This is a genomic window from Tropicibacter sp. S64 (assembly GCF_049803835.1).
GTDB lineage: Bacteria > Pseudomonadota > Alphaproteobacteria > Rhodobacterales > Rhodobacteraceae > Pacificoceanicola.
In genome coordinates, this window is the sequence record NZ_JBNAGK010000012.1 from 108,868 (window position 1) to 163,504 (window position 54,637).

A 54,637-nucleotide genomic window follows, 5' to 3' on the forward strand; every position below is an offset into this window, starting at 1 on the left:
GACAGACGGTCATCTTCTGCAATGCCGAACCGATCCGGCGCTGGCCGTTGCCGTCGAAAGACACGCAAATTGCTTCGAAGCAATTTGCAAAAGCCGTCGACGGCTTTTGCCCCCCAACTAGAACAGACTGAGTTGATCCCCCACCCTCGGCGGCACCCGGAACAGATCGCAGCGCAGCGGCGGTTGCCGAGCGTCCAGCCCCAGCGCTCGTGCCGCCCGCCTGAACCGCTGTCCCACAAGGTCGGCGTAAGGCCCTTCGCCGCGCATCCGGGTGAACCATTTGGCGGAGTAGACCTCGCCGCCATGCATGTCCCGCAAGTGGCCCATGATCCGCTTCGCGCGGTCCGGGTAATGCTCCGCCAGCCAGTCCTGCCAAAGCCCCGCAACCTCGCGCGGCAACCGCAGCATGATCCAGCTGGCCGAGACTGCCCCGGCGTCGCGCCCGGCTTCGAGGATCTTCTCAAGCTCCGGATCGGTCAGCGCCGGAACGAGGGGCGAGGCCATGATGCGCACGGGGATGCCGGCCTCGGTCAGCCTGCGGATGGTCTCCAGCCGTCTTGCCGGACTCGGGCAACGCGGTTCCATCTTCCGCGACAGGCCCGCGTCCAGCGTGGTCACGGAAATCCCGACCTTCGCCAGCCCCTGCGCCGCCATGTCGGACAGGATGTCGATGTCGCGCTCGACCAGCGTGCCCTTGGTGACGATGGCCACCGGATGGCGAAAGTCGCGCAACACCTCGAGACAGCCGCGCATGATGCGGCGCTCGCGCTCGACCGGCTGATACGGGTCCGTGTTGGTGCCGATGGCCAGCGGCTGCACGGCGTAGCGCTTGGCCCGCAGTTCCTTCGCCAGTACCTCCGGTGCGGTGGGCCGGGCGATCAGCCGTGTCTCGAAATCGAGGCCCGGCGACAGGCCAAGGAATGCATGTCCCGGGCGGGCAAAGCAGTAGATGCATCCGTGCTCGCAGCCCCGGTACGGGTTCAAAGAGCGGTCGAACGGCAGATCGGGCGACGTCTGGTAGGTGATCACGCTACGCGGCACCTCCTCCGCCACGATCGTGCGGAGCACGCCGACCTCTTCGGGAATGTCCCAGCCATCGTGCAGATCCTCCCGCGCAAACCGTTCGAATCGCCCGGCATCCCGGCTCGCCGCCCCTCGTCCGGGGCGCATTTCCTTGGCAACGGGGCGAAGCGGCTGGGTCATGCCGTCAAAATAGAACGAAATAAGAACACGCGCAATCCATCCGACGCATCACGCAGCGCCGCGTCGGAGAAACATCGCCCTATGTCGCAATCTGCCAATCGGGCCGAACACAATCGCCGCATTAGGAATTAATCTCGCCCCGGGCCGGTGCCCGCGTGCAAAAGGAACAAAACCATGTCCGACGAAGACGATATCATCCTTTCCGACCTCAGCGACGACGAGCTTGTCGAACAAATGTGGGACGACCTCTACGACGGTCTCAAGGAGGAGATCGAAGAGGGCGTCAACATCCTGCTCGAGCGCGGCTGGACCCCGTATGACGTGCTGACCAAGGCACTCGTCGGCGGCATGACCATCGTCGGCCACGACTTCCGCGACGGCATCCTTTTCGTGCCCGAGGTGCTTCTCGCGGCCAACGCGATGAAGGCCGGCATGGCCATCCTCAAGCCGCTTCTGGCCGAAACCGGCGCACCACGCATGGGCAAGATGGTCATCGGCACCGTCAAGGGCGACATCCACGACATCGGCAAGAACCTCGTGTCCATGATGATGGAAGGGGCCGGTTTCGAAGTGGTCGATCTCGGGATCAACAATCCGGTGGAAAACTATCTTGAAGCTTTGGCCCGCGAAGAGGCCGACATCCTCGGCATGTCCGCCCTGCTGACCACGACCATGCCCTACATGAAGGTGGTGATCGACGCGATGGTCGCCCAGGGCATCCGCGACGACTACGTCGTTCTGGTCGGCGGCGCGCCGCTGAACGAGGAATTCGGCAAGGCCATCGGCGCCGACGCCTATTGCCGCGACGCGGCCGTGGCCGTCGAGACCGCCAAGGAATTCATCGCACGCAAGCACAACCAGATGGCGGCTGGCTGAAACGCGGCCACATCCCCGGGCTGACCGGCCCGCGGGATGGGCCGAAACCCGCCTTATTTCTCCTCAAGGCCTCTTTGTGATCGAAGAGGCCTTTTTCTTTAACCTCTTATGCGCCATATTGGTGTCAGGAGAGAGGAGTTCCCGCGTGCCCGTCACATCTTTCGCCCTGTTGATCCTGTCCGTCCTTGCAGCCGCCGCGCTGACAATCTGGGCAGTGACCGCATGGGGCATGATGACGGTGCTGCCGCTGCTCATCTCCGTGGCGCTGATTGCCCGCTGGGCCATGGCGCATGTTCCCCACGATGACAATCACGCCTGATCTTCCCGTCTCCAGCGATGTCCTGACCGCCGAGGGGCTCGCCCCTTCGGGCAAGGGCCGCATTCTGCTGATCGCCTGTGGCGCGCTGGCGCGGGAGATTCTCGACCTCAAGTCCCGGAATGGCTGGGACCATCTCGACCTCGCCTGTCTTCCCGCCATCCTTCACAACTTTCCCGAAAAGATCACCGGAGCGGTGCGGGACGCCGTCGCAAGGCATCGCGGGGCCTATGACAGGATCTTCGTCGTCTATGCCGATTGCGGCACAGGCGGGCTGCTGCAGGCGGCCTGCGCCGAGATGGGCGTGGAGATGGTCGCCGGGCCCCATTGCTATGCTTTTTTCGACGGCGTGGATCGGTTCGCGGAGCGCGGCGAGGTGACGAGTTTCTTCCTCACCGATTTCCTCGTCCGCCAGTTCGACGCCTTCGTGTGGAAGCCTCTGGGGCTGGACCGGCATCCGGAGCTTCGGGAAATGTATTTCGGCAATTACGAGACGCTGGTGTATCTTGCGCAGGTGGACGATCCGGCGCTGACAGCCAAGGCAGAGGCTCAGGCGGAGCGGCTCGGGCTGCGATTCGAACGCCGCCTGACGGGCTATGGCGACCTCGCCGCCACCATGACGGATTGGGCCGGGCGCTGACCCGCTTTGGTGCGGACCCCCGATGTCACCGCGACGGCCTGTAGGGCGGGGCTGTGCCCCGCACCCGCCGCATCTCAGGCCGCCTCGTCCTCCGCCTGCTGCCGGGCCCAGAGCGCGGCATAGCGGCCCTGCCGCGCAAGCAGCGTCTCGTGGCTGCCCTCCTCGATCACCTCGCCGTCCTGCAAGACCACGATGCGGTCCGCGTCCGCGATCGTCGACAGGCGGTGCGCGATGGTGATGACCGTCCGCCCTTCCCCGGCCCGCCGCAGCGCCTCCTGGATCGAGGCTTCCGTCTCCGTATCCAGCGCCGAGGTTGCCTCGTCCAGCAGCAGCACCGGCGGGTTCTTGAGCAGCGTCCGGGCGATACCCACCCGCTGCTTCTCTCCGCCCGAGAGTTTCAGCCCACGCTCGCCCACCGCCGTGTCATAGCCTTCCGGAAGCGACGCAATGAAGTCATGGATCTGCGCGGCCTTTGCGGCGGCGACGATCTCCTCTTCGGTCGCGCCGTCGCGGCCATAGGCGATGTTGTAGCGGATCGTGTCGTTGAACAGCACCGTGTCCTGCGGCACCACGCCGATCGCCGCGTGCAGGCTCTCCTGCGTGACATCGCGGATATCCTGCCCGTCGATCCGGATCGCGCCGCCGCCGACATCGTAGAAGCGGAACAGCAGCCGCCCGATGGTCGACTTGCCGGAGCCGCTTGGCCCGACCAGCGCCACGTTCTGCCCGGCCCCGACGGTGACCGAGACGCCCTTGAGGATCGGCCTCGCCGGATCGTAGCCAAAGCGCACGCCGTCGAGTTCCACCACCCCGCGCGAGACCGCCAGCGCCGGGGCGCCGGGCTTGTCGGAGACCTCCTGCGGCTGTTCCAGCAGGTCGAACATCTCGCCCATGTCCACGAGGCTCTGACGAATCTCGCGGTAGACCGTGCCGAGGAAGTTCAGCGGCATGGTGATCTGGATCATGTAGGCGTTGACCATGACGAAATCGCCCACAGTCAGCGTCTTCGCCTGCACCCCCAGCGCCGCCATGACCATCACCGCGACCAGGCCGGAGGTGATCAGGAAGCTCTGCCCGAAGTTCAGGAAGGCCAGCGAGGTGGCGGTCTTCACCGCCGCGCCCTCGTAGGCCTGCATCGCGCGGTCATACCGTGCCGCCTCCCGGCCTTCGGCACCGAAGTATTTCACGGTTTCGAAGTTCAGCAGGCTGTCGATGGCCTTCTGGTTGGCGTCGGTGTCCTGCTTGTTCATCTCGCGGCGCAGCTTCACCCGCCATTCGGTGACGGCAAAGGTGAACCAGACGTACAGCGCGATGACCACCGCGACGACCAGCAGATACCAGACATCGAAGAGCCAGAAGAGTACCGCGCCGACGAGCAGCAATTCGAGCACCAGAGGCCCGACGCTGAACAGCATGAAGCGCAGGAGGAAGTCCACGCCCTTCACCCCGCGCTCGATGATCCGGCTGAGGCCGCCGGTCTTGCGGGTGATGTGGTAGCGCAGGGACAGGCGGTGGATGTGCGTGAAGGTCTCCAGCGCCAGTTGCCGCAGCGCCCGTTGCCCGACCTTGGCAAAGATGCCGTCGCGCAACTGCTGGAACCCCACGGTCATCAGCCGCGCCATGCCGTAGGCCACCGTCAGCCCCACCGCGCCGAGCATCAGGTCCGGCACCTCGCCGGACAGGCTGTCCACCGCGCGTTTGTAGAGGATCGGCGTGCCGACCGCGATCAGCTTGGCAATGACCAGCAGAGCCAGCGCGATCACCACCCGTTGTTTCACCCAAGGTTTGTCTTGCGGCCAGAGGTACGGGCCGACCTTCTGGATGGTCCGCCAGCCGGAGCGGCGCTCCTCGGCGGCAATCTCGGCATTGGTGGCTGGGTTTGCGGATGTGTCAGCGGGCATCGGGGCGTCCTTCGGTCAATCCCCCTGACTTAAGTCCGCCGGAGGCAATTGACCAGAGGACAGCCCGATCCGCGTTCGAACGCCGTCCTACTCCGTCGGCAGATCGAAGATCTGCCCGGGGTAGATCAGGTCCGGGTCGCGGATGCGGTCCGCGTTGGCCTTGTAGACTTTCACGTATTCGATCCCCTCACCGTAACGGCCCTTCGCGATGGCCCAGAGCGTGTGCCCGGGCTGCACCGTGATCGCGGTGATCGGGCCGGCCTCGGCGGCGGCGGCCAGCGTCTCGGGACTTTCGCGCAGGAAGGGACTTTCGACCCGTGCCGTCACTGTCCCGCCTGCGTCGACCTGATCGACGCGCAGGGTATAGGTGCCGGTATCGACCTGCGGCAACTGGATGCGCCAACGCCCGTCCGCCTCGATCTGCGAGGTCGTCAGTGGCGCGTTGTCGAGATAGACGCGGATGAAGCTGTCCTCGGAGCCGCGCCCGGAGATCAGCACCGCCCCCCGGTCGTCATAACTGATGGCGTCGAGCGCCACGTCACCCGGTGCAAGCGGCGCGGTCTGCATGACTTCGATCCCGGACGCCGAGGCCCGCAGCACCGAAGGGGCCTCTGTGGTCTCCATATCCGAAGGGGTTTCCGGCCCCGCGGACCCGTCCGCCACGGCCATGGCTGTCGCAGGCGCGTCGTCTGCTTCTCCGGCAGTCGTCTCCGGCTCGGCGCTGCCGGGTGTTCGAGCAGCCGCCGGAGTCTCCGGCGCTGCCGACGCGGTGGCGGCCTCCGCGCCTTCCGTATCGCCTGCGTCGCCCATGGCGGCGGATGGGGCCGCGTCGGTTCCTGCCAGGTCTTCCGCATCCGGTTCCCGCGCCGCCACCGCCGTCTGCGGTGCGCCCGCGCCGGTGTCCTGCGTTGCGACCCGGGCGACAGCGGGGGTGATGATGACTTCCTCTTCCGAGGCCACCTCATCCTCCGCGCCTTCCGCCTTCTGCAGCAGCGTCAGAACCTGCGCCCGCTCGCTGGCGTCGATGTCGAGGAAGAGGACAAAGCGGCCGTCGAGGCCTGCCTGGGTCTCCGCCAGCCGCGCGCCGTTCACCAGGACCGCAACCTGCGCACCCGGCGCGGCGAGGCCCGCCACCAGGGTGCTGCCACCCGGCTCGGCGCGGACGAGATCGAAGCTCGGACCGGCAAGCGCGGCGGCCTCGGTCTCGGCCTGCGGACGCGGCGCTCCGGTGGTCTCGAACCCGGCGACCTCTCCCGATCCGGCCCCGGCGGTCAAGGCCGCCGGCGGCACGCGTCCCGGTGCCGTGTCGTTTGTGCCGGGCTGGACCACGTCATTGGTGCCGATCTGCGGCGCGGAGAGCAGGCCCGGGGTTTCAGGCAGAACAGGCGCCGCGCCCGATCGCGCGGGAACGTCGGACAGGGCAACCGGCTCTGGCACAGCTGCGGTCTCCGGCGCGGCTACCGTTGCGGTTTCAGCCCCGGCCTCCGGCTTCGGGTCCGGCACCGCAAGCGCAGCCTGCTGCGGCGGCGTCTCGGTCCCGGTATCGGTCTTGCGATCGAACGCCCCGTTCAAGGCCGCGATCAGCGCCACGCCCACGATGCCGACACCGCCCACAGCGGCCATGACAGCCGAATTCTTCATGACTTGTCCAAGTTCATACGTCCCCAGGTCCTTCGTACGAGCGTTCGCACGGTCTTCCGCACTGGCAGGCGCGGATGCACGAATATATCAACGGGCATAACAGGGGTCAAAAGACCTTTTTAAGCCTGATCGGAGAAGGACATGACGAAAAAATCCATTTGTGTCTATTGCGGGTCACGTTTCGGCACCGATCCGGCGTTTGCGGTGGAGGCCGAAGCCATGGGCCGCCTCGTTGCCGAGGCGGGCTGGCGTCTGGTCTATGGTGCGGGGGACGTGGGGCTGATGGGCGCGGTGGCCCGGGCGACGCAGGCGGCGGGCGGCGAGACCTTCGGCGTGATCCCGACCCACCTGCTGCGCCAGGAGGTCGGCAAGCGCGACCTGACGACCTTCGTCATCACCGAGACCATGCACGAGCGCAAGAAGGTCATGCTGATGAACGCCGACGCGGTGGTGGTCATGCCGGGCGGCGCGGGCTCGCTCGACGAGTTCTTCGAAGTGCTGACATGGCGGCAACTGGGCCTGCATGACAAGCCGATGGTCCTTCTGGACGTCGCGGGCTACTGGGGGCCGCTCAAGGCGTTGATGGATCACACGGTGGCGCAGGGATTCGCCGAGGCGAGCCTGCTGGACTTCGTTCAGAGCGGCGCCTCGGCGGGAGAGGTCATGGACCTTCTGCGCCGCGCCCTTTCCTGAGTGAGGCTGACACCGGAGTAGAGCGCCAGCGCCAGCCAGATCAGGCCGAAGGCGAGCGTGTGATACAGCGTCAGAGCCTCGCCGAAAATGACCACCGCGCAGAAGAACTGCAGCGTCGGGTTGATGTACTGCATCAGACCGACCGTCGCCATGCTGAGTTTCTGCGCAGCGCCGGAGAAAAGCACCAGCGGCAGGGCGGTCAGCAGGCCGGAGAAGACAAGCAGCGCGGTGGTGACGGCGTCGGACCCGAAGACGCCCGCGCCCTGTCCGTGCAGCCAGCCGAGATACAGCAGGGCCGGTCCCGAGAGCAGCGCCACCTCGCCCGTCACGGACACCACCGCGCCGGTTTTCAGGTTGCGCTTGATCAGACCGTAGAGACCGAAGGTGACCGCAAGGATCAGCGAAATCCACGGAGCGGCCCCAAGGCCCCATGTCAGCTGCGCCACTCCAAGCGCTGCAAGGGCAACGGCGACCCATTGCATCCTCGCCAGCCGCTCCTTCATGACGAGAACGCCGAGCAGGACGGAGACCAGCGGGAACATGTAGTAGCCGAGCGAGGTCTGCGTGACATGCCCGGCCTGCACCGAGAAGATGAACAGGAACCAGTTGGCGCTGATCATCAACGCCGCGAGGCCCAATGTCGCCGCGTTCCGGACTGTGCCAAGCGCGGTGCGCAATGCCCCGAGCCGTCCCTGCACCGCCAAAAGCCCGGCAAAGACCACGAAGGACCAGACAGTCCGATGCGCCAGCAACTCCAGCGGCGGCACATGCACCAGCAGCTTGTAATAGAGCGGTGAGAAGCCCCAGATCGTGCAGGCGCCGATCATCATCAGAACGCCGGTCTTGCTGTTGGTCATCGGAAAGGAGGCCAGTCTTTGGGATTGGATGCCCCGTATGGGTAGAGGCCTCCTCCGCCGAGGACAAGGGCCGAAGCACAAGGCCCCGGCCCCATCCCGTCACGCCGCCAGTTCGCGGGTGAGAAGCGCCTCGATCTTGTCGATCGGGTGATTGGTCAGGGTCTTGTCGACCTCCGCGACGACCTTGTCGCTGACCTCCTTGTGCAGCTTGCTGCGCAACTCGCCGAGCGTGTTCGGCGGGGCCACGAGAACGATGCGCTCGAAGGCACCCTTGTGCGCCTGCTTGTAGAGGATCTCCGCGAGATCGTCGGCAAAGCGCTCCTTGGCCAGTTCGTGCCAGTCGGTGTCGTCCATCGCGGACTTCTGCCCCGGCCCGCCGTCATGCATGCGCCCCGGCCGGTTTGCGGATTGCTCGCGATCCGAAGGGTTTTCCTGCTGCTCGATCCGCACCACGTTCAGGTCCGGGTTCATCTCGTCGATGTCGTTGCGCAGGAAAAGCGCCTTCTCGCCGTCCGCAACCAGCACCCATGTGCCCTTCGTCAGAACGCCCATCACACCTTCTCCTTGTCACCGCTGCGATTCTGGTCCTGTCCGAGCGGGCGGGTGTTGCCCGCCGAGGTCTCGTCGTGACGTTTTTCCTCGTCGCGGGTGCCGACCTTGCGGGCGATCTCGCCGCCGGAGCGGCCCTGCGCATCGGGTGCCGGGGTCATGTCTTCGGGTTTGCGGCCGAGAATCTCTTCGGTCTCGCGGTGGCCATCGGTGGAACGCTTGCGCTCGGTCATGGTGTCCTCCTGTTTCAGGTTCATCAGACCAACGTCCGCCTGCAGCGTCGGTTCCCGACACGGCGAGCCGGTGCCCGTGGCGCACTCCGGTTTTTCAGGGCCAAATCATCCGGGACAATGCAAATTTCGATTGCTGGAATCACCGACGAGGCGCACCCTTTGCCATTGTCAGCGATTTCCGACAGGACCATTCATGAAACTCTTTACGCCTCTGGCACTGAGCGCCACTTTGCTTGCCGTGCCCCTTCCCGCTCTGGCTGCCACGCTCTCCTACGGCCCCTTCACCGGCAGCCATTACCATGAAGGCGGCAATATCGGCCCCGACTACGCAGCCACGACCGCCCTGGACCGCACGTCGGCCTTTGGCCCGTCCGGCAGCGGCAGTTTCTCGGATTCGGTTTCCAAGACCTACACCGGGGACATGGGCGCCGGGCGGATCGGCACCGCGGATGTGACGGGGGCAACAAACGGCACCCTCGGGACCTACGGTTTTTCCGCGAATTCGGTGGTGACCACGTCCTCCACCTGCGTCGTCGATCCGACACCGGTCGAGGCGGACTGCCTGCCGTTCATCGGGATGCAGTCTTACATCCTCTTCGAGTTCGTCGCCTCGGCGGATGCGCAGATGAGCTATTCCATCGACTGGGCGGGGGGCGCGGGCGATCCGGGGATCAGCCTCGCCGACTATTTCTCCTTCCAGTTCCAGGCGTTCAACGGCTTCGCCTTCTCCTCCTACGGCCTGCCCAGCTACTCGACCAACGAGCTGGGTGATCAGCAGACCGCCGGGACTCTCAGCGGCGTCCTCGACCTGGTGGGCGGCAACGCCTACCGCTTCGAGATCGGCGTCAGGGCGCAAAGCCAGTCGAACGGCGAAGTCGGGGTTCCGGCGCTGGACAGCGGTTTCTTCACCGTCGAGGCGAGCATCGCCGCCGTTCCCCTGCCCGCCGGTCTGCCGCTGCTCCTTGGTGGATTGTCCGGGCTGGTGCTCGCTGGACGCAGGCGCAAGTCATTGCACTGAAAGGAAAACAGACCCTCCCTGAGTCCTGCAAGCGGGGGACGAAACGCCTCCGCCACCGTGCCGATTGTCCCGATTGGCCGCGGCGTGTAGACTTCGAGCATATTCTTCGTGCTCATTCAGTCAGGACTTGCCATGTTGTCATTTCGTATCCCGGCCATCGCGCTGGCTATGTTTGCCCTTCCCGGAAGCCTTTCGGCGGCAACCTTCACCTACACGGCGTTCAGCGGAACGCATTACCACGCGGGCGGCAACATCGGACCCGGATATTCCGCAACCACCGCGCCGGACCGCACCTCCACTTTCGCGCCGGACGGCGGCGGATACCTCTCGGACTCGGTCTTCGACAGCTACGCGGGGGAAATCTCCGCCGGGCGGATCGGACGCGGACAGGCCACGGGCGCAACAGGTGGCCAGCTGACCAGCGACGGCTTCTATTTCAGCTCCGACGTGACAACCGAGGCCGAATGCATCGCGAACCCCACCACCGCGACCTGCCCGCCGTTCATCCGCAGCCAGGCCGACCTCTGGGTAGAGTTCATCCCCGATGTGAACACCACCCTCTATTACGATGTGAACTGGGCCGGCGGCGATACCGATCCGGGCCTGAACCTCGTGGATTACGTTGACTACTCCATCGCCCGGTTCAACGGCTTCGGCTACGTCAACCTGTACAGCTATTCCACCAACACCACCGGCGAAGTGGCCCCGTTCGGGAATGACAGCGGGTCGGTGAGCCTGCTGGCCGGGACCACCTACCGTTTCAGCCTGGCCCTCTCCGCCTATTCGATTTCAAACGGCGCAGTGGGCGTGCCCTTCCTTGATGCGGCGGGCGTCGACGTCTCGCTGAGCGCGGTGCAGTCCAACGCCAATGCCGATCTTGTCGACGGTCTGCTTGCCCCGGTGCCCCTGCCCGCCGCGCTCGGGCTGATGGCCGGGGCGCTCGGCGGACTTGCCGGGGTGCGCAGACGCAGACGCGGCTGACCTCACCAGACGAAAAAAGGCCCGCCGGATGGCGGGCCTTTTGGTGTTCCGGACGACCGGGGATCAGAGGCGCGAAGCCACGTTTTCCCAGTTCACCAGGTTGTCGAGGAAGTTGGCGAGATACGCGGGGCGCTTGTTGCGGAAGTCGATGTAGTAGGAGTGCTCCCACACGTCGCAACCCAGAAGCGCGGTCTGGCCGAAGCACAGCGGGTTCACGCCGTTCTCGGTCTTGGTGACCTTGAGACCGCCGTCCGTGTCTTTCACCAGCCAGCACCAGCCGGAGCCGAACTGACCTGCGCCCGCGGCGGAGAAGTCTTCCTTGAACTTCTCGACCGAGCCGAAGCTCTCCTTGATGGCGCTTTCCAGCTCGCCCGGCATGGCCGCGGCGCCCGGCCCCATCATCTCCCAGAACTGCATGTGGTTCCAGTGCTGGGACGCGTTGTTGAAGATGCCGTTCTGGGCAACCGCGCCGGCCTGGTAGGTGCCTTTGACGATCTCTTCGAGAGACTTCCCTTCCCACTCGGTGCCGGCGATCAGCTTGTTGCCGTTGTCGACATAGGCCTTGTGGTGGATGTCGTGGTGATACTCCAGCGTCTCCTGGCTCATGCCCTTGGAGGCCAGTGCGTCGTGGGCGTAGGGAAGATCGGGAAGTTCGAATGCCATGGACATTCCTCCGTTTTGCTTGGGTTATTCTTGCCGTATACCTGTCCCGCCTGCCCGGTCACGTCAAGGGCAATGCGGGAAATCGCACCGTGCATCTGCGCAGGTCATCCTGCGCCCGCCTGCCTGAACGGCGGTGCGCTGCGGCGTTACCGGATCGGCTTCTTCTCGCACTTTCCCTTGCCACGAAACGTATCCGCATACCCGACCGGCAGAGCCGACAGGTTGAGCTCGCCATTCGCCTTCATGTAGGTCGCACGATACTGGATCGTCGCGATCTGGTTGAAATCGTTCTTGATCCGGATGTCCCAGGCAAAGGTTGTGCGCTTGGCGTTGTCGGTCTTGATCCGGCCCGCAATGGGCTTGCGGTCATTGTAATAGAGGATCACCGGGTCCGAGACGACTACGGCCTTGGTTTGATCATCGACGCCAATGAAAAGCACTTCGGGTATATAGGAACCGCCACTGATTTCCCGGACCTGGCATTCATAGCCGAACTGGGAAGCAAACCCGGGATTGGCGAGAAAGAGCGCGGTGGCGGCGCAGACGAAATGCTTCATGGTCACTCCTTGACGACAGTCCGGCCAAAGTACCTGCCCCGTCCAGGAACACAACCGCAAAGGACGCGAAAGCGCGTCAACGTCGACACGCCGGGGTGGAGGGATACACCCCGGCGGCCGAGTGCGCTCAGAAGTAGCCGACCGCGCTGTCCGGGTGGGCGGCGGTCTTGAGCAGGGCAAAGGTGTAATCGGCGACGGAGCGGAAGCAGATCACCGTGGCCTCTTCTTCCGACGTCAGCCAGAAGGCCGCCGCAACCTGCGCGAAGCGGGTCCGCTTGACCTCGCCCACCGGCAGCCCTTCGGGCGAGAGGTCGGCGGGGGAGATCTTGGCCAGAACCTCGCGGATGTTGCCGCCGGTCAGACGGAACACCGCGCGGGCATCGGAAACATTGGCAACCAGCGAATGGCTCCCGGCCAGCGCCTGACCCAGCGTGTCCACAGCGCCGGTCACATCGGCATAGGGACACAGGACCAGAAGCTCGTCCGGCGACATCCAGAGCACGGCCCGGTCCCCGTCCACCGAGGCCCGCCGCGTCTGCGGCAGGGCCGCGCCGGTGACGCCGCTCAGTGCGTGGGTCATGTCGTGCGAGGCGAGATCGCCACGCAGGGTGATCATGCCCAGCGGGCCGATCTCCTCGATCTTCACCAGGCCGTCAAAGCTGGCGTTGTTCAGCGGGCTGACGAGTTCAGACATTCTGTTTCTCCCCTTCCGGGTCAAAGAACACCGGGCTGACGATCTTGGCGGCGACCAGCGTCTCGCCGTCGTCCTTCATGAAGTGGATGATTTCGCCCATGCGGTCCGGCCCGTTCAGCACCAGACCCATGGCAATCCCGCGATCCAGCGTCGGCGAATGGTAGGTCGAGGTCACGCGGCCCTGCGTATTGCGCTGGCCGTTGGCGTTGCGGCCGTCCTTGATCGCATAGGCGCCATCGGGCAGCACCGAGCCGTCCACCGTCTCCAGCCCGACCAGCTGCCAGCGGGTCGGATCGGTCATGTGGCTGCGCTCCTGCGCCCGCTTGCCGAGGAAGTCCTCTTTCTTCTTCGAGATCGCCCAATGCAGCCCGAGGTCCTGCGGGATCACCGTGCCGTCGGTCTCGTCGCCGATCATGATGAAGCCCTTCTCGGCCCGCATGATGTGGAGGCATTCCGTGCCATAGGGCGTGATGTTCCACTGCGCGCCAACCTGCATGCAGAGGTCCCAGAAGGCCTGGCCATAGCTCGCCGGAACGGCAATCTCGTAGCTCAGCTCGCCGGAGAAGGAGATGCGGTAGGCGCGGCAGGGAATCCCGCCGAGCGTGCCGTCCTTCCATTCCATGAAGGGCAGCGTTTCCTTGCTGACATCCATGCCGCCGAGCGCTTCGAGCAGCTTGCGGGCGTTCGGGCCGACCACGGCGATCTGGGCGTATTGCTCGGTGACGTTGGCGGTGTAGACTTTCCAGTCCCACCATTCGCACTGGAGCCAGTCTTCCATATGGGCATGGATGCGATCCGCGCCGCCGGTGGTGGTGTGGCAGAGGAAGGTCTCCTCGTCGATCCGCGCCACCACGCCGTCGTCCATCAGGAAGCCGTTCTCCGAGCACATCAAACCATAGCGGCACTTGCCCGGTTTCAGCGTGCTCATCATGTTGGTGTAGAGCATGTCGAGGAATTTGCCCGCATCCGGGCCCTTGACGATGATCTTGCCAAGCGTGGATGCGTCAAGCAGACCAAGGCTTTGCCGGGTGTTCTTCACCTCGCGCATCACCGCGTCATGCTTGCTCTCGCCTGCCTTCGGGAAGCAGTACGGGCGGCGCCAGTGGCCGACCGGCTCGAACTCCGCACCATGGGCCTCGTGCCAGGCGTGCATCGGGGTTTTCCGCAACGGCTGGAAAATCTCGCCCCGCGCCTCGCCGGCAATCGCGCCCATGGAAATGGGCGTGTACGGCGGGCGGAAGGTGGTGGTGCCGACCTGCGGGATGTCCTCACCCAGTGCATGAGCAAGCGTCGCGAGGCCGTTGATGTTGCTGAGTTTCCCCTGATCCGTTGCCATGCCGAGCGTGGTGTAGCGCTTGGTATGCTCGACGCTCTCGTAACCCTCGCGGGCGGCGAGTTGCACGTCGGAGACCTTCACGTCGTTCTGGTAGTCGAGCCAGGCTTTCATCTTCAGCTCCGGCCCCGCGCCCTGCGGCATGAGCCAGACCGGCATCATCGCGGATTCCTCCGCAGATGCACCGCTGGAGGCCGCGCCCGAAACCGCCCCGCCACAACGCTCCGCAGCGGATTTTCCTGCCGCGTGCGCGTCTTGCAAGGCGTCATTCAGATGCAGGAAACCGTTGGCCGTGCCAGCCGGAATGACGAAAGCCTTGCCGTCGAAGCTCGTCGGCGCACGGTTCGCGTCCGGGCGGAAGAAAGCCTGCGCCTCGTCCCAGAGCAGCTTGCCGCCGCAATGGGACCACAGGTGCACGACGGGCGACCAGCCGCCGGACATGGCGACGCAGTCGCAGGCGATTTCCTCGACCATCGCGCCTTCACCAGCCTGGCTGCAGGTGTGCACACCGGTGACGCGCTTGCCGCCGAAGACCTTGGCAATCGCCTGCCCTTCGAGCACGCGAATGCCGGCCGCCTTCGCCTCTGCCACCAGAGCCGGGGCAACGGCATGGACGCGGACGTCGATGATCGCCGGAACGGACAGACCGTTGGCAACCAGCGTCAGCGCGGTGCGGTAGGCGTCATCGTTGTTGGTCACGACAACCGTGCGGTCCCCTATGGAGACCCCGTAGTCGACGACGTAATCGCGCACGGCAGAAGCCAGCATGACCCCGGGAATGTCGTTGCCCGCGAAGCTGAGCGGACGCTCGATGGCGCCGGTCGCGGTGACGATCTGTTTGCAACGGATGCGCCAGAGGCGGTGACGGGGACCGCCCGCTTTCGGCGCGTGGTCGGTCAGCCGCTCGTAGGCGAGGACATAGCCGTGGTCATAGACGCCGGACGCCATGACACGGGCGCGCAGGGTCACGTTCGGCATGGCTTTCAGCGCTGCAACGGTCTCATCGACCCAGGCCTGCGCCGGTTTGCCGTCGATTTCGCCGCCGTCCACCGGCGTGCGCCCGCCCCAATGGGCGGTCTGCTCGATCAGCATGACCTTGAGGCCGGATTCGCCCGCTGCCTTCGCCGCCTGAAGACCGGCAACGCCGCCGCCGACGATCAGAATGTCGATGTGTGCGTAGAAATGCTCGTAGGTGTCCGGATCGCGCGTCTCCGCATCCGGCGCCTTGCCCAGACCGGCGGACTGGCGGATGAAGGGCTCGTAGACGTGCTTCCAGAACGGACGCGGGTGGATGAACATCTTGTAGTAGAAGCCCGCGGGCAGGAAACGCGCGAACTTCTGGTTGATCGCGCCCACGTCGAATTCGAGGCTCGGCCAGTGGTTCTGCGAGGTGGCCTTCAGCCCGTCGAACAGCTCCGTCGTGGTGGCGCGGGCGTTCGGCTCGTGGGTGACGCCTTCGCCGAGGTTCACCAGCGCGTTCGGCTCCTCGGCGCCCGAGGCGACGACGCCGCGCGGGCGGTGGTACTTGAAGCTGCGGCCCATCAGCATCTGGTCATTGGCCAGAAGCGCGGACGCCAGCGTGTCGCCGGCGTGGCCGGTGAAGCGTTTGCCGTTGAAACTGAACGAAACCTGTTTGGAGCGGTCGATCAGGCGGCCGGATTTGGCAAGACGTGTGCTCATGTGGAGGAGCCTTCGCTGGTGGCGGGCACCCGGGGTTTCACCCCGGACCCGAGGATATTTGAAGCAATTGGAAACATCAGGACAGGTCGCGCCACGACCAGCCCGGATGCCGGGCGGAGACGGCGTTCTTGATGTGCTGCGGCGGCTCGGTCGTCTGGGCCGGATAGGTGCCGAAGACTTCAAGCGTCACGGTGTCGCGCGCGGCGAGGAACCACTTGCCGCAGCCGTAGGCATGGCGCCAGCGCTCGAAATGCACACCGCGCTTGTTCTCGCGCAGGAAGAGGTAGCCTTCGAAGGCGTCATCCTCGGAACCCGGCCCGAAACGCTTGAGGTGCGCTTCGCCGCCGGGAGCAAGCTCGGTTTCATCAGCTTTGACGCCACAACAGGGGCATTCAAGGATCAGCATGGGGCCATTCCTCTGGACAGGGAGGGGAGTGCATCCGCAGGGTGCAGGACACGGAAGAAAGACGTGGAAAGAACCCGCGTTTGCAGATCGCCGTGCGCGCGCTGCCGGTCAGAGCCGGTCGTGCGCCGAAAGCGCATGGCCGCGGCCATGGTGCCGCCTTGGGCGGCCGCAAGGACGGCTGATCTGTGCGGGATAAGGGGGCGGCGAAGGTCCGCGGTCAGGCCGCGGTCTTGGACGGAGCCGTGCGAACCGGCCACGCCAGCGGCGCAGCCGATCCGGATGTCGCGGAAAATCGTGTCAGTTGCCGTTTGCGGCGTCTTCGACAGCCTTGGCAGCGCCTTCGACGGCGTTGGCAGCATCCTGAGCAGCGCCCTGGGCGTCAGCGGCCGGCGCACTTTCCTCGATGGTGACATTGATGTCGGACGCGTCCGAGCCGGAGACACCGACATTGGTGAACACGAAGAAGCCGATGACGGCGACGACAACGACGAGGATGCCGACGATGAAGGCAATCCCGGAGTTGCCACCGCGATCCGTCGTGGTGGTTGTTGTGGTGTTGTGATGCGTGGAATCGGACATGGGTCTGTACCTCTGCAATTTCGATTTGCAGACTGAACCCCGGTCCTGTGGAAAAGGTTCCGCATCAGTGCGCGACCCCCGCCGCGACGCTTTCGTCGATGAACTTGCCTTCGCGGAAGCGGAACATGCTGAATTCGTCGGTCAGCGGCGAGTGGCCCTTGGCGATGAGTTCCGCCATGCCCCAGCCGGAGCCGGGGATCGCCTTGAAGCCGCCGGTGCCCCAGCCGCAGTTGATGAAGCAGCCCTGAAGCGGCGTCTTCGACAGGATCGGCGAGCGGTCGCCGGTCATGTCCACGATACCGCCCCACTGGCGCAGCATCTTGAGGCGGGAGACCATAGGGAAGGTCTCGATCAGCGCCCGCACCGTCTCCTCGATGTGGTGGAAGCTGCCGCGCTGGGTGTAGTTGTTGAAGCCGTCGGCGCCGCCGCCGATGACCATCTCGCCCTTGTCGGACTGCGACATGTAGCCGTGCACGGTGTTGGCCATGACGACGCAGTCCATCACCGGCTTGATCGGCTCGGAGACCAGCGCCTGCAGCGCCACGGACTCGATCGGCAGGCGGAAGCCAGCCATCTCCGCCAGCACACCGGAGTGACCGGCGACGACGATGCCGAGCTTGTCGCAGTCGATGGGGCCGAGGGTGGTGTCGACGCCGCGCACCTCACCGCCGTGCTGGCGGATGCCGGTGACTTCACATTTCTGGATGATGTCCATGCCCATGTCGGAACAGGCGCGGGCATAGCCCCAGGCCACGGCGTCATGCCGGGCGGTGCCTCCCCGGGCCTGCCACAGCCCGCCAAGCACCGGGTAACGCGGGCCGTCGAGGTTGATGATCGGCACGATCTCCTTGACGCGCTGGGGAGAAATGAACTCGGTGGTCACACCCTGCAGCACGTTGGCATGGGCGGTGCGCTTGTAGCCGCGCACCTCGTGCTCGGTCTGGGCGAGCATGATGACGCCGCGCGGCGAGAACATGACGTTGTAGTTCAGGTCCTGCGACATCGTCTCGTAGAGCGAGCGGGCCTTCTCGTAGATCGCCGCGGAAGGGTCCTGCAGGTAGTTCGAGCGGATGATGGTGGTGTTGCGTCCGGTGTTGCCGCCGCCGAGCCAGCCCTTCTCGATCACCGCGACATTGGTGATGCCGAAGTTGCGTCCGAGGTAATAGGCGGTGGCGAGACCGTGGCCCCCGGCCCCGACGATGACCACGTCATAGCGCTTTTTCGGCGTCGCCTTTCGCCACGCCCGTTCCCAGCCCGTGTGATAGCGCGCCGCCTCGCGGGCAACGGCGAAGACCGAGTAACGTTTCTTCGGAGAGGTGTTCAGGGGCATGGCATCGAATCCGGGAAATGGCCTGTCTTGGCGTTCTGACTAATGGTGATAGCGTCCCGTGCTGCGCCTGCAACCGTCACAATTCGGGACAGTTGCGACATGGGGCCGCCTGTCGCGGCTTTTGCCCTTTTTTCCGGCGCGCTCCTGCCATAGATGCAAGGGGACGAATGGAAGTTGGAGACGCCATGCTGTTCTGGATTGTCGCGATCGGGCTGGCCCTTGCAGTCGCCGCGCTGCTGGCGCGCGGGATCATGCGCGGGCGTGCGGGTGCGACGCCTGCGGCGGCCTTCGATCTGCAGGTCTATCGCGATCAGCTGGCGGAAATCGACCGTGACGCGGCGCGTGGCGTGATCCCGTCCGAGGAGGCCGAGCGGCTGCGCACGGAAGTCTCCCGCCGCATCCTCGCCGCCGACGCCAAGGCGCAGACAGCCGGGCACAGCCGCGAGGCCAGCGGCTACAGCGGCATGCTCGCCGCGATGCTGGCGGTGCTGATCGTCGGTGGCGGCGCCGGAACCTACATTATTCTGGGCGCGCCGGGCTATCCGGATCTGCCGCTGGCCGGCCGCATCGCGGCGGCCAAGGAAGCGCGGGAGAACCGTCCCGGGCAGGCGGTTGCGGAAGAGAACCTGCCCCCCGCCGCGCCGGTGGATGCGCCCGCCGAGTACACGGAACTCGTGCAGAAACTGCGGGCCGCCGTGGCGGAGCGTCCGGACGATTTGCGCGGGCACATGTTGCTGGCGCGGTCCGAGGCGGCCCTGGGCAATTTCACCGAGGCCTGGAAGGCGCTGGCGCGGGTGACCGAGCTCAAGGGCGACCAGGTCACCGCGAAGGACTATGCCGACCTCGCCGACATGATGGTGATCGCCGCCGGGGGCTATGTCTCGCCGGAGGCGCAGAAGGCGCTGGAAGAAGCCCTCGCCCGCGACCCGCGCAACGGCGTCGCGCGGTATTACGGCGGGTTGATGATGGCGCAGACCGGACGCCCGGATGTCGCCTTCCGCATGTGGGACCAACTCCTGCGCGAGAGCGAGCCGGACGCGCCCTGGCTGCCCGCGATCCGCGAGCAGATCCAGGAACTGGCGTTCCGCGCCGGGGAGACCGATTACCAGATCCCGGGTGTCACGCCTCCGATGCTGCGCGGGCCGAGTGCCGGGGACGTGGCCGCGGCGCAGGACATGACGCCCGAGGCGCGCATGGAGATGATCCGCGGCATGGTCGGCCAGCTGTCCGACCGGCTGGCGACCGAGGGCGGCACCCCGGAGGAATGGGCGCGGCTGATCTCCTCGCTCATGGTGCTGGGCGATGCGGATCAGGCCAGGGCGATCTGGGCCGAGGCGCAGACCCGCTTTGCCGAGACGCCGGAGGCGCTGGCGACCATCCGCGCCGCCGCCGAGCGGGCCGGGATCGCGGAATGATCCACGACGATATCGCCGAGTTTGCCGGGGCGCTCACGCCGATGAGCGCGATTGCGGGCCTCGATCTCGGGACCAAGACCATCGGAGTCGCGGTCTCCGACAGCCTGCGCAGCATCGCGACGCCGCTGGAGACGATCAGGCGAAAGAAGTTCACCGAGGACGCGAATGCGCTGCTGGCGATCCTGCAAAAGCGCGGGATCACCGGCATCGTGCTCGGCCTGCCGCGCAACATGGATGGCTCGGAAGGGCCGCGCTGCCAGTCGACCCGTGCCTTTGCCCGGAATTTCGACCGTCTGTGGCAGGGGCAGATCACCTTCTGGGACGAGCGCCTGAGCACCGTTGCCGCCGAACGGGCGCTTCTGGAGGCGGATACGTCACGAAAACGTCGCTCCGAGGTCATAGATCACGTCGCGGCGGGGTATATCCTGCAAGGGGCGCTGGACCGCCTGCGTCACCTTGGGTAAGGCTTCGGCATGAAAGACGAAATCTGGAAGCGCAACGAAATCGAAAGCCCCTGCACAAAGGTCTGCGTCATCCATCCGGAAGCCCGGCTCTGCGCGGGCTGCCTGCGCTCGATCGACGAGATCACCCAGTGGTCGCGCATGGACCCGGAAACCCGTCGCGCCATCATGGCCGAGTTGCCCTCCCGTGCGCCGAAGCTGGCACAGCGCCGGGGTGGACGGGCGGCGCGTCTGGCGCGCCGCTCCGAAGATTAGGCCGCAACCACCGTCACGAAATCGCTTGTAAGGCTGGTCGCGCCGCCCGCGACCCGGGCGACTTCGTAGAAGTTGCCGTCCAGTTCCAGCATCACGAGCGCATCGTTTCCCTGAGGTTCGATGGTGATCTGCGCCCCGGCGGAACCCGCCGCGGGCACCTCGACGACAATCATGTCCTGATCGGCGCCCGTGTAATCGAAATCGGTGATGACCGCCGCCGTCGCGGTGGGCGAAACGGACGACGGGTCATAGACAAAGCTGTCCGGCCCCGCGTTCCCGGCCACCGAGATGGCGCCATCCAGCGCGATCTGGTCCGCCCCGTCCCCGCCCCGCACGAACTCGGCGGAGATGATGTCATCCCCCGCGCCGCCGTCCGCCGTATCGGTGCCGCCGAAGCCGGTGATCACGTCATTGCCGTTGCCTCCGTCGAGGTAGTCGTTCTGGTTACCGCCTTCGAGCGTGTCGTCGCCATCATCGCCGATCAGCGTGTCGCTGCCGTCGACCCCGCTGTAGCGGTTGATGTAGAGCAGGTCGTTTCCATCGCCGCCGAGCAGAACATCCCGCCCGTAATCCCCGCGCAGGGTATCGTTCCCGGCATCCCCGGCCAGCGTGTCGTTGCCCTCGTTTCCGAAGAGCATGTCGTCGCCGATGCCGCCGCTGAGGTTGTCGTCGCCAAGACCGCCGTAGAGCGTGTCATTGCCTTCGCTGCCGTCCGCCGTGTCGCTCCCGTCGCCGCCGTTGATGGTGTCGTTGCCCCCCTGGCCAACGATGTTGTCGTTGCCCGCTTCACCCAGCAGCTTGTCGTCGCCATCGCCGCCGTTGAGGATGTCGTCGCCGTCACCGCCGAGGATCTTGTCCTCACCGATGCCCCCGACAAGGCTGTCATTTCCGTCCTGGCCATGCAGGGTATCATTGCCTGCCCCGCCGTCCACCGCGTCGTTGCCGATCCCGGCATAGACCAGATCGTTTCCGTTCAGCGCCAGATAGACATCGTCCCCGGACCCCAGGTCGATGACATCGTCACCATTGGTGCCCTGTCCCGGCTGCGGTGACGCACCTCCGCCGGAGCCAGCGCCCCCGTCGCCGTCATCGTCCGACGATCCACCGCCAAAATCCATCACCGCGCCGAGCAGCAGCAGCGGCAACAACGTCCAAAGCAAAACCATGACGCACCCTCCAGAAGCAATCGGTTAACAATTGCTTAACGCCACAATTTTGCCAAGGTTTTTCTGTGCTTATGAGGGTTTGGAAACAATCGGCCCCGGTGGGCCGTATTGTGTCCTCTCAGCCCATCAATGCCTTGCGCAGCATGTTCGCCGACACGATCAGGATGAAGACCGCGAAGGTCCGGCGCAGGGTCAGCGCCGGCAAGGCATGGGCCAGTTTCGCGCCCCAGGGCGTGGTGATGAGTGTCATCGACACCGCGATCAGGAACGCCGGGACGTTGACCGCGCCGATCGTGTAGGGCGGCGCATCCGCGACGGTCAGCATCAGGAACCCGATCACCGAAGGCACCGCGATCAGGAGGCCAAAGCCCGCCGCCGTCGCCACGGCCCGGTGCATCGGCATGTTGTAAAGCGTCATCAGCGGCACGCCGAAGCTGCCGCCGCCGATGCCCATGAGCACCGAGAGAAATCCGACCAGAGGCGAAAGCACCGCGCGGGCAATCCCCGTCGGCATCTGCTGGCCCAGCCGCCAGTGCTGCTTGCCGAAAGCCATGTAGAGCCCGACCAGCCCGGCCAGCACGCCGAAGATCACCGCCAGCGCCACCGAGCGCAGTCCCGCCGCCGTGAGCATCCCGACGATGGCGCCGATGACGATCCCGGGCGCCCAGGTCCTGAGCACGGCCCAGTCCACCGCGCCCTTCTTGTTGTGCGAGTGCACGGAGCGGATGGAGGTCACGATGATGGAAGCCAGCGAGGTGGCCAGACAGACCTGCATCAGCATCGGTCCGGCATAGCCGAGCCCGCTGAACACGAAGTAGAAAACCGGCACCAGAACGATCCCGCCGCCGACGCCGAACAGCCCGGCGAGGACACCGGCAAAGGCGGAGGAGGCCATCATCAGCACGATGAGTGGCAACAGCGTGGCGAAATCATATGTCATGCGGCTTGTCCCTGCTCGACCTGCGCCAGCGCCTCCTCGATCAGCTCCGGTCCGGCACCCGGGCGCGACGCCCCTTCGGAAAGGACCCGCCGCCACAGACGCGCACCGGGGCGCCCTGCAAAGAGGCCCAGCATGTGCCGCGTCACCTGATGCAACTTGCCCCCCGAGGTCAAGTGCGCCTCTGTATAGGGCAACATGGCGCGGGCGATGTCTTCGGGTGTGTTGGCACCTGGCGCGGCCCCGAACAGGCGCGCATCCGCTTCGCCCAGGATGTCCCAGGGCCGGTGATAGGCGGCGCGCCCGACCATCACGCCGTCGAAACCCGCGTTCAGGAATTCCTCTGCCTCGTCAAGGCTTTCCACGCCGCCGTTCACGCTCATGTGGAGATGCGGAAACGCCCGCTTCATGCGTTTGACGAGGTCGTAGTCCAGCGGCGGGATGTCCCGGTTCTCCTTCGGCGAAAGCCCCTGGAGCCAGGCCTTGCGGGCATGGATCTGGAACCGCGTCACCCCGGCGGCGGCGACGGTTTCGATGAAATCCGGCAGCACCCGCTCCGGATCCTGGTCATCGACCCCGATGCGGCATTTTACCGTTACCTCGGTCTGCACCGCATCCCTCATCGCCTTGCAGCAATCCGCGACAAGCTCCGGCGTCCGCATCAGGATCGCCCCGAAGGTGCCCGATTGCACCCGGTCGCTCGGACAGCCGCAGTTGAGGTTGATCTCGTCATACCCCGCCTCCGCCCCGAGCCGCGCCGCCCGCGCAAGCTCCACCGGGTCAGAGCCTCCCAATTGCAGCGCAACCGGATGCTCCTCGGGATTGTACTCCAGCAAATGCACCGCCCCCCCGCGCACCAGCGCCGGTGCCGTGACCATCTCCGTGTACAGCAAGGCTTCCGCCGTCATCAGCCGATGCAGATATCGGCAATGTCGGTCGGTCCAGTCCATCATCGGGGCGACGCTCAACCTTGCGTTACCGCAAACAGTTGATTTCATTGCATTGTGCCTCTCGTTTGGCAAACCGAGACGTGCTCCATTCATTCCGATCCACAAATCGTTGTTCGATCCCCGCTCTCGTCATGGAATGCAAGCGCGTGGTGGGTCGGTCGCCTATCTGGCACAGATCGCCATCGAAAGAAAAGGGCAATGGCTGCACCGGGTGCCGTCGATCCGGGTGCGGACGTTCGGCGATGGCATCTACGAGGGCACGCGGGATAGCGTGACGGACATCGGTCGCACATGCGCCAGGGTGCAGCGCCTGACCCTTGCATGCGACATTGCACACACCGCACAGATCGTGGCTCCGCGCGCCGGATTGCAGCGTGTCCCCGTGCGTTGTGACCGGCAGACGGCCGGCCCTGTCCGCGCAAGCCGCGGCTTGCAGTTTTGGTTGCCAGCGAGGGAACCGGTCTGGTGCCTCTCTTGCAAGGACAGACGCCTGCGTTTTTCCCGCCCAGATACCGCCCGCCCGCGCAGGAGGTTTTGACCGGCCCGCCGCCGCGTGCAAGGATGGCGGTGCAGGGGAGGACCGCCATGGCGGAGGAGAAACGCAAGGACCTCAATGCCGCGGAGATCGGAGCGGTGGCGCATCTCTATCGCGCCGAGGTCTACCGCTCGACGATCTGGCGCACCCGGCTCGATACCACGACGAACTGGTCGGTGGTGACGCTGGGGATCGCCCTCTCGATCACCTTTGCCGCGCCGACGGCCTCGGCGCTGCCTCTGGTCCTGGTCGGTATCCTTTTGATGTTCTTCCTGTTTCTCGAAGCGCGGCGTTATCGGTTCTTCAATGTCTGGCGGGCACGCTGCCGGTGGATGGAGACGCATTTCTATGCGCCGATGCTGCATGACGGCGACCTGCACCTGGAGGAGAACTGGCAGAAGACGCTGGCCGAGGACTACTGGCGGCCCGAGTACCATGTCAGCATGATGACTGCCCTGGGCCGCCGGGTGCGCAGCAACTACCTTTGGATCCTGCTGATCCAGACTCTGGCCTATCTCGCCAAGCTGACGGTGCACCCCGAGCCCGCGACGGCTTTCTCCCAGATCGTCGACCGCGCGGCGGTCGGGCCGATCCCCGGGCTGATCATGCTGTGTCTCGGCGGCGTCTACATCGCCTTCGCCATCGGGGTGGCCCTCTGGAGCCGCAACCAGGACCGCCAACGCGCCCTGCGCCGGGGCACCGGGCGTGGCAGCAGCATGGGCTAGCGACGCGGCGCGGCACCGTGCAGGTCCGAGCCGCCGTGTGAAGTTTCCGCGATCCCCGGGATCGACCGGGATTGAAATACGCTGCGCCGGGTGGCGGACGTGCAGGAGGCGAGCGGAAACGCGATCTTCGACCCGCCTGAGCAGGTCAACACGGCGTGAACTATCGGGACGTGACGCGGATCACGAACTGGCGCGGTGCGCCGGGCGGCGGCGGCGGACAGGAGCCGACACCGCGAATGCGCTTGACCGCAACCCGGTCCAGTTCCGGATTGCCGGAGGGTTTCGCCAGAGCAACCCCGGTGATGCGCCCGTTGCCGGAAACGCTGAAACTGACCACGGCGACTCCGCCCCCACGCACCCCGGCGCGACTGCCACGGGAGGCGCAGGCCATGACCTTCCCGGGATAATTGCTCGCCGCCGCGCTGCCGGTGGCCTCCCGGGTCTTGCCGCCCGAACCGCTTGCGCCGGCCTTGGAGGTCCGCGTTCCGGTGACCGATCCGGCGCGGGCGTCGCGTGCGGCATTGCCGGTCTTCGCCGGTTTGGCGGACGTGGCTTCGGTCCGGCGCGGCGTCCGGCTCTGGGCAAAGGCCCTCGCCTTCTCGGCAACCGCCTGTTCGAAGGCCGCGCTGCGCGCCTCCGGCGGACGCCGGGAGCGTGTGACGGCGGCGGTCTGCGGCGTGGTACTTTCCAGCGGTTCGGCACGTGCCACCTCGGCAGGCCGCAGGGGCGGCTCCGGCAGGGCGCCTGTCTCGGCAGGCGCAACAGATGCCGATGCCGTGGGGGAAAGCGGAGCCGTGGCCGGGGCGGCTGCGGTGGTTTGCAGCAGGGCGTCCGGGACGGTCGGCGCGGCGCTGTCTGGTGGCACGACTGTCGGCGTTCTGGCGGCCTCGGCAGTATCGGCGACACGCGGTCTTGCCACCGGCAGGGTCGTTTCCGCCCTGGCAACTGCCGTCATTGGACTTGCCTCTGCCTTGAGGCTCTCCGCTTGGGCGGGACGGATCGGGTCCGCCGTGGCCTGTTCCGCCGTCGTCGTTACCGCTTCTGCCGGTACTGCGCTCAGCGTGCCCTGGACCATGTCGGCGAAGGACGCGCCCAGCCTGACCTCCGCCGCACCTCGCGCCCCTTCCAGCCTCACCGGCTCGCGCAGGAGCACCAGCGCCAGCGCCACATGGGCGCTACCCGCCAGCAGCAGGGCCGCGAGTTTGACGCTGCGCGAGGTGGCGATCATGGCAGCCCCCGCTCGGTGACGATCACCACCTGTCCGGCGCCCGCCGCCCTGAGCTCGCGGCCAAGCCGCACAAGCGTCTGCGCGGGCAGGTCCCGGTCCGGCACCAGCCGGACGCGTTTGAGCGCCTCGGCATCAAGGCCCGCGACATGATCCGCCGCGGAGGCCACCCCCTGACCCTGGTACGACAGCCGCCCGTCCGCGAAGACGACCAGGGCGTCGGCGGGGGTCTGGCGGTCGAGGTCTGCGGTGCGCACCAATGTCAGATCGGGATCGAGCGGGCGCGACAGGGTTCCCGCGACGAGGAAGAAGATCAGCATCAGGAAGACGATGTTGATCAGCGCAATCGTCGGCTCACGCTCGGATCTGGCCCGCCGCCTGCGCATGTCAGGACCGCTCCAGCACGGTGACCTGCACCCCCGGCACGGCCCGCAGGGCGACGAGCAGGTCGGTCAGGCGCTGCGCCGTGACGGCCTCGGCCAGGGAGACGAGCACGACCGGAGCCTCCTCGCCAAGGCGGGATTTCAGCGCATCCAGCGCGACGGGTGTGCCGTTGAGGTCCAGACCGGCTGGCGACAGCCGCAGGAAAAACGGCTTGGCCGCCCCGGACGCCGCGCCGCCCGCGCCGTCCGCCGCAAGCTCGACCTCGGCAAAACGGGTGAAGGTCGAGCTCAGCATGAAGAACAGCAGCAGCAGGAAGATCACGTCGATCAGCGAGGTCAGCGCAAGGCGGCGGCGGCGGGCGGGTTTACGCATGGGCAGCCCGGGCCTCCTTGATGCCGCCTTTGCCATTCGGGGAGAGGATGGTGTGCAGGGCGCTGGACGCCAGCACCCGCTCCTTGTCCATCCGCGCCTCCAGCCAGCTCAGGATCGCGGTGGTCGGCATGGCGACGGCGAGGCCGACGGCAGTGGTCAGCAAGGCAACCCAGATGCCACCCGCCAGGATCGACGGATCGACCTGGCTGCCCGCCGCCTGCAACGCCTGGAAGGCGGAGATCATGCCCAGCACGGTGCCGAAGAGACCCAGAAGCGGTGCCAGCTGCGCGACGGAATCGAGCAGGCGGAAGCCGCGTTCGAGCGTGGCAAAGCGTAGCTCCGCCTCCGCCTCCAGCCGCTCCGCGTCGCCCTGCCCGGCCATCGCCATCTCCACCACCGGCGCGAGGTAGCTGCGCGATCGGCCAAGGTGCCCGCGCGCCGCCGCGCGATCCCCGGCGTCCCAGGCCGCGACCGCCTGCGCCAGCGCCTTGTGCCGCCCGACCCCCGCCGCCGCGAATTGCCACAGTTTGTAGAGCACGACCGTCATCACCAGCACCGACAGCACGCCGAGCAGCAGGACCACGGGACCGCCGAGGTCATAGATCTGGCGCAGGCTGTCCGCCAGTGCGCTCATCCGATCACCTCGACGCCGATGCGGGTGGAAAGGGTCAGCCCGTCCATGCACAGGCCCGCCGTGCCATCCGCCGCATCGCAGGTCTGGGCACCGTTGATGAGCACCTTGCCGAGGCGTTCGCAGGCCAGATCCGGGACCACGAACTGCCGCACCCGGGTGCGGCCCGTCGGCAAGGCCCCGAAATCGAACAGCGTCAGCCGGTCCACCGCCCCGTCCGCGTCGAACAGCACCGCCTCGAGCACGACCGACGTCAGGTCCACCGCCTGCCCGTTCAGGACGACAAAGCTCATGCGGCAGTCCCCTTCCTGCGCGGCGACGGAGTTGAGTTCGAGACTCAGCGTTCCCGTGGCGTCGTCCTGCGCCAACGCGGGGCTGGCGAGGGTCGCGAACAGGGCGGGAAACAGGGCGCGGAACGGCATGGCATCCTCCGTGGGGCGTGATCCGGTGCCACAGGGTTAGCCGCGCCGCCGGGTTTGCGATGGTTTACCAGCGACCATCCGCAGGGAAAAGCAGTCAGTTTGACGGCGGGGCCGGATCGGCAGGGCGGCTCCGGTCAGGCGGTGCCCGCCCCGCCCGCGAGATAGGTCTCCACCAGTTTCCCGCCGAACAGCCGCGCGAAGCCCGCCATCACCCGCGCCCGCGCCGCCACGGTGGGCGCGTTCAGCACCTCCATGGTGGACAACTGCCGGATGAAGTCCGGGATGGCGATGGTCAGCCTGCCCTGCGCCAGCACCGCGCCACCCGGGTCATGCCCCGCGATCAGACGGCAATCGAGCGTCGTGGTGTCGGTCCAGACGTCGAAACCGGGATCGTCCCGGATGGTCTTCAACCCGATGAACAGGGCCTTGCGGCCATCTTTCGCGGTCAGAGGCAGGGTGTACTCCATCGCCTTGGCCCCCGGAACCTCCGGATGGTCCGAGAACAGCCGGAAGCGGCCATCGACTGCTGTCAACGGCTCCGGCGAGACCATCGGGGCCATGACGGTTGCGGTGATCTCCGCCGTCGCCGTCCGATCGGAAAAGAACGCCTGCGCGTTCTCCATGGTGATCGTCGCGACGAAATGGCAGGCCACCGGCGCACCGCCTTGCACAGGCGTCATCTGGCCTGCCATCCTTTCGGTGAACCGCAGGCCGACGGGCGCCGCCATCTGCGCGGGCAAGGCGGGTGTCGGGGCGTCGGTGTCGAGACTGCGGCCTGTCGCCTCCGCCAGCCGCGTCATGGCCCGTTCCGCCACGGCGGTGATGGTCAGCAGCGGGTTGACCCCGACCGAGCGTGGCAGCACCGCGCCGTCGCAGACGTAGAGGCCCGGGTGCACGCCCCCGGCCCCGTCGAACACCCGGCAATCGCCGTCCACCACGCCGGTGCCCGCGCTTTGGCCCATCGGGCAGCCACCGAGCGGGTGCACGGTGATCAGCGCCTTGTCCGTCAGATCGGTCCAGACCGGATTCGGCACGTAGGTGCCGCCGATAGCCTGTGTCGCCGTTCTCAATGCGTCCGCGACGCGGGCGAACTGCGGGCGGTGCCCGACGTCCGGCCAGTGGATCGCGAGGCGGCCGCCGTCGAGCGCCAGTCGCCCGTCCGCGCCATCATGCGACATGACCAGATAGGTCTGCGTATGCGCCACCGCGCCATGACGCCCCCCGCGCACGAGGCTGTCGAGTTCGCGCAGCCGCTCCGGCAGCCAGTCGCCGGTGTCCGTGTCTTCGCCAAGGGCCCCGGCGGTCGCGGCCATCACCGGCGGCAACAGGTCCGCGAGACCGCCGGGGATCGCACCCTCCTCGATGATCATGCCATCCTCCAGCGCCTCGGTGCCGCGCCGGTCGATGGCGGCGACGATGGTGGGCCCGACAGGCGCGTGGTCGCCGCTGCGCGGATCGTAGCCAATGGCGTGTTCGCCCAGGCCGACGCCGTTCACCGGAACGTCATTGTTGTAGCCGAAGGCCAGGACGTCGCCGTTGCCCGAGAACCGCTCACCCAGGCACGGCGACAGGCGCAGCCCCTCCTCGCGCGACCGCAGCAGGATACGTGTGGAGCCGAGCGTTCCGGCGCCGAGCACGACCTTGCCTGCGTGGATGTGCAGGAGGTCATCGCCGAGCCGGTCGCGCCCGCCCGTTGTCATCCGGTAGGCCACCCGCCAGAGCGCCCCTTCGCGGCTCACGTGGTCCACCGCCAGCCCGCAGAAGATCTGCGCCCCATGCGCGACCGCATCGGCGAGGTAGGTCATTGCCGTGGTGGTCTTTGCCCCGGTGTTGCAGCCGGAACAGCAATCGCCGCAGAGCGTGCAGGCGGGTTGTTCGACCCCCGCCGCATTCGGCCCGCTCTCGAAGCGCACGTTGATCGGCACGGGTTTGGCCGGAGTGCCGAGCGCCGCGCCGGAGGTCTGCAGCGCCGCGAACTTCGCCAGCGCAGGCCAGTCCGCCGGATAGACCGCCGGTTGCAGCATCGCCGCCGCCCGGCGGTAGCCTTCCGCAAGCGCACCGTCGGCCCGCAGCGCCTCCGGCCAGGCCGGATCGTCAAACACGCGGGCATCGGGTTGCAGCGAGACATTGGCATTGATCAGCGAGGTGCCGCCCAGCCCGCAGCCGACGAGGACCGAGATGTCATCGCCGACGTGCAGGTCGAACAGGGCGCTCTCGCGGCCGATGTGACCGAGCCGCGAGGTGGATTGGAACGCCCGGGCGGCCTCCCACGCGGTGTCCGGAAACTCGCCCGGAAGGTACTCCAGCCCGCGCTCCAGCACCGCCACGCGAAAGCCCATCCGCGCCAGCCGCGAGGCGGCGACCCCGCCGCCGTACCCGGACCCGACCACCACCGCGTCATACTGCGCCTCCAGCGCCGTCCCCGGCTTCGACAGACGTTGCATGCCCTTCTCCTTTCCCGGTTTCCCAAAAACATGCAGGCCCCGCCTACGGCTCGAAACGGATCGGCGCCTCGATCATCTCCGGCCGCGGCCGCTCGTCCTCATCCGCTCCGGGCACCGCCCGCAGGCCGATGGGATAGACCGTCAGCGCACCATCCGTGCCGATCTTCATCCGCAGGAAATTGCGGTACTGGTCGATGCGGATCGACGAGAAGGCCTCGTTGAAATGGCGACCGAAGACGTTGAGCTGGATCAGCAGGTACAGGCCGAAGATCGTCCCGAAGACCAACGCGCCCACCGCCGCGCCGAGGATCACCGTCGGCACCTCCCAGACCGCGCTGGCGGCACTGGCCTCCACCGGACGGGCCAGCGCCTTCATGATGAACCAGACCGAGAGCAGCGCCCCGGCGGATTGCGCCAGCCAGTGCAGGAGGCTCGACGTCCAGCGCACCACGGGCCGGACCCGCCCGGCGAAATAGTAGTAGGCCGCAAGGCTGACGAACACCGCGCCCAGATGCAGCGGTGCCCGCCCGATCAGCCCGAGGTAGGCAGTGAGCGCGTCCCATCCGGAGCCCTGCGCGTGAATGTACCCGAGCAGGGTCTGCCCCTGGATCGCCACGCTCCACAGCGACAGCGTCCAGATGAACAGCAGGTAGACGGCAAAGATCGTCGCGGTCATGCCCGGGTTCAGCAGGGCAAACCACAGGTTTCTCATGGCAAGGCTGCGCGACGCGTCCCGCGGCGGATAGAGCGCCTCCCGCCCGTCCGTGCTGGCGATCCGGTAGACGCGTTCGGTCAGCGCATTGCGCTTTTCCTCCTGACGTCCGAGCGGGTGCCGCTCCACCGGGTCGAGGTGGTGCGTCGGGTGCAGGAACGCCCCGCCACCGCCCGCCACGATCAACGTGCGCGGGCGCGGCGCGGGAGTCTCCGTCTCCGGCATCGGCCCCTGCTCCCCCTCCTCCTCGTGTCGCACGTAGTGGTGGTGATCGCCGGTCAGGACCAGCCGGACGCGGTGGCCCTTGGGCGCGCCGTTCTCGTCGCGGACCCGCTCCGCCAGCGTGGAGACAAAATCGAACTGCTCGAAAGCTGTCCGGTCCACGGCCTGCGCCGCGCCCACCCAGCCCGGCGAGGCGACCGCGAGGATCACGTTCGCGCCGGGCTGCATCCACCTCTGTCCGACATAGGCGAAGTACTCGACCTGGCTCTTGTCGATATACCCCGCCAGCTGCGAATCGACCGCCCAGAGCCACCAGTTTCCCGGCAGTTTCAGGGCAAAGTAACTGCGTGTCTGCTGCGTGCTCCAGTTGGCGATGATCCGGCCCGGGCGCGGCACCGTCGCCTGTCCCGGGATCGCGATGCGGCGGCGGCAGAACAGGTGGCCGAAGGACACCAGCCCGTCGTACCAGTCATGATTGCCTGGCAACGCGTAAAGATCCGGCCCCGCGCTGCCGTAGTCCCGTTCGGGATAGCCATGCACCTCCTGCGTCGCCTGCTCCAGCGGGTCGATCAGACGCCTCTGGTATTCTTCCTTGGAGGGGTCCGGATAGACCTCGTCGCCGCCCAGCACGAGCACCCGCGCCGGGGGCAGCGGCGCATCGAGCCCGTCCACGGACAGCGCCGGATCGCACAGCAGCCGCGCCATGGCAAAGGTCGCGTCATAGCCGTCGCCGGTGTCGGACATGTAGTCGATCCAGAACGGCGCACCGCCTTCGGCGCTGTAATCCATCGCCGGGTCCATCGCCCCGTCCGAAACCGGCGCGTTCAGCGCCATGCTGTCCCGCCGGTCCGCGAAGGTGCCGAAGATCGACGAAAGCAGCACCCGAATCCCGGTCCGGAGGCCCAGTTTCGGCGTGTACCAATGGTTCATCTTGGGGCGCGACATCAGCGATCACTATAACAAAGGTTGCAATACCGTTACTTTAAGGCGAACAGACCTTGTCATTTCAACCCTTTCCGCCGTTCCGCGTCGGACGTAACCGCATTGCCCCCTCGCCATGACCCGAAAACCCAGATCCACCCGCGTCGTGCCCTTCGTGACGGAGGACGGGCTCACCCTGAATGTCACGCAGATCCTCGGTCCTGAACCGCCGGTGAAGCCCCCGGTCCTGCTGGTCCACGGAGCGGGCGTGCGCGGCGGCATCTTCGACGCGCCGGTGGAAACCACGATCATCGACGCGCTACTCGGCGCGGGCCATGACGTCTGGCTGGAGAACTGGCGGGCGAGCATCGACGTCCCGCTGTGCGACTGGACCCTCGATCAGGCGGCGGTTTACGACCACCCCGAAGCCGTGCAAACCGTGCTTCGCGAGACCGGCGCGGAGTCGATCAAGGCCGTCATCCACTGCCAGGGCAGCACCTCCTTCACCATGTCGGCACTGGCCGGGCTGGTGCCGCAGGTGGATACCATCGTCTCCAACGCCGTCTCCCTGCACCCTGTCGTGCCACCCTGGTCCCGAATGAAACTGCGCCTCGCCGTGCCGGTTCTGGCGCGGCTGATGCGCTCGATGAACCCCGGATGGGGCGATGAAACGCCGTGGATCATGCCCCGCCTGCTCGGGCTGATGACCCGCGCCACGCACCATGAATGCGACAACACCGCCTGCCGGCTGGTCAGCTTCACCTATGGCGCGGGCGCGCCGGCGCTCTGGCGACACGAGAACCTGAACGACGAGACGCACGACCGCTTCATCCAGACCGAATTCGGCCATGTTCCGCTCAGCTTCTTCCGACAGATCCGCGCCTGCGAGGCGGCGGGTCACCTGGTCTCGGAGCAAACCTTCGGCCGGTTGCCCGGCGACTTCGCGTCTGCACCGCCCCGGAGCGATGCCCGCTGGACCTTCTTCGCCGGTGCGGAGAACAAGTGCTTCCTTCCGGAGAGCCAACGCCGGAGCTTTGCCTGGTTCGACGGCCACGCCCCCGGCCGCCATGCCCTTCACGTGATCCCCGGCTACAGCCACCTCGACATCTTCATCGGCAAGGACGCGGCGCGGGACGTGTTCCCGCAGATGATCGCGGCCCTCGCCTGACGGTCGCCTTCAGCAGATCCGGGGCAACTGGTCGCCCACCAGCATGTCGACGATCCGCGCCCCGCCAAAGGCGGTCCGCATGGTCACCCGGCCCGCCTCCCCGTCCAGCACCCGGCCGATGGCAACAGCCCCCGCGCCCTCCGGCATCGCCCGCATCGCAGCCAGCGCCGCCTCCGCATCTGCCTCCGGCACGAACAGCACCAGCGTGCCTTCATTCGCGAGATAGAGAGGATCAAGGCCGAGGATCTCGCACAGCCCCTTGACCTCGGCCCGCATCGGCAGCGCAAGTTCGTCGATTTCGATCGCACAGCCCGCCGCCTCCGCCACCTCGTTCAGCACGGAGGCCACCCCGCCCCGCGTCGCATCCCGCGCCGCGCGGGTGCCGGGTGCCGCCGCCAGAACGGCCTCCATCAGGTGGCCAAGCCCCTGACAGTCCGAAGGAATGTCAGCGGTCAATGCCATCTCCCCCCGCGCCGCGAGGATCGCCGCACCGTGATCTCCCAGCACGCCGTTCACCAGCACGACGTCGCCCTCAGCAACCGCAGCCGCCCGCAGATCGCGCCCCGCCGGGATCACGCCAACCCCCGCCGTGGTCACGAAAACCGTGTCGGCAGAGCCACGTCCGACAACCTTGGTATCGCCGGTCACGATCCGCACCCCGGCCCTCGAAGCTTCCTCCCGCATCGACTCCACGATGCGCCGCAAAAGCGCGATCTCACAGCCCTCCTCGATGATGAACGCCGCCGACAGCCAAAGTGGCCGCGCCCCGCCGACCGCCAGATCATTCACCGTGCCGCAGACGGCGATCTTGCCGATATCGCCACCGGGAAACTCTACCGGATCGACCACGAAACTGTCGGTGGTGAACGCCAGCCGCGCCCCCGGCTCGCGCAAGGCCTCGTCCATCAGCCGCGCCTGGTCCTCCATCGCGTCGGGTTGAAAGACGGACGTAAAGACCTCCTCGATCAGATCCCGCATCGCGCTGCCCCCGCCACCATGGGCGAGCGTCACCCTGTCATCTCTGAGCGCCATCGTGCTTCCATTTCCCGGGCCGCCATCCTGCGTCACCGCAGGACACCGCCTGTCCTTCTTTGGTCCCAAAATACCTCGGGGTCCGGGGCGGAGCCCCGTGGCCCGCGCCGCAGGCGCGGGCGAGTCGCCCCGGCGCAGCCGGGTCGAAACCCCTCATTCCGCGGCGTGCCGCGCCCCGCCATACTGGTAGTAGGCGGCACAAGCCCCTTCGCTGCTGACCATCAAAGCCCCCAGCGGCATCTCCGGCGTGCAGCCCTTGCCGAAATGCGGGCAGCCCGTGGGCTTCATCCGGCCCGTCATCACCGCCCCGCAGGCGCAGCCTTCCGGCTCTTCCACATTCCGCGGCCCCGCCGCGTAGCCGATGCCGAATTTCTCCTCGGCGTCGAAGGCAGCATATTTCGCGCGGATGCGCAGCCCGGACGCGTCGATCTCGCCCAGGCCCCGCCATTCGAACGAAGGCCGCGCCTCGTAGACATCGGCAATCGCCGCCAAGGACACCGGGTTGCCATGCTCCGGCACCACCCGCGCGTACTGGTTCTCGACCTCGGCGCGACCCTCCTCGATCTGCCGCAGCACCATCAGCACCGATTGCAGCAGGTCCAGCGGCTCGAACCCCGCCACGACGATCGGCTTGCCGTAATCACGCGCTATGAAATCATAGGGATGCACCCCGATCACCATGCTCACATGCCCCGGCCCGACAAACCCGTCGAGCAGCATGTGCGGATCGTCGAGCAGCGCCTTGATCGGCGGCGGCACGGTGATGTGGTTGCAGAAGACGGTGAAATTCGCCAGTTCTTCCCGCGCCGCCTGCTGAATCGAGAGCGCCGTCGAGGGGGTCGTGGTCTCGAAGCCGAGCCCGAAGAAGACCACCTGCCGCTCCGGGTTGCGCCGGGCGATTTCCAGCGCGTCGAGCGGCGAGTAGACCATGCGGATGTCACAGCCGTCGGCCTTGGCCTTCATCAGCGACTTCTTCGTGCCCGGCACCCGCATCGCGTCGCCGAAGGTGCAGAAGATCACGCCGGGCTGCTCCGCCAGTTCGACGCATTCGTCGACCCGGCTCATCGGCAGCACGCAGACCGGGCAGCCCGGGCCGTGGATGAATTCGAGACCCGGATGGGTCAGCTTGTCGAGGCCGTAGCGGAAGATCGCATGCGTATGCCCGCCGCAGATCTCCATGATGCGCACCGGCTCATGCGCCGTCGCGCCGATCCGGTCCGCGACCTTCGCGATCTCTGCCAGCAGGCCCTTCGCCGCTTTCGGATCGCGGAACTCCTCTGCGTATTTCATTGGGTGCCCTCCAACGCCGCTTCCCCTGCCGCCATGGCTTCCAGCGTCTCCTGCGCCTCGCCAAGTCCGCGCAGCGCCTCCAGCGTCTCCGCCGCCTCCGCCTCGTCGATCACCGACATGGCAAAGCCGACGTGGATCAGCGCCCATTTGCCGATCAGCCCCTCGAGAGGCCCGTCCGCGATGCAGGCGACGTTCACGTCGCGCTTCACGCCCGACACGTCGGCGCGGCACATCAGGCGCGCGGCGTCCGTCACGGCGACGATCTGTCCCGGAATTCCCAGACACATAGACTAGTCCTCCTCCACCGGCCGGGCGCTGCGCCCGGGCTCTGCAATGCCGTAGCGGTCGATCTTGGCCCGAAGCCCCACGCGGGAAAGACCGAGCTCCGCCGCCGCGCGGCTCTTGTTCCATTTCAGCCGCGTCAGCGTCTCGCGCAGGATGCGCATCTCGATATGTTCGACCCGGTCCTTGAGCGAGCCGGAACCGGTCAGCACCGCGTCCACCGCCGGTGCGGGGCCGTCGGGGTTCGGGCTGGCCTGAAGGATGTGGCGGCTGATGAGTTCGGGGCCGAGGATGGGGTCCTGAGAAAAGATCAGCATCCGCACCATCTCGTTGCCCAGCTCGCGCAGGTTGCCCGGCCAGTCGTAGGTTTCGAGGAATTCCAGCGCATCGTCCGACAGCCCCTGCACCGGCTTGCCATGGGCGCTCGCCGCATCGAAGAGCAGGCTCTGCGCCAGGAGCGGCAGATCGCCGAGCCGCTCGCGCAGGGGCGGAACGCCCAGCGTGATCTGGCCGATGGCATAGTAGAGGTCGGCGCGGAAGCGCCCCGCCGTCACCGCCTCGCGCAGATCGACGTTCGAACCGGTGATCAGCCGCACGTCGCTCCGTTGCGCCTCATGCGCGCCGAGCGGGCGGAAGCTGCCGGTGGTGGCAAAGCGCATGAGCGCCAGTTGCAGCCGCGGGCTGAGATCGCTGATCGCACCGACGTAGAGCGTGCCGCGGTCCGCCTTCTGCAAAAGCCCCACCTTGTTGGTCTGCACCCCCTGCAGCGCGCCGCGCTTCGCCCCGAACAGCTCGATCTCCAGAAGGTCGTCGTCCGTGCTGGTGCAGTTCAGCTCGAAATACGGCTTGTCCGAGCGCAGGGAGGAGTAATGCATCGCGCGGGCGATGGCGGACTTGCCGGTCCCGGCCTCGCCCGAAATCAGCACCGGCACGTCGAAGCTGGCGAATTGCCGGGCCTGCTCGATCACGGCGTTCAAGGGCGAGTTGGGCGCGCGCAGCACCTTCTCGAAGCCCAGCCCCTCGCGCAGCACCTTCCGCTGTGCCTCGATCTTGCTTTCCACCGAGCGCGATAGATAGCGCATTTCCAGCGACATGCGGTCATGCTCGCGGCTCAGCGTGAAGAGGTCGGCGGCGTTCTTCGCCACCATCAGAAGCTGGTCCGGATGCCAGGGCTTGGTCAGGAACTGGTAGATCCCGGCGTCATTGATCGCCGCGATCATGTCACTCGTTTCCGTGTAGCCGGTGATGATGATGCGCACGGTGTCCGGCCAGCGGTCGCGCACCTCGCACAGGAACTCGACCCCGCTGCGCCCCGGCATCCGCTGGTCGCAGAAGATCACCTGGACGAAATGCTCCTCCATCAGCGCCGCCGCCTCTTCGGCGCCGCTCGCCGTGAGGATGTCGAAGTCATCCTCCAGCGCCATGCGCATCGCGGAGAGCGAATGCGCCTCGTCGTCGACGAGGAGGATGGTGGGCAGGGTTTCGGCCATCACTCCGCCGCCTTGACCTTGCGGGCCTGCGCGAGGCCGGTCTTCAGCCAAGTGAGCCAATTGTCCATGCCTTCGCCGGTGCGGGCGGAGACGCGCAGTATCTCGATGCCTGGGTTCACCCGGCGCAGGTTCTCCTCGTAGAGGTCGAGGTCCACGTCGCAATGCGGTGCGAGGTCCGTCTTGTTCAGCAGCGCAATCCGCGCGGCGGTGAACATATCCGGGTATTTGAGCGGCTTGTCCTCGCCTTCGGTGACGGAGAGGATCGCCACCTTGCAAGCTTCGCCAAGATCGAAGCTGGCGGGGCAGACGAGGTTCCCGACGTTCTCGATGAACAGGAGAGAGTGCTTCTCGAGGCTCAGGTGCTCCATGGCATGGCCGACCATATGGCCGTCGAGATGGCAGCCCTTGCCGGTGTTGACCTGCACCGCCGGAGCGCCGGTGGCGCGGATGCGGTCGGCGTCATTTGCCGTCTGCTGATCGCCCTCGATCACCGCAAGCGGGATGCCTTGAAGCATCTCGATGGTCTTGCAGAGCAGCGTCGTCTTGCCCGAGCCGGGGGAGGAGACGAGGTTCACCGCGAAGCATTCGAGCGCGGCCAGCACCGCGCGGTTGGTCGCGGCGTAGCGGTCGTTCTTCGACAGGATGTCCGTCTCGATCTCGATCAGCCGCGCCTGCGACATGCCGGGAACTTCGACCCCTGCGGGGCCAGTGCCGAAATGGATGTCGCCATGGTGGTGGTGGTGGTGGTCGTGGTCATGCTCATGGGAATGACCGTGGTCGTGGTGGTGGTGATCGCCGTCATGGTGATGGTGGTGATGGCCCTCACCGTGATGATGGTGATGATGGTGGTGGCCATGGCCCTTGCCTTCGACCGAAGCCGTTCCGCATCCGCAAACCGTGCACATCAGAGCACCTCCAAATCCTTGATCCGCATTTCGTCGCCCGCCACGGGCATGAGCTTGCCGCCGCCGCAGTCCGGGCAGGGGTCTAGCCGGTTCTCGATGACGACCTCGTGCATGCAGTCGTAGCACATCGCCTTTCCCGGCAGGTCGATCATCTCCAGCGCCGCGCCCTCCGCCGGGCTGCCGCGCATCACCACGTCGAAGGCGAATTCCAGCGCGGGCTTCTCCACCCCGGCGAAACGCCCGATTTCCAGCCGCACCCGCTTGACCTTGTCAAAGGCGTTCAGGCGGGCCTGATCCTCGATCACCGTGCGGATGCCCTCGCAGAGCGACATTTCATGCATGAAGGCTCCCTCCCTCGAGTTCCACCGGCGTGCAGGGGTCGAGGATCTCGACCACGAGCGGCGCAAGTCCCTGATTTTCCGGCCTCAGAGAGCCAAGACACTGATCCATCACGCCGCCTCGCGCAAGCAGGTGATCGGTTGGCGTCACCCGCGTCAAAGCCTGCACATGGCCGCCCTCGCAGATCAGCCGGATCGCATAGCTGCCCCGCGCCGCCGGCACCATGGCCGCATCCACGCCAAGCCTGCGGGCTTTCGGCAGGTGTCCCTTCAGGCAGGCGTCGAGATCGAGCATCCGCCCGACCAGCCGCCAAAGCGGACCGCGGCCCAAGGCGCTTTCCAGCGCCAGCATCAGCGGATGCCCCGACCGCCGCTGCGCCACGGAATTCTCCAGCGGCCGCGTTTCCAGCGCGGTCCATTCCGTCACGGGCGCAAGGCTGGCACAGGCTTCACCGGGGAGGAAGGTCTCCTTCACCGTCTGCAACAGCGGCCCGAGACCCTCGCCGCTGCGCATCAGGTGTTTGAGCGCCGGAACCGTCTGCGGACAGCCTTCACCCCAGAGTGTCTCCGGGCCGCGCGCCACCGGCAGCGTCGGCAGCCCCGCCATCTTTGGCAGGATCAGCCCGAGACGGAGCAGGTGATCGCGGACGATTTCCTTGCCAAGGCCGCCTGCATCGACGTCCAGCCCGAGCGCCAGTCGCACCGCCACCCCCTGCGCCTCGCGGCACAGGTTGAAGACGCGCGGCAGCAGCGCCGCGACCTCCTCCACCGGCTTGCCGCGCACCAGCTCCGCAATCGGGAGCGGCGTGGCAGCCTTGACGGAGAGAGGCGCGGCGAGCATCACTCGGCCTCCGCCGCAAGACCGGCGGTCAGAACCTGACGGCGGGTCGGGGCGGCGACCAGCTCGGGCACAGTCTCTTCTTCAAGCTCCGCCGCCGCCTTCGCCGCAACCTCTTCCTCGCGCATCGACCGGATCTCCGCCGCGCGGTCCGTCTCCGCGACGTTTTCCTCGTCGAAAAGCGCGACCATTACCGCCTTCGCCACGTCGACCGCCTGCGCCTGTGTCTTGAACTCACCCATAGGCGAGAAGAGCGAGCAGGCCTTGTAGCCGCCGGTCTGTTCGCGGGTGTTGTGGATGAACTCGTAGACCCCGGACGGGAAAGCGATGTTCTCCTTCTCCCCGGCCTGCAGCCCGGACCAATCCTCCTCCTCGCCATGCAGCATCACGAGATTCATGAACCATGGCGAGATCAACACGCCAAGCGGCCGCCCCTCGTGCATCCGGAAGCCCACGGCCTGCACATGCAGGACCTTGTTGACGATCGGCACGTCGCGCATCTTCGCATGCCAGACTTCGGTGAAGTCGGTGACGAGCGCCGCCGTGCGCCGGTTCAGGATCGCCGCCTCGAGCAGCGCATCCGAGCCGGGATCGCTCTGCACGAGGAACTGCTCGGCGGGCGCGTCGCAATTCGGGCAGGACCAGTCGTCCGGCAATTGGGTGAAGGGCGTGCCGGGCAGGACGGAGCGGGTGTCGTCGCCGATGGCGGGATCGTAGACCGTCCAGCAGATCTTGCACTCCATGATGGCCTTCGGGCTGATCTTGCCCGCATTGCCCATGTAGGAGCCCTCGAAGCCGCTCATCGGATCGCCTCCAGCACTTCGAGGATGCGCTCGGCGCTGTCGCTCAGGTCTTCGTCAGCGGCAAGCGCCACCTCGGGCATCCCCGTCACCTCGAAGGTATCGAGAATGAGCGTGTCCATCGAGTTGAAGAACTGTACCCGCCAGACATGGGCCAGCGCGGTGGCGCTGATGCGGCAGTTGCCGTAGCCGCGCGAGAGGATTTCGGTGCTGCCCTGTCCCAGGGCCTGATCCATCCACGCCAGATCCTGCTCCGTGTGCGGCAGCAGCGTCAGGTTGACCACATGCGGCTCCTGCCCTTCGACGTAGGCAGCGGACTTGTCGCCCAGTTCGACCATCAGCGGCGGCGCATTGAGCACCCCCGGCTGACGCGGGGCTTCGACTCCCAGACCCCGGCGGCGCGGCTCGAAAGCGCGGGTGAGCGAGGCGGTCGGCACCTTGCCGACCTCGACCACATCGAGCCCCGCGCCCTTGAGCACCCAGACCCCGGCAAAGACGCTCTCCTGCGCCGCAATGGCGGGAATGCCGTGGATGCGCATCGAAACCTCGCCCTGCCCCAGAGTCTCCGCCATCAGCGCACGGTTTCCCCGGTCCAGACCGGCAAGGTCGAAGCGGGCATTCGGCGCGCCATTTGCGGCCTCGGCACAGGCCCGCGCGATCCGGTCCAGCAGCGCAAGCGCCGGTTCAAGCGCCGGGTCGGCCTCCACCTCGGGAATATGCAGCGAGAAGGTCCGCATGTCCTGCGGCATGGTCATGTATTCGAGCTCGCCGTCCGGGGCGGGCTGGGAGCCGGGGCCATAGCCCATCGGCGGGAAGATGAAATCGGCCATGGATCTATTCCTTTCAGGCGGCAACCGGCAGCGCGAGGATCTGCGCGATGCGGCTCATGTAATCGTCCCAGTCGCGGACCTTCGGGATACCGGCAAGGAACCTGCCCTCGCGGTAGAAGATCAGGCTCGGGGTTTTCAGAACCTTCGTCTCTTCGCGCAGCGCCGTTTCGATGGCGTCGCCCACCACAGCACAGTCGAAGCGGCCCTGGAAAGCCTGCTTCAGCTCCGGCAGGATGATGGCGACGTCGGCGCTTTCCAGGTTGCGGGAAGGATCGCCCGGCACGAAAAGCGCATGAACGCCGGGCGCGGCCAGGAAGGCGTCCAGCGCCTCCTGCGTGTCCAGTTTCGGCCAGCCGATTTCGGTGGTCAACCTGTCGATCAACGGGTGGCTCATGCGGTGGTCTCCCCTTTTGCCAAGGCCTCTTGCAGATGCGGCGGCAGCCGCGGGCCGGTCTCTTCAAGATCCGCGAAGGCGTCGCCCAGGGCTCGACCTTCCATCAGGTTTCTCAGCCCGCCGAGGGCCTTGGTGATCTTCTGCGCCTCATCGGCCCCGATCACCTCGCGCGCCGCGCCGAGAAAGCTCAGAACCCATGTCCCCGGCTCCAGCGGGCCGGTGAGGCTGAGGTCGATCACATAGGTGATGTCGCCCTCGACCGCCTCGCCCGCGATGCCGTCGCAGGATTTGATCATCATCGGAACGCCCAGACACATGGGCTCAGTCCGCCGCCGGGAAGAAGCGCGCATCGCCGGTGCGGCAGGCCTCGTCTTCCGATGGGCGGCCCGCCTCATAGGCGCCGCGCAGGATGGATTTGTCGGCAAGCAGTGCGGTGTCGCCCTGCCCGTCGCGGGCGTGGATGCCGAGGGCGGCGAGTTTGTCGAGCGCGATCTCGATGGCCGGATCGACCTGTGCCGCAACCACGTCCCGCAGCCCGCCGCCGTAATCTTCCAGCTCTTCCGGCTGACAGCCGATGAGGATGAGCGTCTCCGGGCAGTAGCCCATGAGCTGCGCCGTGGCGATCACGTCCTGAAAGCCGGTCTGGTGCAGGCTCATCTTCTTTGCACCCATGAAGCGCGGCACCTCGTCATTTTCGACGATCTTCATGGTGCCCGGCTCGAGGCCGTAATCCACCGCGTCAAAGACCAGCAGCACGTCCGCCTCTTCGAGGAAGGGCAGCAGGTAGAGACCCTGCGTGCCGCCGTCCAGCAACGTGACTGTGTCATCGAAAGAATACCGCTCCGCGAGGCGCTCGATACAGCGCACGCCGAAGCCTTCGTCTGCCCAGAGGACATTTCCGATCCCGAGGATCAGAGCCTTGCCTGCCATGATCGCCCTCCCTTGCGAAGATGGTGGGTTTGCTTCCCAAACGCCTTGAGAGTGACAATAAACTTTCCTCATTCCACCTGCACAAAAATCCCGGAATACCGACGCATACAGTTAAACATTTGATTTACATTCATAATTCGTACGTTTTTCGTCCAAACAAACTTCGATCAATGGAAAGCAGGTATCCACTTAATAGAGATATCGGAAATCAAAATGACAAAGGGCAGGAATGACCCCGCCCTTTCCTGCCCGCATTTGCGCCTTGCCGTGTCAGTCGGCGCGGTCGTCCTTGAACGTCCGGTGGCCGGAAATCATCGTGGAAACAATGGATTGACGGCTCATGATATCCTCCCGGATGGCCACATAGATGTGGATGATCATGAAGACCACGATGAACCACATGCCAAGGTGATGCACCGAATGGACGATCTGGCTGTTGCCGAAGAGGGTCAGCACCCAGCCGAAGAGGTGGTGCAGCGTGCTGTCCGCGCCCAGCCCTTCGGAATAGAGCGCGAGGCCCGTGAAGATCATGAAGGTCAGACCGACCGTCATGAACATGAACATGGCAAGCTGCGCCAGCGGATTGTGACCGACGTACTTCTTCGGCTCGCTTTCAAGAAACAGATACCAGCGGATCTCGAAGAACAGCTCCGACCACCAATGCCTGTTGAAGATCGGCAGATAGAAGAGCTGCCGCGAATGGTGGTTGCCGAAGAACGCCCAGTAGATGCGCGCGGCGAACCCGATGGTCAGGATCCATCCGGCGGCGAAATGCGCAAAGCGGGTATAGCCGAAGACGAACTGGTGCACCGGCTCCGCGATCTGCATCGAGGGGAACGGATTGCCGATGAACCATCCTGTCAGACACAGCACCATGATCGCCAGGGCATTGGTCCAGTGCCAGAGGCGCACGGGCACCTCGTAGACATAGACCGACGTGCGCTTGCGGATGCTTTCGATGTCCTGCGCGGTGGCATCGCCGGTCAGCCGCGCCGTCGGAAGCGGTTCTACCCCCGTGGGCTGATGGATGGTCGCGGTCTTGCTGCCGTCATGCATCGTCCTTCCTCCGGTCTCCCCGGCGCAGGACAAGGGCGACTGCGCCGGCCAGGACAAGGACGCCCAGACCGTGGATGGGCGAGAAGGCGTAATGCGCCGCCCCCGTCAGCGCCGCGTCATGACCCGGGTGGGCCATGAGCGGTGTGGCGAGAATGGTGCTCAGAATTGCAAGTTTCTTCATGATCTTTCTCCTCCCGCGTCTCTTCAGCGGACCTTGACGGTGGTGAGTTCCTCGCCATCCTCGGACATGACGTGGGTCGAACAGGCGAGGCAGGGGTCGAAGCTGTGCAGGGTGCGCAGGATTTCGACCGGCTCGTCGGGCCGCTCCATCTTGGTGTTCATCAGGCTGGCCTCGAAGGCCCCGATGTTGCCCGCCGTGTCGCGGGGCGAGCCGTTCCAGGTCGTCGGAACGACGCATTGGTAGTTCTCGATCCGGCCATCCTTGATCCTGATCCAGTGGCCCAGAGCCCCGCGCGGCGCTTCGGTCATGCCGACGCCCTTGGCTTCCTTCGGCCAGGTTGACGGGTCCCATTTTTCAATGTTTGCCGTGCTTTCATCGCCGTTCTTGATGTTCTGCACGAGCTTGTCGAAGAAGTGCTTCTGCAAGCGGCCACAGTACTCGGATTCGAGCGCGCGGGCGGCGGTGCGGCCCAGCGTCGAGAACACCGCCTCGAGCGGCAGGTTCATGTCGGAGAGCAGCCGGTCGACCTGATCCTTGATGTCCTCGTGCCCTTTGGCATAGCCCACGACATAGCGGGCAAGCGGGCCGACCTCCATGGCGTGGCCCTTCCAGCGCGGCGCCTTGATCCACGAATATTTCGCGGCCTCGTCCAGCTCCTCGATGTTGGTGCGGGTGCCTTTGGCGTTCGGTCCAAGTTCGTAGCGCGGGTTGGTTTCCCCATCCCAGGGATGCAGACCCTTGCCGGCTTCGCCGTACTCGTACCAGGAGTGATCGACGAATTCCTGAACCTGCTCCGGATCGCGCACGTCGACGTCGTGGACCTGAGACAGGTCCCCGTTGATGATCGCACCGCGCGGCAGGTGAAGCTGCTCCGGGCTGAAATCGTTCGGGTTTTCCGGGATGTCGCCATAGGCGAGGCAAGCCTTCGAGGACAGACCCCCGCCGTAGAGCCAGTTCTTGTAAAAGCCGCCGATGGCCTTCACGTCCGGCAGGTACACGTTGGTGTTGAACTCATGGCATTTGTCGATGATCGACGAGACCATGTTCAGACGCTCCATGTTGATCGCGCCGACGGCACCGGTGCCATGGACGTTGATCGGGCACGGCACGCCGCCCACAAGCCAGTTCGGGTGCGGGTTCTTGCCGCCGAAGATGGTGTGGACCTTGACGATTTCCTTCTGGAGGTCGAGCGCCTCAAGGTAATGCGTCGTCGCCATCAGGTCCGCTTCCGGCGGCAGAAGATAGGCCGGGTTGTCCCAGTAGCCGTTCTTGAACAGGCCCAGCTGTCCCGATTCCACGAACTTCTTCAGACGGTTCTGCACGTCGCGGAAATAGCCCGGCGAGGACAGCGGGTGCGAGGGCGAAACCGCCTGCTGCAATTCAGACGTTGCTTTAGGATCAGCCCTCAAGGCATTGACCGGGTTCACCCAATCCAGCGCGTGCAGGTGATAGAAATGCACGACGTGGTCGTGAATTTCGAGGTTCAGCTGCATGATGTTGCGGATGGAGTTCGCATTGTCCGGGATGGTGATGCCCAGCGCATCCTCCACCGCCCGCACCGAGGTCAGCGCGTGGGTGCCGGTGCAGACGCCGCAGATGCGCTCGGTGAAGGCCCAGGCGTCGCGCGGATCGCGGCCCTTGAGGATGACCTCGAGGCCGCGCCACATGGTCCCGGTGGACACCGCGTTGCGGATGAAGCCCTCGTCATCCACGTTCACTTCACAGCGCATGTGGCCTTCGATGCGGGTCACCGGGTCGACGACAATCCGGCGGCCGGAATTGTCGAGGTCGAAACCGTTCGGGGTTTGAATGACCATCTATCAGGCCTCCTCTTTGCTCGATTGGGTTTTCTTCTGAGCGGCCTTGAGCGCGCTGACGGCGGCGTGCAGGGCGACGCCTGCCCCCACGACGCCGGCAGCGGCCATGCCGACCTTGTCCGCATTGGCCTCGACGCCAAATTGTGTGAGATCGGTCACGCGGTCATAGAAGCTGCCCTGATCCCAGAAGCCGTCCTCGGAACACCCGATACAGCCGTGCCCGGATTGGATCGGGAAGGAGGTGCCTTCGTTCCAGCGGATCGTGGAGCAGGCGTTGTAGGTGGTCGGCCCCTTGCAGCCCATCTTGTAAAGGCAATAGCCCTTGCGCGCGTTCTCGTCGTCCCAGGCCTCGACGAACTGCCCGGCGTCGAAATGCGGACGGCGGTAACATTTGTCATGGATGCGCTGGGAGTAGAACATCGCCGGGCGGCCCTGACGGTCCAGCTCGGGCAGGCGGTCAAAGGTCAGCATATAGGTGATCACCCCGGTCATGACCTCGGCGATGGGCGGGCAGCCCGGCACCTTGATGATCGGCTTGTCGGTGATGACCTTATGCACCGGCGTCGCCTGCGTCGGGTTCGGCTTGGCCGCCTGCACGCAACCATATGACGCGCAGGCGCCCCAGCTGATGATCGCCTTGGCGTCCTTCGCCGCATGGCGCAGCTTTTCGACAAAGGGCTTGCCGCCGGTGATGCAGAACATGCCGTCCTCATTGAGCGGCGGGTTGCCCTCCACCGCGAGGATGTAATTGCCCTTGTACTTCTGGATGGTCTCTTCAAAGGCCGCTTCGGCGGCATGGCCCGCCGCCGCCATCAGCGTGTCGTCATAATCGAGAGAGATCATCGACAGCACCACATCCTTGGCCAGCGGATGCGCGGAGCGGATGAAGCTCTCCGAACAGCAAGTGCATTCCAGCCCGTGAACCCAGATCACTGGTGTGCGGGGTTTCGTTTCCATCGCATGGGCGATCTTCGGCACGAAGGCGGGCGACAGGCCCAGCGCCGCCGCCGTCAGCGAGCAATATTTCATGAAGCTGCGCCGGGTGATCCCCTGCCGCCGCATCACGTCATAAAAGGTTTCAATGTCACTCAAAGCTGACCCTCCCTGCTTGTCCTGCGCACGGTGTGCGATGGCACACCAAGGCTTACTCAGCAGGATTTCAGGGGTGGGGTCGGCGATCAAAAGATTTGCAGACGAAAAACGAAGCGACTTTATCGCAATAAAGTCAAATTGTTAGGCCAACCGTTTGTCCGAAGCTGCGACAAGAAGGATACCACCTTGTCAGCGGGGCGGTCAGCGCCCTTCCACCCGCCACAAACCGTAGGGTGGGTTTTCAACCCACCGCCCGCGCCGCCGCAATCACCGCCTGCCCAAGCGCCAGCCCGCCGTCATTGGCGGGGGTTTCGCGGTGCAGGAGGATGGGCGTTCCCTCGGGGAATGCCCTGATCGTTTCCGCAAGAAGATACGCGTTCTGAAAGCACCCTCCGGAAAGAGCAACGGCTTTGACTTCACCGCTTTCGAGCAGCGACAGCGCCGGATGGGAAAACGCCCGCGCTAGCCCGCTGTGGAACATCATGCTGTGCCAGGACGCCGGCTTGCTCCGGTTCGGCGGGATCGCCATGGTCTTGAACACGCGCGACGGATCGATGATCGGGCCCTCCGGCTCGAACCAGTAACCCAGTCCGTCCGAAAGTCCGGCCAAAGCCTCCAGCCGCATCGCCGCCTCGCCCTCAAAGCTCTGCCCCTCCGCACAAATCCCGAGGCACGCCGCCACCGCGTCAAACAAACGCCCCGCCGAAGACGACAACGGCGCATTCACACCCCGCGCGGCCGCCATCCGCGCCATGGCCAGCGGCCGATCGGCAAACAATTCATCCGCCCAATCGGAAAGCCCCGCCTGATCGAGCCTGACCAGCGCATTCCGCCAAGGCTCCCGCGCAGCCATGTCGCCGCCGATCAGCGGCGCCGGTTTCAGCCACGCCCGCCGCTCGAACCCGCGATAGTCGCCAAGCAGAACCTCCCCGCCCCAGAGCGTGCCATCGCTGCCAAGCCCGGTCCCATCGAGGATGATCCCCGCCACCTTGCCGCCATCCAGCGGCCAGCCGTTCTCCGCCAGACAGGACGCCAGATGCGCGTGATGGTGCTGCACCTCTTCCAGACGCAGCCCCTCCCGCTCCGCCCGCGCCCGCCCGTGCTTGCTCGCCCGATACTCCGGATGCAGATCGACCGCGACGACCTCCGGGCGATGGTCGAAAAGCGCCGCATAATCCCGGTCCGCGTCCCGCAACGCGTCCCATGTCAGCGCCTCATCCAACTCGCCCAGATGATGACCAGGCAACGCCTGCCCGTTCTTGACCAGACAGATCGCGCTTTTCATCTGCCCGCCATAGGCCACCACCTGCGGTGCGTCCCCGAACCCCTCCGGCAAGGGCAAAGTCCCCGGCACCCGCCCCCGCGCCCGCCGCAGCACCATGCGCGGTGCGGCCCGCTCGACACTGTCATCGAGCCGCCGGGCAATCTCGCGGTCATGCATCACAAAGCCATCGACAAAGGCCGAGAGCTTCTCCCGCGCCTCATCATTGCCGATCACCATCGGCTCGCCGCTCACATTGCCCGAGGTCATCACCAAAGGTCGTCCCACCGCTTCCAGAACCAGATGGTGCAAAGGCGTCGCGGGCACCATCCAGCCCAGACACCCCATTCCCGGCGCAAGCCCGTCCGCCAGCGCCTCCCCGGCCTTGTCAAGAAGGACAATCGGCGCGGCCGGATCACAAAGCAGCGCCTCCGCCTCTTCGGTCACGCTGGCAAACCGACGGATCATGTCCAACGTCCCCATCAGGGCAAAAGGCTTAGACGGCCGCCGCTTGCGTGCCCTGAGCAGTGCCACGACCGCGTCATTCGACGCATCACAGGCAAGGTGGAAGCCACCCAACCCCTTGACCGCCAACACCTTGCCACCGCGCAAAAGCGCCGCCGCCTCCGCAAGCCCGCCCGATGGCTCACACCACACCCGCGGACCGCAATCCGGGCACGCCACCGGCTGCGCATGAAATCGTCTGTCGCCGGGATCGTCGTACTCCCGCCGGCAAGCATCACACATCGGAAAAGCCGCCATGGTTGTCTTGCCGCGATCGTAAGGCAAACCCTGCAAAATCGTGAACCGCGGCCCGCAATGGGTGCAATTGGCAAAGGCATAACCAAAGCGCCGGTCCCCCGGATCGCGCACCTCCCGCAAACACTCCGAACATGCCGCGGCATCCGGCGTCACCCGTGTCTGCGCCCCCGCCGCACCGGACGCGGCAATCACAAAGCCCGCCGGAGCTTTTCCCTCCATAGGCGCAACCTCAACCGCATCCACCCGCGCCAGAACCGGCGCTTCCGTCTGCAAGGCAGCCAAGAACCCCTCAAGATCCCCGCCAAAGGCCTCAATCAACACCCCCTCGGCATCGTTCAGAACTCGGCCCGAAACCCCGAACCGCGCCGCCAGTTGCCAGACGAATGGCCGGAACCCCACGCCCTGAACCTGCCCCCGCACCCGCACGCGTACCCCCGACATCAGCACACCGCCCCGGGCTTCTCTGGTCCAGAAATACCCTCGTGGGGGGGAATTGGCCGAAGGCCAAGGGGGGGAGCAGCGCTCCCCCGACCCGGGCGACGCAGGGACTGCGGCGCAAGCATCAATGCACCGTGCAAACCATGCAGGGATCGAAGCTGCGCACGATATGCTGCACGCTCATCGGCTCCTCCTCGTCCTCCCGGACCACGGCCCCGACCAGGGCCGCTTCAAGTGGACCCGGCACCCCTCCTGCATCGCGCGGCGAGAAGTTCCAGGTGGTCGGCGCGACGATCTGGTAAGAGGCGATCCGGCCCTTCTCCACCCGAAGCCAATGGCCCAGCGCGCCCCGCGCCGCCTCGACCATGCCGACGCCAGCCCCGTCCGCAGGCAACCGCACATCCGCCATGAACGATGCCTCAGGCTGAACCGATGCCAGCATCCGCTCCATCGCGCCTTGGGTCAGCGCCAGTTCCAGCAGCCGCCCGGCGACCCGCGCCAGCACGCCGCCGTCCTCTGCCAGGGCCAATGCCAAAGGATGCCCGTCCACCACCTGCCGGGCCAGGGCGCCGGTCTCGTACCCAAGCCCGCCAAGCCGCGGCGCCTTGCACCAGCTATAGGCCCCGTCGCGCATGGCCTCATCCGGCAGGGTCATGCCCGCCGACGGATGCGCCTCCGCTCCCAGCATCCAGGCGTGGCTCAGGTCTTCGACGATCGCCGCCGGATCAAGGTCATGAACGGCCCCATCGCGCCAAAGTCCACGCGCAAAAACCGTCGAACCATTCTGCGGATACGCCCCATAGGACAGGTAACGCCCCGCGCCTCGGCCCATCGCCCCGAGTTGCAAGTCCTCGGCGATTTCAAGGAACAATCCGGCATCGCCCCGCCCCCAGCCCATCAGCGCCTCGACGCTGTCCAGAGCACAGAAATCTTCCAGCGGCCCGCCAAACACCACCTCTTCGAGATAGTCGCGGAACGCCCGCAGGTCCGCGCCCATCCGCAGCTTATCCCGAATCGACGGTGCGCGGGTCACGCCGCCGGGCTGGATCGCCAGCGTATGCGGCCACTTGCCACCCAGCAATCCGACGATGTGCAACAGCCGCGCCCGTGCCTCGGTGCCGCGTCTGACAGCGGACCCTTCCATCGCGGTGAACCGTCGAACGGCCCTCTCGTGCCAGTCGCGACCCGAGTAGCAGAGCCGGGCGAAGTCCGGCATGAAGAACAGGTTGAAATGCGTCAGGTGGTCCGCGACATTTTCGACCATGTGCAAGAGCGCCGCCACCTTGGCCCCTTCGGGCGACATGCCGCCCCCAGCCATGTCCTCCAAAGCCAAAGCCGCCGCCATCGACTGGCTGATCGAGCAGATGCCGCAGATGCGCGGCGTGATCGTGAGCGCGTCCAGCGGGCCCTTGCCGAGCAGCATCCGCTCGAAGCCGCGGAACAGCGGCGAATTGCAATACGCCGCCGTCACCCGCCCGTCCGCCACCTCCAGTCGGACTTCGAGATCCCCCTCGACCCGGTTGAACGGGCCGACAAGCAGCGTGCCTTCGCTCATTTCTTCGGGCCTCTCAGGGTTGGCGGCACGGTGATCCGGTCCGCCACGGCGTTCCGGCCGATCCTCTCTGGCGTGGCCGCCTTCGACAGCGAAGCCAGCGCCATGAACCAGGCCTTTGGCATATCCGTCGGCAGGCCGACCGGGATGCCGGCGAATTTCGGGGTTTCGGTGAAGCCGTGCCCCGGTTCCTCGAACTCCGGCGCGGTGCAGTTGATGCAGGGATAGCCCGCCCGCGTGCAACTGCCCTCGCCGTTCCAGCTGCGGATGTTGCAATCGCCCACGGCCTGCGTGCCGATGCAGCCGAGGTGCTCCATCATGCAGCCGATCTCCGAGAGTTCGGTCGCCGAGGCCTTGTATTCGTAGAATTCATTCTTGGGACAGCCGTGATGCACCAGATGATCGGCGTAGAAGCGCGGCCGGGCGTAGCCGTCCAGCGCCTGCGCCGTCATCGCGCCGCTCTTGATGAGCATCAGGGTCTCCGTGACCCAGTCCGGATGCGTCGGGCAGCCTGCGACATTGATCACCGGCAGCCCCGCGCCGCTGAGGAACGACGCGGACAACGCCCCGCCCCTGTGGCCGCCGTCGTACTGCACGCCCACCGCATCCGCCGGGTTCTCTCCGGCGCTTGTCACGCCGCCGTAGGTCGCGCAGGTGCCAACCGCGACGACATACTGCGCCTTCGGGGCCAGCGCCTGCACCCAGTGCAGCATGGACCGGCCCGTTCCGGCCAGCATGTGATACTTCCCCGTGCCATTCGGCCCGCGCAGGATCGAGCCTTCGATGCAGAGGATGTCGAGCGACTGCTCTCCGGCCTCGATGGCGGCCAGCATCCGCCGCACCTGCCCGCCGGTCTCGACCGAGAGCGAAGGATGCCACAGGAAGGACAGTCCCGCGCCGCGCAGGAGGTCGAAGACGCCGGGGCTTTCGGCGCAAAGCAGCGACATGGTGCAGCCGCCACAGCCGCCCGATTGCAACCACAGGATATTCAAGCCGTGTCTCCCCGCCTGAGGGTCAGCCGGAAGCGTGCGCCCGCGCCATCCCGGGCCGGCATCAGCGCCAGCGTACCGCCATGCTCTTCTGCGATCTTGTGCGAGATCGACAGGCCGAGGCCGGTACCCTTGCCAACTTCCTTCGTGGTAAAGAAAGGATCGAAGATGGAGGCGGCCAAGTCCGGCGCAATCCCCGGGCCGCTGTCGACCACATCGAGGATCGCATGGTCGCCGTCGGCGACGAAGATCAGCCGAATCTGCGGCTCCGGCAGGCCAGCCATGGCGTCGGCGGCGTTCTGCACGAGGTTCATGACCACCTGCTGGATGTGCCCCGGCCGCCCCAGCGCCATCAGCCGCGTCTCGCCTTCGACGCTCAGGCCAAGCTCTGCCTTGGTGCCGCGCTGGACCCAGCTTGCCGCCACCCGCGCCGTCTCCACGAGATCGAAGACGCTCATCGCCCCGGCCCCGTCCGCCGAGAGCCGCCGCAGGTCCTCGACGATGGCCCGCACCCGCTCCGCGCCATCGTGTGCGCCCTCGATGGCCGTCCGGAGATTGCGCAACTCGCGGTCAAGCCGCAGTTCCTTGCGCAGCGCGACAAGCTCCGCCCGCTCCGCCCCGGCCTCGACCCGCTCGAAATAGCGCTCGAAGCGGTCAATGTATTTCCCAAGCGAATGCGTGTTCGCATAGACGAAGCTGATCGGGTTGTTCAGCTCATGCGCCACCCCGGCCAGCAAGCGGCCCAGCGAGGCCAGCTTCTCGTTCCGAACGAGATGCGTCTGCGCCTGCTTCAATGCCTCGTGGCTCTCCGCCAGTTCCGCGAAAGCCTGCCTGAGTTCGCCCAGCGAACGCCCGGTCAGCACCACCCCCGTCACCCGCTTGCGCCGGTCGAGGCGCGGGGCGATGCGGAACTCGACCGGGGTCGCGCCCTCTGCCGTGGTCATCTCGACCTCCACCGCCGCAGGCTTGCGCAGGCCGATGGTCCGCTCGATCCCGCCGCGCAGCTTGGCGTATTCGTCCTCGGAGAAGAACTCGCCCAGCCTGCGCCCGATCAGTGCCGCCTTGCCCTCGCCGAGCGCGACGCTGAAGCTGTCGCTCACGTCGAGGATGGTGCCGTCCTTCTCTGTGACCACGAGGTAATCGCTGATCGAGGTCAGGATAGACCCGAGAAAACCGCGCAGGGCGGTCAGCTCGGCGTTGCGCTGCTCGAGCTGCTCCTGGTAGTCGACAAGCTCGGCATAGGTGCGGTCCACGGCGGACAACACGTCGAGCCAGACCTTGTCGCCGTCGCCCTCACCGATGTCCGTACCGCCGATGCGTGCCATGGCATGCTCCCCTTCAGGCACGACTCTAGGCCGAAAACGCCGCGCCGGAAAGGGGATAGCCCGTGACCAGGGCACTGGTCACTTGCTTTGCGGAGGTGGTGCGAGCCGCAGGCACGGGATGCTATTCGATCAGGAACCGGTGCGACAGCGGCAGGCTGACCGCCCCCATGACCCGGGCGTCATGACCGACATGGCCCGGACGCACCACCGGCCGCTGGATGCCGGACAAGTCCATGTGATCGAGTTCCACGTTCGTCGCCTCGACCAGCGCGGCGCGGACCTGCGGCGGCAACCAGCCGTCGATCATCACCTCCGGCAGGTCCAGCACGCAGACAGCGGAGACGATCGCCTGCGCCAGCCCCTTGCCGGCTTCGGCGGTCCAGCGGGCAAGAATGTCCTCCGGCACCGCCCAGGCAGCGGGAGGCTCCCAGAGGCTGGCGGTTTCGACACCCCGCGTGCGCATCATCCGTTCCAGAACACACAGCGAGGCCCGTTCGATCAGCTGCACCTGCCCGCCCGCGCCGTCCGGCACCGGCATGGAGCCGAGCGCCCCGGCGTTGCCGCTGCGCCCGGTGTAGAGACGGTTGTTCAGCACCACGCCGCCCCCGGCGAAGTAGCCGAGATAGAAGTAAAGGAAATCGCTGGCCCGGTCCTCCGCCCCGAAGACAAGTTCGGCACCGCAGGCGGAGGACGCGTCGTTCTGCATGAAGACCGGCAGGCCCAGCCCCTGTTGCAGTTGCTGCGCGATGTCGAAATCGCGCCAGCCTTCCATCTCGTCCGGTCCGAGCCCGAGCGACGCGGCCCAGTCCCACAACCGGAAGGGCATCGCCACGCCGAGCCCTGCGATGCGCTCCTTCTGGTCCGCGCTGAGCTGCGCCGCGAACTGGCGGAAGCTGTCCTTGGCGAACTGCACCGTCGCCTCGGGGCGCGGGAAATCATACGTGATCCGCGCACGCGATATGATCCGGCCGACGAAATCGGTCAGCACGAGGTCCGCGCTGCGGCGGCCGATCTTGAGCCCGCCGAAATAGGCCCCCGACCCGGCAAGCCGCATCGGCACCGATGGTTGCCCGACCTTGCCCCGCTGCGGCTCGCCCTTGCGCAGGAATCCCTCCTCTTCGAGGCGGCGCATCATCACCGACACGGTTTGCGCCGACAGACCCGTCGCGCGGGCGATCTCCGCCTTGGCCATGGGACCGTGACGGCGCAGAATCGTGAGCACGAGGCGTTCGTTATGCGCCCGCATACCGCTCTGGTTCGAGCCCTTAGACAGTATTTCAAACGTATTATCAACGGCTTGCGCCGGTGCGTCGTTCTCCACAGCGCGTCCTCCCTGCCGACAGGATGACGCTCGGGCGCCCGATCTGTCAATAAATAAATCACGGTTATTTATTTATTGACATGCGGCGCGAATCCCGGTCTTTTAGACAACGGGAGACGCGGCGGGCCGTTCCCAGGAACCTTTCCGCCGCAGCCTTTCTCACGACCTTAGGGAGGATACATTCGTGACCACTTTCAAGAAAACCCTGGCCCTCGGCGCATCCGCACTGGCCTTTTCCGCCATCGCCGGCGCGGCTTCCGCCGCAAGCCACAGCATCAGCGCCTGCCTGATCACCAAGACGGACACCAACCCGTTCTTCGTGAAGATGCGCGAAGGCGCGGAAGCCAAGGCCGCTGAACTGGGCATCACGCTCAACAGCTACGCGGGCAAGGTCGACGGCGACAACGAGACCCAGGTTCAGGCCATCGAGACCTGCATCGCGAACGGCGCGAAGGGCATCCTGCTGACCGCGTCGGACACCTCCGCCATCGTGCCGTCCGTGCAGCAGGCCCGGGACGCCGGCCTTCTGGTGATCGCGCTCGACACCCCGCTGAACCCGATCGACTCCGCCGACATGACCTTCGCCACCGACAACTTCCTCGCCGGTGAGCTGATCGGC

At 66.2% G+C, this 54,637-nt stretch carries 57 protein-coding genes (2 of these 57 running past the window's edge); 13 read left to right on the forward strand and 44 right to left on the reverse strand.

Going from position 1 to position 54,637, the window contains the following annotated elements:
- Positions 1-131, forward strand: partial view of an N-(5'-phosphoribosyl)anthranilate isomerase gene (locus tag ACP159_RS18925; protein ID WP_425101277.1) — the 3' end only. Its footprint begins 181 nt before the window's first position; only the last 131 of its 312 coding nucleotides appear in the window; the start codon falls outside the window, past its left edge; the stop codon is at positions 129-131.
- Here ACP159_RS18925 and ACP159_RS18930 read toward each other — a convergent pair.
- Positions 118-1,203 (reverse strand): PA0069 family radical SAM protein, encoded by a 1,086-nt coding sequence (locus ACP159_RS18930; protein ID WP_425101278.1) that lies wholly within the window; start codon positions 1,201-1,203, stop codon positions 118-120. The two genes, ACP159_RS18925 and ACP159_RS18930, sit on opposite strands and share 14 nt — an antisense overlap.
- A gap of 174 nt (positions 1,204-1,377) precedes the next feature.
- On the opposite strand from ACP159_RS18930, the gene ACP159_RS18935 reads away from it, so the two are divergent.
- The 3 genes from ACP159_RS18935 to ACP159_RS18945 all read left to right on the forward strand — a co-directional run bounded on the left by ACP159_RS18935 (position 1,378) and on the right by ACP159_RS18945 (position 3,035).
- Positions 1,378-2,079: a corrinoid protein gene (locus ACP159_RS18935; protein WP_425101279.1), complete on the forward strand. Its 702-nt coding sequence runs from the start codon at positions 1,378-1,380 to the stop codon at positions 2,077-2,079.
- A gap of 145 nt (positions 2,080-2,224) precedes the next feature.
- A complete protein-coding gene (locus ACP159_RS18940; RefSeq protein WP_425101280.1) occupies positions 2,225-2,398 on the forward strand; it encodes a hypothetical protein in 174 nt (57 codons plus the stop codon).
- Positions 2,382-3,035: a DUF1638 domain-containing protein gene (locus tag ACP159_RS18945; RefSeq protein WP_425101281.1), complete on the forward strand. Its 654-nt coding sequence runs from the start codon at positions 2,382-2,384 to the stop codon at positions 3,033-3,035. The genes ACP159_RS18940 and ACP159_RS18945 overlap by 17 nt, the downstream gene beginning before the upstream one ends.
- A gap of 74 nt (positions 3,036-3,109) precedes the next feature.
- On the opposite strand, the gene ACP159_RS18950 is transcribed toward ACP159_RS18945, so the two are convergent.
- Positions 3,110-4,936 carry an ABCB family ABC transporter ATP-binding protein/permease gene (locus ACP159_RS18950; RefSeq protein ID WP_425101282.1) on the reverse strand — a complete coding sequence of 609 codons (1,827 nt, stop codon included), beginning with the start codon at positions 4,934-4,936 and terminating at the stop codon, positions 3,110-3,112.
- A gap of 87 nt (positions 4,937-5,023) precedes the next feature.
- On the reverse strand, positions 5,024-6,577 hold the full coding sequence (locus ACP159_RS18955) for a LysM peptidoglycan-binding domain-containing protein (RefSeq protein WP_425101283.1): 1,554 nt from the start codon (positions 6,575-6,577) through the stop codon (positions 5,024-5,026).
- A 141-nt stretch (positions 6,578-6,718) separates the two neighbouring features.
- On the opposite strand from ACP159_RS18955, the gene ACP159_RS18960 reads away from it, so the two are divergent.
- Positions 6,719-7,270, forward strand: coding sequence for a TIGR00730 family Rossman fold protein (locus ACP159_RS18960; RefSeq protein ID WP_425101284.1), 552 nt, complete (start codon positions 6,719-6,721; stop codon positions 7,268-7,270).
- Here ACP159_RS18960 and rarD read toward each other — a convergent pair.
- From rarD to ACP159_RS18975, 3 genes are all read right to left on the reverse strand, one after another.
- Positions 7,213-8,127 (reverse strand): EamA family transporter RarD, encoded by a 915-nt coding sequence (rarD, locus tag ACP159_RS18965; protein ID WP_425101285.1) that lies wholly within the window; start codon positions 8,125-8,127, stop codon positions 7,213-7,215. The genes ACP159_RS18960 and rarD overlap by 58 nt on opposite strands.
- Positions 8,128-8,226: 99 nt before the next feature.
- Complete coding sequence (locus ACP159_RS18970; protein WP_425101286.1) at positions 8,227-8,679, reverse strand: host attachment protein; 453 nt, start codon at positions 8,677-8,679, stop codon at positions 8,227-8,229.
- Complete coding sequence (locus tag ACP159_RS18975; RefSeq protein ID WP_425101287.1) at positions 8,679-8,933, reverse strand: hypothetical protein; 255 nt, start codon at positions 8,931-8,933, stop codon at positions 8,679-8,681. The genes ACP159_RS18970 and ACP159_RS18975 overlap by 1 nt, the downstream gene beginning before the upstream one ends.
- 169 nt (positions 8,934-9,102) lie before the next feature.
- Between ACP159_RS18975 and ACP159_RS18980 the strand changes: the two genes are divergently transcribed.
- Positions 9,103-9,927, forward strand: a complete 825-nt coding sequence (locus tag ACP159_RS18980) for a VPLPA-CTERM sorting domain-containing protein (protein ID WP_425101288.1) — start codon at positions 9,103-9,105, stop codon at positions 9,925-9,927.
- A 132-nt stretch (positions 9,928-10,059) separates the two neighbouring features.
- Positions 10,060-10,908: a VPLPA-CTERM sorting domain-containing protein gene (locus tag ACP159_RS18985; RefSeq protein ID WP_425101289.1), complete on the forward strand. Its 849-nt coding sequence runs from the start codon at positions 10,060-10,062 to the stop codon at positions 10,906-10,908.
- A gap of 63 nt (positions 10,909-10,971) precedes the next feature.
- On the opposite strand, the gene ACP159_RS18990 is transcribed toward ACP159_RS18985, so the two are convergent.
- The 7 genes from ACP159_RS18990 to ACP159_RS19020 form a co-directional block, all read right to left on the reverse strand.
- Positions 10,972-11,571, reverse strand: coding sequence for a superoxide dismutase (locus tag ACP159_RS18990; RefSeq protein WP_425101290.1), 600 nt, complete (start codon positions 11,569-11,571; stop codon positions 10,972-10,974).
- Positions 11,572-11,717: 146 nt separating this feature from the next.
- Entirely contained in the window at positions 11,718-12,128 is a 411-nt protein-coding gene (locus tag ACP159_RS18995) for a hypothetical protein (RefSeq protein WP_425101291.1), read from the reverse strand.
- Positions 12,129-12,255: 127 nt separating this feature from the next.
- Positions 12,256-12,822, reverse strand: coding sequence for a sarcosine oxidase subunit gamma (locus ACP159_RS19000; RefSeq protein WP_425101292.1), 567 nt, complete (start codon positions 12,820-12,822; stop codon positions 12,256-12,258).
- Positions 12,815-15,835: a sarcosine oxidase subunit alpha family protein gene (locus tag ACP159_RS19005; RefSeq protein WP_425101293.1), complete on the reverse strand. Its 3,021-nt coding sequence runs from the start codon at positions 15,833-15,835 to the stop codon at positions 12,815-12,817. Before ACP159_RS19005 ends, ACP159_RS19000 begins: the two co-directional genes overlap by 8 nt.
- Positions 15,836-15,911: 76 nt before the next feature.
- On the reverse strand, positions 15,912-16,241 hold the full coding sequence (locus ACP159_RS19010; protein WP_425101294.1) for a sarcosine oxidase subunit delta: 330 nt from the start codon (positions 16,239-16,241) through the stop codon (positions 15,912-15,914).
- Positions 16,242-16,538: 297 nt separating this feature from the next.
- Complete coding sequence (locus tag ACP159_RS19015) at positions 16,539-16,820, reverse strand: hypothetical protein (RefSeq protein ID WP_425101295.1); 282 nt, start codon at positions 16,818-16,820, stop codon at positions 16,539-16,541.
- Between the two features lie 64 nt (positions 16,821-16,884).
- A complete protein-coding gene (locus tag ACP159_RS19020; RefSeq protein ID WP_425101296.1) occupies positions 16,885-18,150 on the reverse strand; it encodes a sarcosine oxidase subunit beta family protein in 1,266 nt (421 codons plus the stop codon).
- Positions 18,151-18,335: 185 nt separating this feature from the next.
- Between ACP159_RS19020 and ccmI the strand changes: the two genes are divergently transcribed.
- From ccmI to ACP159_RS19035, 3 genes are read left to right on the forward strand one after another with little or no spacing between them, the layout of a single operon-like run.
- Complete coding sequence (gene ccmI, locus ACP159_RS19025; protein ID WP_425101297.1) at positions 18,336-19,565, forward strand: c-type cytochrome biogenesis protein CcmI; 1,230 nt, start codon at positions 18,336-18,338, stop codon at positions 19,563-19,565.
- Positions 19,562-20,029, forward strand: a complete 468-nt coding sequence (gene ruvX / locus ACP159_RS19030) for a Holliday junction resolvase RuvX (protein ID WP_425101298.1) — start codon at positions 19,562-19,564, stop codon at positions 20,027-20,029. The genes ccmI and ruvX overlap by 4 nt, the downstream gene beginning before the upstream one ends.
- 9 nt (positions 20,030-20,038) lie before the next feature.
- The gene (locus ACP159_RS19035; RefSeq protein WP_425101299.1) at positions 20,039-20,281 is read left to right on the forward strand and encodes a DUF1289 domain-containing protein; all 243 of its coding nucleotides are present in this window, start codon (positions 20,039-20,041) and stop codon (positions 20,279-20,281) included.
- Here ACP159_RS19035 and ACP159_RS19040 read toward each other — a convergent pair.
- The 3 genes from ACP159_RS19040 to dusA all read right to left on the reverse strand — a co-directional run bounded on the left by ACP159_RS19040 (position 20,278) and on the right by dusA (position 23,382).
- Positions 20,278-21,447: a calcium-binding protein gene (locus ACP159_RS19040; protein WP_425101300.1), complete on the reverse strand. Its 1,170-nt coding sequence runs from the start codon at positions 21,445-21,447 to the stop codon at positions 20,278-20,280. The genes ACP159_RS19035 and ACP159_RS19040 overlap by 4 nt on opposite strands.
- 118 nt (positions 21,448-21,565) lie before the next feature.
- Complete coding sequence (locus tag ACP159_RS19045; RefSeq protein ID WP_425101301.1) at positions 21,566-22,387, reverse strand: sulfite exporter TauE/SafE family protein; 822 nt, start codon at positions 22,385-22,387, stop codon at positions 21,566-21,568.
- Positions 22,384-23,382 carry a tRNA dihydrouridine(20/20a) synthase DusA gene (gene dusA, locus ACP159_RS19050; RefSeq protein WP_425101302.1) on the reverse strand — a complete coding sequence of 333 codons (999 nt, stop codon included), beginning with the start codon at positions 23,380-23,382 and terminating at the stop codon, positions 22,384-22,386. The genes ACP159_RS19045 and dusA overlap by 4 nt, the downstream gene beginning before the upstream one ends.
- Positions 23,383-23,919: 537 nt before the next feature.
- Here dusA and ACP159_RS19055 point away from each other — a divergent pair.
- Positions 23,920-24,594, forward strand: coding sequence for a DUF2270 domain-containing protein (locus tag ACP159_RS19055; RefSeq protein WP_425101303.1), 675 nt, complete (start codon positions 23,920-23,922; stop codon positions 24,592-24,594).
- 160 nt (positions 24,595-24,754) lie between these two features.
- Here ACP159_RS19055 and ACP159_RS19060 read toward each other — a convergent pair whose 3' ends face one another.
- From ACP159_RS19060 to ACP159_RS19090, 7 genes are all read right to left on the reverse strand, one after another.
- Positions 24,755-25,822: a TonB family protein gene (locus ACP159_RS19060; RefSeq protein ID WP_425101304.1), complete on the reverse strand. Its 1,068-nt coding sequence runs from the start codon at positions 25,820-25,822 to the stop codon at positions 24,755-24,757.
- Entirely contained in the window at positions 25,819-26,205 is a 387-nt protein-coding gene (locus ACP159_RS19065; RefSeq protein WP_425101305.1) for an ExbD/TolR family protein, read from the reverse strand. The genes ACP159_RS19060 and ACP159_RS19065 overlap by 4 nt, the downstream gene beginning before the upstream one ends.
- A 1-nt stretch (position 26,206) precedes the next feature.
- A complete protein-coding gene (locus ACP159_RS19070; protein WP_425101306.1) occupies positions 26,207-26,575 on the reverse strand; it encodes a biopolymer transporter ExbD in 369 nt (122 codons plus the stop codon).
- The gene (locus tag ACP159_RS19075; protein WP_425101307.1) at positions 26,568-27,209 is read right to left on the reverse strand and encodes a MotA/TolQ/ExbB proton channel family protein; all 642 of its coding nucleotides are present in this window, start codon (positions 27,207-27,209) and stop codon (positions 26,568-26,570) included. Before ACP159_RS19075 ends, ACP159_RS19070 begins: the two co-directional genes overlap by 8 nt.
- Positions 27,206-27,628, reverse strand: coding sequence for a hypothetical protein (locus ACP159_RS19080; RefSeq protein WP_425101308.1), 423 nt, complete (start codon positions 27,626-27,628; stop codon positions 27,206-27,208). The genes ACP159_RS19075 and ACP159_RS19080 overlap by 4 nt, the downstream gene beginning before the upstream one ends.
- Positions 27,629-27,762: 134 nt before the next feature.
- A complete protein-coding gene (locus tag ACP159_RS19085) occupies positions 27,763-30,072 on the reverse strand; it encodes a GMC oxidoreductase (RefSeq protein WP_425101309.1) in 2,310 nt (769 codons plus the stop codon).
- Positions 30,073-30,115: 43 nt separating this feature from the next.
- Entirely contained in the window at positions 30,116-31,951 is a 1,836-nt protein-coding gene (locus ACP159_RS19090) for a hypothetical protein (protein ID WP_425101310.1), read from the reverse strand.
- A gap of 112 nt (positions 31,952-32,063) precedes the next feature.
- Here ACP159_RS19090 and ACP159_RS19095 point away from each other — a divergent pair, with 112 nt between their 5' ends.
- Complete coding sequence (locus ACP159_RS19095) at positions 32,064-33,095, forward strand: alpha/beta fold hydrolase (RefSeq protein WP_425101311.1); 1,032 nt, start codon at positions 32,064-32,066, stop codon at positions 33,093-33,095.
- A gap of 9 nt (positions 33,096-33,104) precedes the next feature.
- Here ACP159_RS19095 and hypE read toward each other — a convergent pair whose 3' ends face one another.
- The 21 genes from hypE to ACP159_RS19200 form a co-directional block, all read right to left on the reverse strand.
- Positions 33,105-34,127 (reverse strand): hydrogenase expression/formation protein HypE, encoded by a 1,023-nt coding sequence (gene hypE / locus ACP159_RS19100; protein WP_425101312.1) that lies wholly within the window; start codon positions 34,125-34,127, stop codon positions 33,105-33,107.
- A 153-nt stretch (positions 34,128-34,280) separates the two neighbouring features.
- Positions 34,281-35,417 (reverse strand): hydrogenase formation protein HypD, encoded by a 1,137-nt coding sequence (hypD, locus tag ACP159_RS19105; protein ID WP_425101313.1) that lies wholly within the window; start codon positions 35,415-35,417, stop codon positions 34,281-34,283.
- Positions 35,414-35,704 (reverse strand): HypC/HybG/HupF family hydrogenase formation chaperone, encoded by a 291-nt coding sequence (gene hypC, locus ACP159_RS19110; protein ID WP_425101314.1) that lies wholly within the window; start codon positions 35,702-35,704, stop codon positions 35,414-35,416. The genes hypD and hypC overlap by 4 nt, the downstream gene beginning before the upstream one ends.
- A 3-nt stretch (positions 35,705-35,707) precedes the next feature.
- Positions 35,708-37,189, reverse strand: coding sequence for a sigma-54-dependent transcriptional regulator (locus ACP159_RS19115; RefSeq protein WP_425101315.1), 1,482 nt, complete (start codon positions 37,187-37,189; stop codon positions 35,708-35,710).
- A complete protein-coding gene (gene hypB / locus ACP159_RS19120; protein ID WP_425101316.1) occupies positions 37,189-38,094 on the reverse strand; it encodes a hydrogenase nickel incorporation protein HypB in 906 nt (301 codons plus the stop codon). Before hypB ends, ACP159_RS19115 begins: the two co-directional genes overlap by 1 nt.
- Positions 38,094-38,435, reverse strand: a complete 342-nt coding sequence (gene hypA / locus ACP159_RS19125) for a hydrogenase maturation nickel metallochaperone HypA (RefSeq protein WP_425101317.1) — start codon at positions 38,433-38,435, stop codon at positions 38,094-38,096. The genes hypB and hypA overlap by 1 nt, the downstream gene beginning before the upstream one ends.
- Positions 38,428-39,273 carry a hypothetical protein gene (locus ACP159_RS19130; protein ID WP_425101318.1) on the reverse strand — a complete coding sequence of 282 codons (846 nt, stop codon included), beginning with the start codon at positions 39,271-39,273 and terminating at the stop codon, positions 38,428-38,430. The genes hypA and ACP159_RS19130 overlap by 8 nt, the downstream gene beginning before the upstream one ends.
- Entirely contained in the window at positions 39,273-40,073 is an 801-nt protein-coding gene (gene hybE / locus ACP159_RS19135; RefSeq protein WP_425101319.1) for a [NiFe]-hydrogenase assembly chaperone HybE, read from the reverse strand. The genes ACP159_RS19130 and hybE overlap by 1 nt, the downstream gene beginning before the upstream one ends.
- Positions 40,070-40,900, reverse strand: a complete 831-nt coding sequence (locus ACP159_RS19140; RefSeq protein ID WP_425101320.1) for a hydrogenase expression/formation protein — start codon at positions 40,898-40,900, stop codon at positions 40,070-40,072. Before ACP159_RS19140 ends, hybE begins: the two co-directional genes overlap by 4 nt.
- 13 nt (positions 40,901-40,913) lie before the next feature.
- Positions 40,914-41,294 (reverse strand): hydrogenase accessory protein, encoded by a 381-nt coding sequence (locus ACP159_RS19145; protein ID WP_425101321.1) that lies wholly within the window; start codon positions 41,292-41,294, stop codon positions 40,914-40,916.
- The gene (locus ACP159_RS19150) at positions 41,291-41,644 is read right to left on the reverse strand and encodes a HypC/HybG/HupF family hydrogenase formation chaperone (RefSeq protein WP_425101322.1); all 354 of its coding nucleotides are present in this window, start codon (positions 41,642-41,644) and stop codon (positions 41,291-41,293) included. Before ACP159_RS19150 ends, ACP159_RS19145 begins: the two co-directional genes overlap by 4 nt.
- Complete coding sequence (locus ACP159_RS19155) at positions 41,616-42,224, reverse strand: HyaD/HybD family hydrogenase maturation endopeptidase (protein ID WP_425101323.1); 609 nt, start codon at positions 42,222-42,224, stop codon at positions 41,616-41,618. Before ACP159_RS19155 ends, ACP159_RS19150 begins: the two co-directional genes overlap by 29 nt.
- Positions 42,225-42,494: 270 nt before the next feature.
- Positions 42,495-43,280, reverse strand: coding sequence for a Ni/Fe-hydrogenase, b-type cytochrome subunit (gene cybH / locus ACP159_RS19160; RefSeq protein ID WP_425101324.1), 786 nt, complete (start codon positions 43,278-43,280; stop codon positions 42,495-42,497).
- Positions 43,273-43,461, reverse strand: coding sequence for a hypothetical protein (locus ACP159_RS19165; RefSeq protein WP_425101325.1), 189 nt, complete (start codon positions 43,459-43,461; stop codon positions 43,273-43,275). The genes cybH and ACP159_RS19165 overlap by 8 nt, the downstream gene beginning before the upstream one ends.
- A gap of 23 nt (positions 43,462-43,484) precedes the next feature.
- Positions 43,485-45,278, reverse strand: coding sequence for a nickel-dependent hydrogenase large subunit (locus ACP159_RS19170; protein WP_425101326.1), 1,794 nt, complete (start codon positions 45,276-45,278; stop codon positions 43,485-43,487).
- 3 nt (positions 45,279-45,281) lie between these two features.
- Positions 45,282-46,370 carry a hydrogenase small subunit gene (locus tag ACP159_RS19175; protein ID WP_425101327.1) on the reverse strand — a complete coding sequence of 363 codons (1,089 nt, stop codon included), beginning with the start codon at positions 46,368-46,370 and terminating at the stop codon, positions 45,282-45,284.
- A gap of 241 nt (positions 46,371-46,611) precedes the next feature.
- Entirely contained in the window at positions 46,612-48,834 is a 2,223-nt protein-coding gene (gene hypF, locus ACP159_RS19180) for a carbamoyltransferase HypF (protein WP_425101328.1), read from the reverse strand.
- Positions 48,835-48,955: 121 nt separating this feature from the next.
- Complete coding sequence (locus tag ACP159_RS19185; protein ID WP_425101329.1) at positions 48,956-50,386, reverse strand: nickel-dependent hydrogenase large subunit; 1,431 nt, start codon at positions 50,384-50,386, stop codon at positions 48,956-48,958.
- Positions 50,383-51,375, reverse strand: a complete 993-nt coding sequence (locus ACP159_RS19190) for a HupU protein (protein ID WP_425101330.1) — start codon at positions 51,373-51,375, stop codon at positions 50,383-50,385. Before ACP159_RS19190 ends, ACP159_RS19185 begins: the two co-directional genes overlap by 4 nt.
- A complete protein-coding gene (locus ACP159_RS19195) occupies positions 51,372-52,697 on the reverse strand; it encodes a sensor histidine kinase (RefSeq protein ID WP_425101331.1) in 1,326 nt (441 codons plus the stop codon). The genes ACP159_RS19190 and ACP159_RS19195 overlap by 4 nt, the downstream gene beginning before the upstream one ends.
- A gap of 121 nt (positions 52,698-52,818) precedes the next feature.
- A complete protein-coding gene (locus ACP159_RS19200; protein WP_425101332.1) occupies positions 52,819-53,943 on the reverse strand; it encodes an ROK family transcriptional regulator in 1,125 nt (374 codons plus the stop codon).
- Positions 53,944-54,202: 259 nt separating this feature from the next.
- Here ACP159_RS19200 and ACP159_RS19205 point away from each other — a divergent pair, with 259 nt between their 5' ends.
- On the forward strand, positions 54,203-54,637 hold the 5' portion of the coding sequence (locus ACP159_RS19205; protein ID WP_425101333.1) for a sugar ABC transporter substrate-binding protein. Its footprint extends 600 nt past the window's final position; 435 of the gene's 1,035 nt are visible here — the first part of the coding sequence; its start codon is at positions 54,203-54,205; its stop codon lies beyond the right edge, outside the window.

What these genes read in the sequence shown, in the direction of transcription:
- ACP159_RS18930 (WP_425101278.1), bottom strand. Translation starts at nt 1,203, where the DNA reads ATGACCCAGCCGCTTCGCCCCGTTGCCAAGGAAATGCGCCCCGGACGA.
- ACP159_RS18935 (WP_425101279.1), top strand. Translation starts at nt 1,378, where the DNA reads ATGTCCGACGAAGACGATATCATCCTTTCCGACCTCAGCGACGACGAG.
- ACP159_RS18945 (WP_425101281.1), top strand. Translation starts at nt 2,382, where the DNA reads ATGACAATCACGCCTGATCTTCCCGTCTCCAGCGATGTCCTGACCGCC.
- ACP159_RS18950 (WP_425101282.1), bottom strand. Translation starts at nt 4,936, where the DNA reads ATGCCCGCTGACACATCCGCAAACCCAGCCACCAATGCCGAGATTGCC.
- ACP159_RS18955 (WP_425101283.1), bottom strand. Translation starts at nt 6,577, where the DNA reads ATGAAGAATTCGGCTGTCATGGCCGCTGTGGGCGGTGTCGGCATCGTG.
- ACP159_RS18960 (WP_425101284.1), top strand. Translation starts at nt 6,719, where the DNA reads ATGACGAAAAAATCCATTTGTGTCTATTGCGGGTCACGTTTCGGCACC.
- rarD (WP_425101285.1), bottom strand. Translation starts at nt 8,127, where the DNA reads ATGACCAACAGCAAGACCGGCGTTCTGATGATGATCGGCGCCTGCACG.
- ACP159_RS18970 (WP_425101286.1), bottom strand. Translation starts at nt 8,679, where the DNA reads ATGGGCGTTCTGACGAAGGGCACATGGGTGCTGGTTGCGGACGGCGAG.
- ACP159_RS18975 (WP_425101287.1), bottom strand. Translation starts at nt 8,933, where the DNA reads ATGAACCTGAAACAGGAGGACACCATGACCGAGCGCAAGCGTTCCACC.
- ACP159_RS18980 (WP_425101288.1), top strand. Translation starts at nt 9,103, where the DNA reads ATGAAACTCTTTACGCCTCTGGCACTGAGCGCCACTTTGCTTGCCGTG.
- ACP159_RS18985 (WP_425101289.1), top strand. Translation starts at nt 10,060, where the DNA reads ATGTTGTCATTTCGTATCCCGGCCATCGCGCTGGCTATGTTTGCCCTT.
- ACP159_RS18990 (WP_425101290.1), bottom strand. Translation starts at nt 11,571, where the DNA reads ATGGCATTCGAACTTCCCGATCTTCCCTACGCCCACGACGCACTGGCC.
- ACP159_RS18995 (WP_425101291.1), bottom strand. Translation starts at nt 12,128, where the DNA reads ATGAAGCATTTCGTCTGCGCCGCCACCGCGCTCTTTCTCGCCAATCCC.
- ACP159_RS19000 (WP_425101292.1), bottom strand. Translation starts at nt 12,822, where the DNA reads ATGTCTGAACTCGTCAGCCCGCTGAACAACGCCAGCTTTGACGGCCTG.
- ACP159_RS19005 (WP_425101293.1), bottom strand. Translation starts at nt 15,835, where the DNA reads ATGAGCACACGTCTTGCCAAATCCGGCCGCCTGATCGACCGCTCCAAA.
- ACP159_RS19010 (WP_425101294.1), bottom strand. Translation starts at nt 16,241, where the DNA reads ATGCTGATCCTTGAATGCCCCTGTTGTGGCGTCAAAGCTGATGAAACC.
- ACP159_RS19015 (WP_425101295.1), bottom strand. Translation starts at nt 16,820, where the DNA reads ATGTCCGATTCCACGCATCACAACACCACAACAACCACCACGACGGAT.
- ACP159_RS19020 (WP_425101296.1), bottom strand. Translation starts at nt 18,150, where the DNA reads ATGCCCCTGAACACCTCTCCGAAGAAACGTTACTCGGTCTTCGCCGTT.
- ccmI (WP_425101297.1), top strand. Translation starts at nt 18,336, where the DNA reads ATGCTGTTCTGGATTGTCGCGATCGGGCTGGCCCTTGCAGTCGCCGCG.
- ruvX (WP_425101298.1), top strand. Translation starts at nt 19,562, where the DNA reads ATGATCCACGACGATATCGCCGAGTTTGCCGGGGCGCTCACGCCGATG.
- ACP159_RS19035 (WP_425101299.1), top strand. Translation starts at nt 20,039, where the DNA reads ATGAAAGACGAAATCTGGAAGCGCAACGAAATCGAAAGCCCCTGCACA.
- ACP159_RS19040 (WP_425101300.1), bottom strand. Translation starts at nt 21,447, where the DNA reads ATGGTTTTGCTTTGGACGTTGTTGCCGCTGCTGCTGCTCGGCGCGGTG.
- ACP159_RS19045 (WP_425101301.1), bottom strand. Translation starts at nt 22,387, where the DNA reads ATGACATATGATTTCGCCACGCTGTTGCCACTCATCGTGCTGATGATG.
- dusA (WP_425101302.1), bottom strand. Translation starts at nt 23,382, where the DNA reads ATGAAATCAACTGTTTGCGGTAACGCAAGGTTGAGCGTCGCCCCGATG.
- ACP159_RS19055 (WP_425101303.1), top strand. Translation starts at nt 23,920, where the DNA reads ATGGCGGAGGAGAAACGCAAGGACCTCAATGCCGCGGAGATCGGAGCG.
- ACP159_RS19060 (WP_425101304.1), bottom strand. Translation starts at nt 25,822, where the DNA reads ATGATCGCCACCTCGCGCAGCGTCAAACTCGCGGCCCTGCTGCTGGCG.
- ACP159_RS19065 (WP_425101305.1), bottom strand. Translation starts at nt 26,205, where the DNA reads ATGCGCAGGCGGCGGGCCAGATCCGAGCGTGAGCCGACGATTGCGCTG.
- ACP159_RS19070 (WP_425101306.1), bottom strand. Translation starts at nt 26,575, where the DNA reads ATGCGTAAACCCGCCCGCCGCCGCCGCCTTGCGCTGACCTCGCTGATC.
- ACP159_RS19075 (WP_425101307.1), bottom strand. Translation starts at nt 27,209, where the DNA reads ATGAGCGCACTGGCGGACAGCCTGCGCCAGATCTATGACCTCGGCGGT.
- ACP159_RS19080 (WP_425101308.1), bottom strand. Translation starts at nt 27,628, where the DNA reads ATGCCGTTCCGCGCCCTGTTTCCCGCCCTGTTCGCGACCCTCGCCAGC.
- ACP159_RS19085 (WP_425101309.1), bottom strand. Translation starts at nt 30,072, where the DNA reads ATGCAACGTCTGTCGAAGCCGGGGACGGCGCTGGAGGCGCAGTATGAC.
- ACP159_RS19090 (WP_425101310.1), bottom strand. Translation starts at nt 31,951, where the DNA reads ATGTCGCGCCCCAAGATGAACCATTGGTACACGCCGAAACTGGGCCTC.
- ACP159_RS19095 (WP_425101311.1), top strand. Translation starts at nt 32,064, where the DNA reads ATGACCCGAAAACCCAGATCCACCCGCGTCGTGCCCTTCGTGACGGAG.
- hypE (WP_425101312.1), bottom strand. Translation starts at nt 34,127, where the DNA reads ATGGCGCTCAGAGATGACAGGGTGACGCTCGCCCATGGTGGCGGGGGC.
- hypD (WP_425101313.1), bottom strand. Translation starts at nt 35,417, where the DNA reads ATGAAATACGCAGAGGAGTTCCGCGATCCGAAAGCGGCGAAGGGCCTG.
- hypC (WP_425101314.1), bottom strand. Translation starts at nt 35,704, where the DNA reads ATGTGTCTGGGAATTCCGGGACAGATCGTCGCCGTGACGGACGCCGCG.
- ACP159_RS19115 (WP_425101315.1), bottom strand. Translation starts at nt 37,189, where the DNA reads ATGGCCGAAACCCTGCCCACCATCCTCCTCGTCGACGACGAGGCGCAT.
- hypB (WP_425101316.1), bottom strand. Translation starts at nt 38,094, where the DNA reads ATGTGCACGGTTTGCGGATGCGGAACGGCTTCGGTCGAAGGCAAGGGC.
- hypA (WP_425101317.1), bottom strand. Translation starts at nt 38,435, where the DNA reads ATGCATGAAATGTCGCTCTGCGAGGGCATCCGCACGGTGATCGAGGAT.
- ACP159_RS19130 (WP_425101318.1), bottom strand. Translation starts at nt 39,273, where the DNA reads ATGCTCGCCGCGCCTCTCTCCGTCAAGGCTGCCACGCCGCTCCCGATT.
- hybE (WP_425101319.1), bottom strand. Translation starts at nt 40,073, where the DNA reads ATGAGCGGCTTCGAGGGCTCCTACATGGGCAATGCGGGCAAGATCAGC.
- ACP159_RS19140 (WP_425101320.1), bottom strand. Translation starts at nt 40,900, where the DNA reads ATGGCCGATTTCATCTTCCCGCCGATGGGCTATGGCCCCGGCTCCCAG.
- ACP159_RS19145 (WP_425101321.1), bottom strand. Translation starts at nt 41,294, where the DNA reads ATGAGCCACCCGTTGATCGACAGGTTGACCACCGAAATCGGCTGGCCG.
- ACP159_RS19150 (WP_425101322.1), bottom strand. Translation starts at nt 41,644, where the DNA reads ATGCGCGCTTCTTCCCGGCGGCGGACTGAGCCCATGTGTCTGGGCGTT.
- ACP159_RS19155 (WP_425101323.1), bottom strand. Translation starts at nt 42,224, where the DNA reads ATGGCAGGCAAGGCTCTGATCCTCGGGATCGGAAATGTCCTCTGGGCA.
- cybH (WP_425101324.1), bottom strand. Translation starts at nt 43,280, where the DNA reads ATGCATGACGGCAGCAAGACCGCGACCATCCATCAGCCCACGGGGGTA.
- ACP159_RS19165 (WP_425101325.1), bottom strand. Translation starts at nt 43,461, where the DNA reads ATGAAGAAACTTGCAATTCTGAGCACCATTCTCGCCACACCGCTCATG.
- ACP159_RS19170 (WP_425101326.1), bottom strand. Translation starts at nt 45,278, where the DNA reads ATGGTCATTCAAACCCCGAACGGTTTCGACCTCGACAATTCCGGCCGC.
- hypF (WP_425101328.1), bottom strand. Translation starts at nt 48,834, where the DNA reads ATGTCGGGGGTACGCGTGCGGGTGCGGGGGCAGGTTCAGGGCGTGGGG.
- ACP159_RS19185 (WP_425101329.1), bottom strand. Translation starts at nt 50,386, where the DNA reads ATGAGCGAAGGCACGCTGCTTGTCGGCCCGTTCAACCGGGTCGAGGGG.
- ACP159_RS19195 (WP_425101331.1), bottom strand. Translation starts at nt 52,697, where the DNA reads ATGGCACGCATCGGCGGTACGGACATCGGTGAGGGCGACGGCGACAAG.
- ACP159_RS19200 (WP_425101332.1), bottom strand. Translation starts at nt 53,943, where the DNA reads ATGCGGGCGCATAACGAACGCCTCGTGCTCACGATTCTGCGCCGTCAC.